Genomic DNA, 48,319 nt, shown 5'->3' on the forward strand with positions numbered 1-48,319 from the left:
GGTGTGGGTTGGTGTGGGTGGGGGTGTTGGTGGAGGTTTGCGTCTTGCGTTAAGTCGGCGCGAAGAAGTTGCGGTCCGGTCACGCAGGCTTCCCACTCCTTGACACGGTGCTGTGGCCCGCGACACAGTACCGCCGATTTTGAGCGGTCAAACGGGCAGTGGAGTGGTCAGGTGGGTGCGCTCCGTAACCGATGTGACACGAGCGCGAAACAGGGGGAGGGAGCAGGCCATGGCGCGTCCCGGCGGTCCGGTGACGATCCGCCAGGTGGCGCTGCACGCCGGTGTCTCCCGCCAGACCGTGTCCAACGTGCTCAACGCGCCGCACCGGGTGGACCCGGCGACGCGGCAGCGGGTCCGCGCGTCGGTCGAGGCGCTCGGTTACCGGCCCAACCGCAACGCGCGCAACCTGGCCGCACGCCGGGCCGGCCTCATCGGCTACTGCGTTCCGATCACCAGCACGCCCAGCGCGTTCCTGGACCGGTTCCTGCACCTGCTCACCGCGGAGGTGGAGGGGTCCGGGCGGCACGTGCTGCTGTTCACCGGAACGGGTGCGGTCGATGCCTACGCCGACCTCGTGGCACAACGAGCGGTGGATGGGTTTGTGCTTGCCAACACGGTGGACCAGGATCCGCGGCACCGGTGGTTGGCGGATCACGATGTGCCGTTCGTGTCCTTCGGACGCACGGGGAACGACGACCAGCCTGGACCGTGGGTGGACCTGGACGGCGCGGCCGTGTGCTACCGGCTCGTCGACCGGCTGCACGACTTGGGCCGCAGTCGCATCGCGTTCGTCGGTTGGCGTGGGGCGACGGCGCAGAACGTCGAACGGTTGCGTGGCTGGAAGGCCGGTTGCAGGGCCCTCGACCTGCCCGCGGATCGGATCGTGTTCGCGGAGGCGGACACCGTCGAGGCGGGCGGTGCGGCGATGCGAGACCTGCTGGACTCCGAAGTCCTGCCGGACGCGGTGATCGCGGTGAGCGACCCGCTTGCGGTAGGTGTGCACCGTGAAGTGCGCCGCCGGGGCCTCCGGCCGGGAACGGACGTCGCGGTGACGGGTTTCGACGACTCGCCGTTGGCGTCTGTTGTGGACGGTGGGCTCACCTCGGTGCGGCAACCCGTCGAGAGGTTCGCCCGCACCGCGGTGGACCTCCTGGACAGCACCGCCAGTGCGACCAGCGATCGGGGCGTGTTGCTGCCCGGCGAGATCATCAGCCGCGGCAGTGCCCCGATCCGCTTGACAGAGCAGGACCTGAACGAATGGGAGTCTCGGTAATGGGCGTTCGGACAACGGCGGCGCGGGCAACCGCGGCGCTGGGTGTGGCAGTCCTCCTCGCGTCGTGCGGCAGCGGAGGGGACCAAGGCGGCGAGCAGCCCAGCGGTGCGCTCGAAGGTCGGGGCGAGGTCACGTTCGCCACCGGCAAGGACACCTCCGGCAACATGCAGAAGCTCGTCGACGAGTGGAACGCCTCGCACGCGAACGAGCAGGTCCGGATCATCGAACTGCCCGAGTCCGCGGACGCCCAGCGCCAGCAGATGGTGCAGAACGCGCAGGTCAAGTCCGACGCGTACACGATCCTCAACCTCGACGTGGTGTGGACGGCCGAGTTCGCGGCCAACCGCTGGGTCGTCGAACTGCCCGCCGACCAGTTCGAGCTGGACAAGTTCCTCCAGCCCGCGGTGAAGACCGCGCAGTACCGCGACAAGCTCTACGCCGCGCCGGTGTACTCCGACGGCGGCCTGCTCTACTACCGCAAGGACCTGCTCGACGCGGCGGGCCAGAAGCCGCCGAAGACGTGGGCCGAGCTCACCACCGCGTGCCAGGCGGTCAAGGCGACCCAGCCCGCGATCGGCTGCTACGCCGGTCAGTTCGAGAAGTACGAGGGCCTGACGGTCAACTTCGACGAGGCCGTGCACTCCGCGGGCGGTGACGTGGTCGACGCCAACGGCAAGGCCGTGGTCGACTCGCCCGAGGCGAAGGCCGGTCTGGACGCCCTGGTCACCGGGTTCCAGCAGGGCATCATCCCGCAGAAGGCCATCACCTACAAGGAAGAGGAGGGCCGCCGCGCGTTCCAGGCGGGCGAGCTCCTGTTCCACCGCCAGTGGCCCTACCAGTGGAGCCTGGCCGGCAAGGCCGACGGCTCCTCGCAGGTCGCCGGCAAGTTCGACGTCGCGCCCCTGCCCGGCCTCAACGGCCCCGGCAGCTCCACCCTCGGCGGCCACAACTTCGCCATCTCCGCGTTCGGCAAGAACAAGGCCACCGCGCTGGACTTCATCAAGTTCTTCACCAGCGAGACCGCGCAGCGCTCCAACCTGCTGGCCACCTCGCAGGCGCCGACCCTGGCGAGCCTGTACGAGGACGCCGAGCTGATCAAGCAGTTCCCGTACCTGCCGACGCTGAAGGAGTCGATCCTGTCGGCGAAGCCGCGCCCGCAGGCCGTCCGCTACGGCGACGTGACGCAGGCGATCCAGGAGGCCGCCTACGCCGCGTTGACCGGTGAGAGGACCAGCGACGTGGCGCTGAAGGAGCTGCAGACCAAGTTGCAGGAGCTCCTTAAGTGACGGCGGTCGCCCGCCGCGCCCGGGGTGCGACCTCGGGCGCGGGGCGACTCGCCGCGGCGCTGCTGTCACCGACGTTCGTCGTGCTCGGCCTGGTGGTCGGGTACCCGCTGGTGGCGGCGCTGCGCGAGTCGGTGTTCCGGGAGGGGACCGACCTCGACGAGAGCGGGTTCGTCGTCGAGGGCGCGCGGTTCGTCGGTGTCGACAACTACACCGCGATCTTCGTCGGCGAGTCCGCCGCCCGGTTCTGGAACGCGTTCGGCAACACCACGGTGTTCACCGTCATCACGGTCACGCTGGAGGTGCTGCTCGGTGTCGGCATGGCGCTGGTGATGCACCACGCGATCCGCTGGCGCGGCATCGTGCGGGCCAGCATCCTGGTGCCGTGGGCCGTGCCCACCGCGGTCTCCGCGCTGCTGTGGCGCTGGATCTTCCAGGCCGACGGCGTGGCGAACGCGATGATCGGACAGCAGATCCTGTGGACCACCGAGGGCTGGCAGGCGAAGTTCGCGGTCATCCTCGCGGACGTGTGGAAGACCGCGCCGTTCGTCGGCCTGCTGGTGCTCGCCGGGCTGCAGATCATCCCGAACGACGTCTACGAGGCGGCCCGGGTCGACGGCGCGTCGCCGTGGCGGCAGTTCTGGCAAATCACGCTCCCGCTGGTGAAGCCCGCGCTCCTGGTGGCCGTGCTGTTCCGGGTGCTGGACGCGCTGCGCATGTTCGACCTGCCGTTCGTGCTCATCGGCAGCCGCAAGGAGTCGGTGGAGACGTTGTCGATGGTGGCCTTCGACGAGGCGTCGAGTCTGCGGTTCGGACCCGCCGCCGCGTACGCGACGATATTGTTCGTCTACGTGGCTGTCACCGCGTTGGTGTTCGTGCGGTTGCTCGGCGCGGACGTCATCGGCGCCGCTAGGGAAAGGGCGCGCAAATGACCGCCGCCGCGCAGGGCTCGGGCACGCTGTGGAAGCGGGTGCTGACGTTCGGCGGGCTCGGGCTGATCCTGGTCTACTGCCTGGCGCCGTTCTACTGGATGGCGGTGTCGGCGTTCCGCCGCCCGTCCGACCAGTTCGAGCTGACGGCGCTGCCCGCGCCGTTCTCGCTCGACAACCTGACCGCGGTGTTCTCGCCCGCCGTCGGGTTCGGCCGGTCGCTGCTCAACAGCCTGATCGTCGCGGGCGTCACCACGATCCTCACGCTGGTCATCGGCGTGTCGGCGGCGTACGCGCTGGCCCGGCTGCACTTCCGGTTCAAGAACGCGGTCGCGGCGCTGATCATCGCCACCTCGATGTTCCCCGGCATCTCCCTGCTGGTGCCGCTGCTGTCGCTGTTCACCGACATCGGCTGGATCAACACCTACCAGTCGATGATCGTGCCGAGCCTGTCGTTCGCGCTGCCGCTGGCGGTGTGGAACCTGACCGCGTTCTTCCGGCAGATGCCGGAGGAGCTGGAGCAGGCGGCGATGATCGACGGCTGCACGCGCGGCCAGGCGTTCCGCAAGGTGATCCTGCCGCTGGCCGCGCCCGGCATCTTCACCACCGCGATCATCACGTTCATCGCGGCGTGGAACGAGTTCATCATCGCTTTGTCGATGGTCAACGACAGCACGATGCAAACTGCTACCGTCGCGATCTCCCGGTTCACCGGGGCGTACGGTTTCGACCAGCCGTTCGGCACGCAGATGGCCGCCGGCGTGATCGTGACCGTGCCGCTGGTCGTGGTGGTGCTGATGTTCCAGCGGAGGATCATCGCAGGCTTGACCGCAGGCGGCGTCAAGTAGTCGCCTCGCGGTGTCAACGGCCGGTCGCCACGTGTTGGGAGAGCCGTGGCGACCGGCCAATTTAACGTCAGGGCAGGCGCCACTGCTGCGCGCCGGTCCCGTTGCAGTCGTGGATCTGCAGCTGCACGCCGTTCACGGCGTTGCTGTTCGGCACGTCCAGGCACTTGCCGGACGGCGAGTTCACCAACGTCGAGCCTTGGGGCCACCACTGCTGGGCGCCGGTGCCGTTGCACGTCCACAGCTGCACCTTGGTCCCGTCGACCCGGCCGCTGCCGCTGACGTCCAGGCACCGCCCGAGCGCCCGCAGCGTGCCGTCGGACGCCAGGGTCCACTGCTGCGCGGCCGAGGAGTTGCAGTCCCACAGCCGCACGGGCGCGCCGTCGGTCGGGCCCGCCGGTTCGCCGTCCACGCACTTGCTCGCCAACCCGACCACCGCGCCGGACCGCGCCGGGTCGGGTCCCACGTCGAACGACGGCGGCGCGTCGGCCGCGGCGCCGCCCCAGGTCGAGGCCGTGGCGCCCAGGGTGAAGTCCAGCGTGCCGCCCGACGCGACGAACGACGCGGGCACCCACGGCTTGCCGGACGCCACGCCGTTGACGCGCAACGACTGGACGTACTTCACGCTGTCAGAGGCGTTCGGGGCCGTGATGGTGATCGTGGCGCCGTTGCCGCGCTTGATCGTCGTGGTGGGGAACTGCGGGCTCGCCAGCACCAGCTCGGCCCGCCCGGGCGCCTGCGGGTACAGGCCCAGCGCCGCCCACACCGCCCAGGACGACATCTCGCCCAGGTCGTCGTTGCCGACGATGCCCTCGGGCGTGGGCGGGAAGAGCGACGTCAACGCCCGCCGCACCACGTCCTGCGTCTTGTGCGGCGCACCCGCGTACGCGTACGCCCAGGGCGTGTTGAGCGTCGGCTCGTTCCCCAGGTAGGCGTACGGCTTCTTCGGCCCGGCGTTCAGCTCGGTGAAGAACGTGTCGAGCCGGGACGTGACCGCGGCGTTGCCGCCCATCGCGTCGAACAGCCCGCGGTGGTTGTACGGCACCATCCACGTGTACTGCGCGGCGTTGCCCTCGACGTACTCGTTCTCCTGCGTCGGGCTGAACCCCGGCCACGTCAGGTCGGTGTTGCGCGGCTGCAGGTACTTGCTGCCCGAGTGGAACAGGCTGCGCCAGTTCTGGGCGCGGCGCAGGAAGTTCGACGCGGTGGCGGTGTCGTTGAGCCTGGCGGCGAACTGGGAGATGGCGAAGTCGGCGCTGGTGTACTCCAGCGTGGTCGCGGCCGAGCCCCACACGTCGCCCAGGCCGGTCGGCACGTACCCGTAGTCGTTGAACTGCAACCAGCCCGGGCGCTGGCGGATGTCGTTGACGCCCGCCACCATGCGGCGCAACGCGTCCGCCGTGTCGAAGTCCGTGCCGCCGAACGCGTGCGCGGTCGACACGATGATGGCCATCGGGTCGCCGTTCATCACGCCCGTGCCGCCGTTGGCGACCGTCCAGCGGTCGAAGTACCCGCCTTGGGCTGCCTGGTTCACCGCCGACTGCGCGATGTCCGCCGCTTCCCGCGGTCCCAGCAGCGCGACCAGCGCGATCTGGGACCGGTAGACGTCCCAGCCGGAGAAGTTCGCGTACTGGGTTCTCGTGGTCGTGCGCGTCTGCCGGTCGAAGCCCGCGTACTGCCCGTTGACGTCGCTGAACACGTTGGGGTGCAGCAGGGAGTGGTACAGCGAGGTGTAGAGCGTGCGCAGCTGGGTCGCCGTGCCGCCGGTGACGTCGATCCGGCCGAGCCACCCGTTCCACGCCGTCCGGGCGGCCGTCCGGACCTCGTCGAACGACCGGGTGCCCGTCTCGGCGGCCAGGTTCGCCCTGGCGTTGTCGACGCTCACGAACGAGATGCCGACCCGTGCGGTGACCGTCGTGGCGTTGAACGACACGAACGCCGACGCGGCGAACGGTCGCACGTCCTGGGCGGTGGTCGACGGCGCGGGCACGTGCTGCGTCCCGGCGGTCTTGGGCGAGGCCGGCACGTGGCCGGGGCTGCTGCCCTCGACCGCGCGGCCGTCCGGCGTCACCTGGCCGTTCGCGATCGTGGCGGTGGAGGCGAACGGCTGGTCGAACGTGATGTGGAAGTGCAGCCGGTACCGGTTGCCCGTGCCGCAGAACCCGCCGCTGTCGGTGTGGCCGGACAGGCTGTCGGTCCCGATGGTGATCGAACCGCTGGCCGCGTTGAACGCGCGGGCGGCGTCGACGGTGAGCGAGGCCCGCTGCCCGGCCGGGTAGGTGAAGCGGGCGACGCCCGACCGCGGGTTGGCGGTCAGCTCGGTGCGGATGCCGTTGTCGAAGCGGACGGAGTAGTAGCCGGGTGACGCTTGCTCGTTGGCGTGGGAGAACGTCGAGTAGGCCGCGGGGGTCGTGCCGAGGGACGGCATGATCGGCACGTTGCCGAAGTCGCTGCACCCCGGCCCCGACAGGTGGGTCAGGCTGAAGCCGCGGATGCGGTTGTCGTCGTAGTGGTAGCCGCCGTGCTGGTGGGTCACCGTGTCGGGGCTCCACTGGAGCATGCCGAACGGCGCGACGGCGCCGGGGAACGTGTTGCCCGCGCCGCCACCGTGCCCGAAGTCGGGGCCGCCGGGCTTGGTGCCGACGAACGGGTTGACGTGCTGCGCGGGATCGGTGATGGCATGCGCCGTGCCGGTGTGGACGGGGACGGCGAGCGCGGCGAGGGTGAGTGCGGCGACAGCCGCGGAGCGGAGACGCATCTGAACCTCCGGCAGGGGTAGGAGGCCTGACAACGTTGTCAGGCCTCGATTCTCCCATCAAAGGTCCAGACCAGGAACCCGCTGCGCGGGGGAACGCCGCTGGGCCGGTGGTGTCCACCGGACAGGCTCGGTGAATGCGAAAGCCTTTATAGTTTCAGTGTAGACAAAAACCAATCAGTCGGGCGGTGCCGGTGAGTTGGCTTCGGGAACGAGGACGGCAGGGGCGCCGGAGCCGTCCGCCGGCACCGCCCACACGTCGTTGACGCCGTCGTCGCGCTGGATGCCGTAGGCGATGGTGCGCTGGTCGAGCCAGGTCGGCTGGTCGTCCACGCTGCGCGTCTCCGCGAGCGGGGTGACCGCGAAGGTGCCCAGGTCCAGGGTGGACAGCCGCCAGCCCTGCTGGGGGTCGCCGTTCACCGCCGCCTTGTACGCGATGTGCCTGCCGTCGGGGGACAAGGACGGGCACTCCACGTTGTCCGCGATCGACCGGAGCGTGCGCGCGGCGAAGTCGCCTTCCACCAGGTAGCGGTGACCGCCGGTGGACATGGTCGCGTAGAAGCGGTTGTCGTCGGCGGTGAACGTGACGCCCCAGAAGTTGCGGTCGACGGCGGTGGCGGCCGTGCCGTCCACCGTGGAGGTGAACTCCTCCAGCGAGGTGACCAGCGCCCCGGTCTTCGTGTCCAGGATCCCGGTGGTCGTGGAGAAGCCGTTCGCCGCGTACGAGTGCCCGTCGACGAACAACGTCCACGCCACCATCCGGCCGCTCGGGGACACGCGCGTGCGGTTGGGGAACCCGGTCAGCGGCACGGTCCGCACCTCGTTCAACCCCGCGTCCAGCACCGCCAGCTCACCCGCCTTGAACGCGCCGACCGGCCGCAGGCACGACGTCGTCCCGCCCGCGCGGTAGACGCGGTCGCACCGCTGCTCGGTCACCTCACGCGGCCCGCTCGGATCGGACCGCGACACCGTGGCCAGCCTGCCGTTGCTCACCACCACCAGCCGAGGCCCGCTGACGGCGGTCGACGCCACCTCGTCGGGCGCGGAGCCGGACAGCGCGGCGTACCCGACCGCGACGGCGGCCAGCAGCACGGCGGCCAGCGCGGTGACGAGCAGGCGGACCCGAGTGGTCATGAGCGGCGCCCCAGGAGTGCGACGGTGGCGGCCAACGTGAGCGCGACGCCGGCGGCGGCCAACCGGGTGGCGGCTTCCGGCCCCCAGAACTGCCACGCCAGGCCGAACAGCACGGACGAACCCAGGTACGCCAAGGCCTGCCCGCTCTGGATCAGCGCGATGCCGGTCGTGCGCAGCCTCTCCGGCAGCAACGGCCCGGCGAACGCCATCAGCACGCCGTCCGTGGCCGCGTAGAACACCCCGTACAGCGCGACCACCACGACGACCAGGCCCCACCCGCCCAGCGGACCGAACAGCAGCAGGTACACCGCGCCCAACGCCACGTACCCGCCCAGCATCACCGGCAGCCGCCCGACCCGGTCGGCCAACGCGCCCAGCGGCGCGGCCAGCAGCAGGTACACCAGGCTCGTGCCGACCGCGAGCAGCGGGAACCACCCGATCGACAGGCCCTCGCGCTTCTGCAGCAGCAGGTACACGAACCCGTCGCCGATCGTGGCCAACCCCAGCAGCGACGCGGCGAGCACGACCCGCCGCACGCCGCCGTCGCGCCACAGCCCGCCGACCGCCTTGACCCGCACCGGCTCGGACGGCACGGGCGACCGGTGGTCGCGGACGAACAGCACGAGGATCACCACACCGAGGGCGGCGACGCAGAAGCTGGTCATGAACACCGAGTCGAACGACTCACCGGCCAGCGCCAGCACGGCCAGGGCCACCAGCGGCCCGGCGAACGCGCCCAGCCCGTCCATCGCCCGGTGCACGCCGAACGCCCGCCCGAGGTCCCCGGCGGGCGTGGACAGCGTGATCAGCGCGTCACGCGGCGCCGTGCGCAGCCCCTTGCCCGCCCGGTCGAGCGTGATCACCGCGCCGAGCGCGGCGGTGGAGCTGCCCGCCAGCAGCAACCCGACCTTGGCCGCGGCCGACAGCGCGTAGCCGATCCCGGCCACGCCCTTGCGCCGGTCGGTCCGGTCGGCGAGGAAACCGCCGACGAGCCGGAGCAGGGTGGTGGCCCCGGTGTAGACGCCGTCGATGACGCCGTAGGCGGCGGGGCTGAGCTGGAGCCCGACGACCAGGTAGAGCGGCAGGACGGCGGTGACCATCTCGGACGAGACGTCGGTGACGAGGCTGACCGCGCCGAGCGCGAAGACGTTGGCGCTGATGCCTTTCCAGCCTGCGGTCTTGGGTCTGGTGATGGTGGACAGGTACACGGCGCACCTCCGGGGACGGGCAGGTGCCGCGCCCGGTCGGGGGACGACCGGGCGCGGCGGTCAGCGGGTCAGTGACAGGCGGTGGTGCCGCTGTCGGTGAAGGTCTGGCCCGCCACGGGCACGAACTGCCAGTCGAAGCCGGTGCTGTGCAGGGTCAGCTTCAGCACCCCGTACGCGGTGCTGTTGCGGACCTCGCTGTTGGGTCGGATGGTGCCGAAGCCGTAGTGGCTCGCGCCGCCCATGCCCGCGACGAACGTGCGGATGCCGCGGGTGGTGTCGAGGCCGCCGCTGGGGTTCTGCGGCGCGAACCGCTCGTACTGGTGGTTGTGGCCGAACAGCACCACGTCGGCGTTGTGGTCGTACAGCGCCTGGAACAGCGGGCGCGTCGCCGTGGACGGCGCGTGGTTGGCGCCGGAGGTGAACAGCGGGTGGTGCCAGTACGCCGCCGTGCACGGCTTGGTGTTCGCGGCCAGGTCGGCGCGCAGCCACTGCTCCTGCGCCGAGCCCGCCGACATGCTGATGTTGGAGTTGAGCGACACGATGTGCCAGTTGCCGAGGTCGTAGGAGTAGTAGCCGCGACCGGACGGGCCGGCGAGCGTGCCGAAGTAGTCGTAGTAGCCGGTCGCGCCGCTGGTGCCGTAGTCGTGGTTGCCGGGCGACGGGCGGGTGCGGGCCTTGTGCCTGCCCCAGGTCGGGTTGTAGTAGTTGGCGAACTCGGTGGCGGTGCCGTTGCTGTAGACGTTGTCGCCGGTGGTGAAGACCGTGCCGGGGATGGTGTCGAGCAGCGCGGCGGTGGCGGTGTCGCCCGAGCCGGAGTTCGAGATGTCGCCCGCGCCGACCAGCACGGGGTCACCGGCGGCCGGGGGAGTGGTGGTGGTCGTCGTGGTGGTGCCGGTGGTGATCACGAGTTGCGGCGCGGTGGCGCCGGTCTCCCGCGAGTCGTAGTCGGCGCCGTCGGTGCTGGTGGAGGTGACGCCGAAGCTGAAGGTGCCGTTGGCCCGCACGTGCGCGGTGACGTCGACCTCGTACCAGGCGTTGCGGGCGACGGAGCCGAGCGCGTCGAGCGTGGCGCCGTCGATGGCGGGCTGGTTGTTCCAGGTCACGCCGGTCTCGGACCAGGTGGTGTCGGTCATGGCGCGGACCGAGCCGCCGGCCGGGCTGTTCGAGCCCGTGACGTCGTCGGTGTGCAGCCGCAGCTTCGCGCTGCCGATCGTGCCGGAGACGCCGGAGACGGTGAACTTCAGGAACATCCGCTTGATCGGCGAGCCGTCCACGCCGAGTTGGCCGGACGTGCCGTAGTTCGTGCCGGTGGTGGAGTTGTCGACGTGGGTGTCGGCGGTGGGGGTGAACGTCGTGGTGGCGGCCGAGGCGGCCGGCACGTGCCCGGAGGAGGCGATGGCGGTGAGGGCGGCGGCGGTGACGACGCCGGTGGCGAGCAGCGCCAGGGGAGCTCTGCGTCCTGACATGCGTAACCCTTCGTCCTTCGAACGACGGCAATGAGGGCTTCGCAGACAGTAGGGACGTGCGGACACTGCGTGGTGATGGTCGGGCGGCCGGCCGGTGAACGACCGGCGAACCGCTCACACGTACATCACCGATGGGTGTAGTTCAGTGCAGTTCCGCTGCCGCCGCGCGGAACACGGCGTCGGCGACGCGGGCCAGCGGCGGCGAGTCGAGCTTCCACTGCTGCCAGTGCAGCAGCACGTCCACGGGCCGGTCGGGGGCCAGGTGCACGAGCCTGCGGTGCGCGGCGATCTGGTGCTCGGTGAGCAGCGCCCAGCCCGCGCCCGCGACCACGGCGTCCTCGAACACGTGACCGTCGGGCAGGTGGTGCCGGCGCGCGGAGGCGTTGTGGCCGGAGAGCTCGCGGCAGAACCGGTCCTGCAGGTCGTCCTTCTCGTCGAACACGATCACCGGCGCGTCGTGCAGCGGCTGCCCGTCGGCGAGCCAGCGCCGGGTGAACGCCTTGGTGGCCACGGCGTGGTAGCGGATGCTCCCGAGTGGACGGACGACGCAGCCCTGCACCGGCCGGGGCGACGACGTGACCGCGCCGACGACGAGACCTTGGCGCAGCAGCTCGGCGGTGTGGTCCTGGTCGTCGCGCCGCACGGTGAGCACCAGGCCCTCGTCGGCGGCCAGTTCCTTGACCACGCGCCGGAACCAGGTGCCGAGCGAGTCGGCGTTGACCGCGACCGGGATCGGCGTCGGGTCCTCGATCAGGCCGAGCGCCTCGCGCGCGTCGCGGTCCAGCAACGCCTGCTGCCTCCCGTACCGGGCGATCACCGCGCCGGAGTCGGTGAGCCGCGCGGGCTTGGCGCGGACCAGCAGCACGCGGCCGGTGCGCTGTTCGAGCAGCTTGATCCGCTGGCTCACGGCCGACGGCGTGACGTGCAGGGCTTTGGCGGCGGCGTCGAAGGTGCCCTCGTCCACGACGGCCAGGAGGGTGCGCACGCACTCGGGATCGAGCATCACGAGCGCTAATGATACGTAAGAAAACGTAGCTGGCCTTATCACGGCCGTCTTCCTACCGTCGAGGTCGTGACCTACGCGCTGCTCGCCGGGCTCGGCACCGGACTGTCCCTCATCGTCGTGATCGGCGCCCAGAACGCCTTGGTGCTGCGCCAGGGCGTGCTGCGGCAGCAGGTGCCCGCGATCGTGGCCATCTGCGCGGGCTCGGACGCGCTGCTCATCGCGCTCGGCGTCGGCGGTGTCGGCGCGGTGTTCACCGCGTGGCCCGAGGGGCTGACGGCGGTGCGGTGGGTCGGCGCGGCGTTCCTGGTCGGCTACGGCGTGCTGGCGGCACGGCGGGTGCTGCGGCCGTCGGCGCTGGAGCCCGCGGGTGCGGCGAAGGCGGGTGCGGCGGTGATCGTCACGTGCCTGGCGCTGACCTGGCTCAACCCGCACGTGTACCTGGACACGGTGCTGCTGCTGGGCACGGCGTCCACCGGGTTCGGCGGCGACCGGTGGTGGTTCGCGGCCGGCGCGATCGCGGGCAGCGTGCTGTGGTTCAGCGCCCTCGGGTTCGGCGCCCGCTGGCTGTCCGGCGCGTTCACCCGGCCCTCGGCGTGGCGGGTGCTGGACGGCGCGGTCGCCCTGGTGGTCACGGCGACCGGCGTCTCCCTCGTCGTCTAGAACCGGGTCGTGACCCAGGCCCGCTCCCGGACCTCCTTCACCGCGACCTCGATCGGGCGGTACGAGGCCGGGTCGACCCGGCGGTAGCCGTGGCGCACCACGCCCTGGTGGATCACCTCCGACACCACGAGCACCGCGTGGTCCACCAGCCGTGCCCGCACCGGCGGGCTGTCGACCAGCCGGCAGGTCGTGTTGAGGTCGGTCCCGACCCAGCCGTGCGGGTCGCGGTGCACCTCGCCCGCGTGCAGGCCGACCCGGACCTGGATGCGCAGCTCCGGCGCGACGGTCCCGTTGTGCTGCCGCAGGGCCGCCACGAGCCGCGGGATGGCCGGGTCGAGCAGGTCCAACTTGGACACACCCGCCGGCACCAGCACCATCATCCCGTCACCGCGGTCCTGCACGGCCAGGTCGGACCACCTGACCCCGGCCGCGCGGAACCCGGTGCGCACCGCGTGGGTGAGCGCGTGCCGCGCCTCGATCTGCGCCGGGTCGTGCCACCGCCCGAAGCCCGCGATGTCCACCACGAGGATGGACCGGTGCTCGGGACCGGGCGCGTGCCGCACGGGCCGCAGCCGCCGCAGCGCCCACGTCACCACGTCCGGCGCGATGCTCATCGCCGCGCCGACTTCGTCGCCCGCGCGTCGAGCAGCGCGCGCCGCAACAGCAACGACCGGCTGACCAACCCGATCGCGTGCGGGATCCGCTTGTGGCGGGGCAGGTCGGCCAGCTCGGCGCGGAACTCCTCGCCGTACCGGGCCTGGTGGTGCGCCGGCAGCACCGCGACCGCCACCTCGACCACCCGGCTCGCCGAACCGGGCTCGACGGAGGTCCGCTCGATCTCCTCCAGCCCGACCCGGATCGACCGCGCGCCGGCCAGCAGCGGTGCGAAGCTGGTGGTGGCCCGGAAGTTCACCTCCACCGCAGACTCCAGCGCCCGCACCCGTTCGTACACCTCGAACAGCCGCACGTCGTCGAACACCCGGCCGCGCTCGATCGCCCGGCGCAGCTCCAACGCCAGCTCGTGCGCCGACTTCCGGTCGAGGATGCGGTCGAGCTTGCCGTCCAACGCGGTCTCCAGCTCACGCGCGAGAGCGCTGATGTGGGCGAGCCGCCGCCGCCTGGTCACGTCCCACCTGCCGCGTGCGGTCGCAGCAGTGCCAGCCGGGAGACCGGCGTCCTGGCCCGGGCCAGGGCTGCTCTGACGTGGGCGATGCTGTCGGGGTCGAGCAGGTAGTACCGGCGCCGGGGACGCCCCCGTTCGCTCGGGTCGACGTCCTCCCACCGGCTGGTGACCCACCCGCACTGCTCCAGGCGGGCCAGGATGGGGTGCACCGTCCCGCTCGGCAGCCCGGCGACCTGGCAGATCTCCAGCCCGTACCGCGCCACCGCGGGATCTTCCAGCAGGACGCCCAGCACGAGCTGCGCGGGAAGCGTCATCCTGGGGCCTCGCCGTGAACCGACCATGGTCTAACTCTACCTAGGGGGTCGGTGGAAGTAAGTCCCCCGATCGGGGGTCACGCACGGCCCGTGAAGAACTCCCTGATGTCCCCGACCAGCAACTCCGGCACCTCCATCGCCGCGAAGTGCCCGCCCCGGGAGAACTCGCTCCAGTGCTCGATCCGATAAGCCCGCTCCGCCAGCGGCCGCACCGACAGCACGATGTCGTGCGCGAACACCGCCACCCCCAACGGCGCGGGGCAGTCGTTGCTCACGATCCCCGTCTCCTTCACCAACCGGGCGGACGACCCCGCCGTCCCGGTGAGCCAGGACAACGTCACGTGGGTCAGCACCCGGTCGACGTCGATCCTCGTGCCCGGCTCGACCCACTCGACGAACTTCTCCGCGATCCACGCCAACTGCCCGACCGGCGAGTCCGTCAACGCGTAGGACACCGTCTGCGGCCGGGTCCCGTGCAGCACCTGGTACCCGGGCCGGTTGCGCATCATGCCCTTGATCCGCTCCAACCGCCGACTGTCCTCTTCGGACAACCCCACCCCCTCGACCGGCGGCGTCGGCAGGTAGTTCACGTGCACCGCCACCACGTTCTCCGGCGCCGCGACCGCCATCGCCCTGGCGATCCCGGACCCCCAGTCCCCACCGTGCGTCCCGTACCGCCGATACCCGAGCCTGCCCATCACCTCGGCGAACGCCCGCGCCACGCGATGGACGTCCCACCCGCGCGACGTCGTCGGCCCGGACAACCCGAAACCGGGGATCGACGGGATGACCAGGTGGAAGTCCCGCGACAGGGGCTCGATCACGTCCAGGAACTCCAACACCGACCCCGGCCAGCCGTGGATCAACACCAACGGCAACGCGTCTTCCTTCGCCGAGCGGACGTGGAGGAAGTGCACGCGCTGCCCGTCGACCTCCGTCGTGAACTGCGGCCACGCGTTCAACTCCGCCTCGTGCCGCCGCCAGTCGTACCCGTCCAGCCACCGTTCGGCGAACGCCCTGACCTCCGCCAAGGGAAACCCGTAGTCGAACCCCGCATCGGGCAGCTCCTCCGGCCACCGCGTCCGCGCCAGCCGATCGGCCAAGTCGTCCAGGTCGGTCTGCGGCACGTCGAGGACAAAGGGCTTGATCATCATCACTCCGTTGGTCTCACCAATGTTGGCCTCACCAACGTTACCTCAACCCGTTGGCCACGCCAACGACCAATTCCACCCGACGGGTCTATCGTCGCCCCATGGCCACCTGGGATGACGTGCAGCGCATCGCCATGGCGCTGCCTGAGGTAACCGAACGCCCCTCGTACGACCAACGCCCGGCGTGGCGCGTCAAGGACAAACCCTTCGCCTGGGACCGCCCACTGCGCAAGGCCGACCTGACCGCCCTCGGCCCCACCGCCCCGAACGGCCCGATCCTCGCTGCCAGCGTCCCCGACCTCGGCGCCAAGGAAGCCCTTCTCGCCGACAACCCGGCCGTCTACTTCACCACCCCGCACTTCGACGGCTACCCCGCGATCCTGGTCCGACTGGACGAGATCGCGCCGGACGAGCTAACAGAACTCCTGACCGAAGCCTGGCTGTCCCGCGCCCCCAAACGCCTGGCAAAGCAGTACGAAGCCGACCACTAACCCCGCCACACCCGCACCGTCCACTGGCACGCCTTTCTCCCTAAAGGAGGGCTTCGTGTCATCCCGCCGACCTGGCTTTGCCCTACCGCACGTGTCAAGGGGGGCGCGTGTTCACCGATACCCGCGGCCTGCACTGTTGGCCGCGCCCCCCTTGACGCGTGTGGTAGCCCGGAGGGAGGTCGGTGGGATGACACGAAACCCGGACCAACAACGGACCCGGACACAGAACCAGGGCAGTTGGGGTCATCCTGTTGATCTGCCCGTCCGGCGAGGACATGCTTTTGATCTTTTGGCTTTTGATCTTTGCAAGCCCCTCGGTGGTCGGCCCCGGCTCGATTTGACATGGGGCCCTTACGGGCACTCCAGGCAGGCCAAACCCGGGCAGGCCTGGCGGAAAGAGCGCCCGCCAAGCCTGCCCGGCTTCGACCAGCCTAAAGCACCCGAACCCATGTCAAATCGGGCCTCTGCGGTCGGTTCCGGGTCCGATGTGGACGGCTGGGATTTCGCTGATAGTCCGTTGTGGATGGTTGTGGTGTGTCACCAAGTGCTGTTGACGAGACCCGTGCCCAGGTAGATCTGGTCGAAGCCGTTGCCGTCGTTGTCGTCGGTGTAGACGACGGTGATCTGGCCCCACGCGTCGACGCCGAGCGCGGGTTCGTCCTGCCTGCCCGTGGCCGTCGAGACGGTCGCCTGGCGTGGCAGCCTGCCCGTGACCGTGCCGTCCGCGTTGAGCCCTTGCGTCACCACGTCCTGAGCCTCGACCGACGACACGACCACGTTGAGCTGGTCGTCGATGCCGATCTGCGGGTCGGTCCCCGCCACCACCGTGTCCACCGCCGTCCGAGCGGCCCCGCCGGCGGCGAACGAGCGCACGCCCACCTGCGCGACACCGGTGTGGTCGGTCTCCCAAGCCACAGTGTGGTCGCCGTTGAAGTTCGCCGCCACGACCGGGCGTCGTTGTTGGCCGTCGCCGCTTGCGTTGGCGGCGCCTTGGGCGACCTTCACGCCACCCGACGGGGTCAGGATCTTGCGGCCGATGTTGAAGAAGGCGTTGCCGTCCCCGTCCTCGTCCCACACGACGATGGCGTTGCCGGCCGCGCCCATGGCCACGTCCGGCCGCTGGTGGGTGCCGCCCGCCGCGTGCACTTGGGCCTCGTAGGTCTTCGACGTCACGGAGGCGAAGCCGGCGACGCGCACCGTCGCGTTGGTGGAGGTCTGCTTGTCCTCCCACACCACGGCGAAACCGGTGCCGTCGGGGTCGGCGGCGACGGCCGGGTTCAGCTGCTGGCCGTCGGTGTTGGCGTTGGCCCGCGCGGACCCGGTGACGGTGCCGCTCGTGTTCAGCTCCCGCACCTGGATGTTGTAGAAGCCGTTGCCCTCGCCGTCGTCGGCCCACACGACGACCGCGGTGCCGTTCTCGTGCACGGCCACGTCCGGCTGCACGTGCCGCCAGTTGCCCGTGCCGCTGGTGGACAGCTTCTTCTCGTACCGGGACACGCCGTCCTTGAACAGGCGGACCCACACGTCGCTGTGCACGGGGTCGGTGGGCGTGGCGTCGTCGCGGTCGTCCTCCCACACCACGGCGGTCCAGCCGTTGCGCACCGCGGCCACGGCGGCGTTGTCCTGGTCGCCGGTGGCGGTGCTGTTGGCGGCGATCCACGCGACCGCGGCGGACGCGGTTCCGGCGGCTCCCACCAGCATGAGCGCCGCGATCACCGGCGCCGCGACCATCCGTGCCACGTTCTTCTGTGCCACGTTCTTCTGGGTCGACTTGTTCATGGCGCCTGCAATCCCGGGTTGCCTGCTTGGACGACGTAGCTCTGCAAGGTCCGGACCGGGTAGTCGCGCATGGTGACCCGGTCGAGGAAGCGGAAGTCGACATTCATCTGCGTCGGCGAGGTGACGGTGCGGACGTAGCCGCGCAGGTTCTTGTAGAACTTCACGTGCGGGTTGAGGCTCGACAGGCCGGTGTCGGTCGCGTTGCCGTCGCCGCCGGAGGTGATCGACGTGGTCACCAGCTCGGTGCCGACGATCCGGTCCTGCGTGGCGTAGTTGTTCATCAGGTTGGCGGCCCACGAACGGTGCACGTCACCCGTCAGCACGACTGTGTTCCGCAGGCCCGCCGCGTCCCATCCGCGCTGCAACCGGCCGCGGTTGGCGCTGTAGCCGTCCCACGAGTCCATCGACTTCGCGCCGTCCGCCGAGGCCAGCTTCTGCGCGAAGAACACCTGCTGCCCCAGGAAGTCCCACGTGCCGAGCTTCTGCCGCATCCCGTCGAGCAGCCACGTCTCCTGCGTGGCGCCGAGCAGCGTGCGTGCCGGGTCGTCGGCCTCCGGGCACACCTTCGTGCCGTCCCCGCACGCCTGGTCGTCGCGGTACTGGCGGGTGTCGAGCATGTGGAACGTGGCCAGGCTGCCCCACCGGACCCGGCGGTACAGCTGCATGTTCTCCGCGACCGGCGCCTGCGCGGCGCGCAGCGGCATGTGTTCGTAGTACGCCTTGTACGCCGCCGCACGCCGGACCTTGAAGTCGCCGGCGGGGGACGTGTTGGCGCGCACCAGGTCCGCGTAGTTGTTCTCGACCTCGTGGTCGTCCCACACGACCAGCCACGGCGCGGCGGCGTGCGCGGCCTGGAGGTCGACGTCCGTCTTGTACTGCGCGTGCCGCACTCGGTAGTCGGCCAGGCCCGCGATCTCCACGCCGGGCGCGAACTTGCGCACCTTCGTGGTGGTCGCCGCGCCTTCGTAGATGTAGTCGCCCAGGTGCAGGATGAGGTCCGGGTTCTCCTCGGCCATCCGCCGGTACGCGGTGAAGTAGCCCTCCTCGAAGTGCGAGCAGGACGCGAACAGCATGGTCAGCGACGGGCTCGTGCCGACCGCGGGTGCGGTGACGCCGCGGCCGACGGGGGAGATGTGCCCGGCGGCGCGGAACCGGTAGAAGTACTCGCGGCCGGGCTGCAGGCCGGTCACCTCGACGTGCACGCTGTGCGCCCACGACTGCGTGGCGGTCGCCGTGCCGCTGCGCGCGATCTGGGTGAACCGCTGGTCCGTCGAGACCTGCCACTCCACCGCGACCGAGGCGCTGCCCATGCCGCCGAGGCCGTCGGCGTTGAGCGGGCTGGGCGCCAGACGCGTCCAGATGACGAAGCCGTCCGCGGCGGGCTCACCGGAGGCGACGCCCAACGTGAACGGGTAGGAGATGGCGTTCGCGGTGGTGGGAGCGAGGACCGTCACGCCGGCGCTCGCGATGCCGCCGGCGATGAGCGTTCGTCGGGTCAGTGGGGACATCGGCTCTCCTTCGGTGCAGGGCCGGGAAGAACGCGTTCCGGTACTGCGTACACGCCGAAGGTGATCAATGGCCATCCCCGACGTGTACGCCCGGTGGAGCCGCCGAAGCGTCGTCGTGGGTGGTGCTTCGGAGCCGGAGGACGACAGTGCAGGTGAATGGCTGTCCAACTAGCCGATGTATTGGTTACCGAAGAACCTGACAAATAACCTTGCAGCCGCCCTATCGGTGATTCCCATGACCGGCGGGCTCACCTCTCCACTCACCCCACCGCCCACCCACACCGCCAACCGACTCACACCGCCGACACGTGGTCCGCCCGACGCGCCCCCGCCGCCGCCACCGCCGTCCAGCACTCCGGCTTCGCGAACCCACTCCCGGCGAACGCCACCTCCACCGCCTCCGTGCACACCTCGACAGCCGTCTCCTCCACCAACGCGATCACGCAACCACCGAACCCGCCACCCGTCATCCGAGCCCCAAGCGCACCCGCCCCCAGCAACGCCTCCACCGCCACGTCCAACTCCGGCACCGTCACCTCGTAGTCGTCGCGCAACGACACGTGCGACTCCGTCAACAACGGCCCGATCTCCCGAACCCGGTCGGCGCGCAGCAGGTCCGCCACCCGAGCCACCCGCTCGTTCTCCGTCACCACGTGCCGCACCCGCCGACGCAACCGGTCCGGCAAGTCCTGCTCGGCCCCGTCCAGGTCCCGCAACGCGGGCACCCCCAGCAGCTCCGCCGCACGGTGGCAGTCACGCCGCCGCGCCGCGTACTCGCCGTCCACCAGCCGGTGCGGCGCCTTCGTGTCCACGACCAGCAGCGTGAGCCCGACCGGCGCCAGGTCGAACGGGATGTGCTCGGTCTCCATCGAGCGCGTGTCGAGCAGCAACGCGTGCCGCTCCCGCGCCAGCAGGGACGCCGACTGGTCCATGATCCCGCACGGCATCCCGACGAACTCGTTCTCCGCCCGCTGCGCGATCCGCGCCAACGCCCGCCGCTCCAGCGACACACCGGACAGCTCGGTCACCGCCAACGCGGTCGCGCTCTCCAACGCCGCCGACGACGACAACCCGGCCCCCAACGGCACCTGGCCGTCCACGAGCAGGCCGAACCCGCCGATCGGGTGGCCCTCCTCGCGCAACGCCCACACCACGCCCGCCACGTAGGCCGCCCACCCGGTGACCGCGCCCGGCACGAGGTCGACCACGCGGATCTCGGTCACGCCCGAAGCCTGCCGTGACGACAGCCGCAGCACCCCGTCGTCCCGCCGGGCCGCGGTGACCCGCACGACGTGCGGCAACGCGATCGGCAATACGAAACCGTCGTTGTAGTCGGTGTGCTCGCCGATCAGGTTGATCCGACCCGGCGCCTCGAAGACCCCGTCCCGCGTCATGCGCCACCCCTCGTGCTTTCCCGGATTTCCAGCGAGAACGGCGTCCGCACGTGCTCCGGAGGCCGTTCCGGGTCGTCGACGCGTCGCCGCAGCAGGTCCACCGCGGCCCGTGCGATCGCGGCCTTGTCCGGCGCGACCGTGGTCAGCGACGGCAGGCTGTACGTGCCTTCCTCGGTGTTGTCGAACCCGACCACCGCCACGTCGGCGGGCACCCGCACGCCACGTTCGGCCGCGGCCCGCACCGCGCCCACGGCCAGCAGGTCGTTGAAGCAGAACACCGCGTCCGGCGGCTCGTCGCCGGCGAGCAGGCGTGCCATCGCGTCCGCGCCGTCGCGGCGGTGGTAGTTCAACGCGGTCGCGACCAGGTCGTCGCGCACCGGCAGGCCGGCTTCGGTCAATGCCTTCCGGTAGCCCTCCAGGCGTTGCGCCGCCGTGCCGCGGTGGGGGTGCGCGCCGATCGCCGCGATCCGCGTGCGGCCGAGGCCGATCAGGTGCGCGACGGCCACCCGCGCCGCCTCCACGTTGTCGATGCCGACGTGGTCGAGCGGCAGGTCCACCGAGTGCTCACCGAGCATCACCACCGGTATGCCGGGCGCCAGCTCGCCGAAGTCGCGCGCCTCCAACGCCTCCGGGCTCACGATCGCGCCGTCGATCATGTGCGGGCCGAGCGACGCGAGCGTGTCCCGTTCACCCTCACGGGTGCCCAGGGTCTGCTCGATCAGCACGTTCCACTCTTGCTCCTGCGCCGCGCCGAGCACCAGCCCGGCCAGTTCGGCGAAGTACGGCACGACCAGTTCCGGCAGCACGAGGGCCACGAAACCGGTCCGGCCGCGGCGCAGGTTGCGCGCGCCGATGTTGGGCCGGTAGCCGGTGGCGGTCAGCGCCTCCTCGACCCGGCGGCGGTTCTCGGGCTTCACGAACGCGTAGCCGTTGACCACGTTCGACACCGTCTTCACCGACACGCCGGCGAGGGCGGCGACGTCCTTGAGCGTGGCCAAGCGTGCCTCCTCCAAGCGGATCACCGACCGGGTTCTCGGTAACGACCGGGATCGTAGCCGGCCGGTCGACTGCTTTACAACGTTGTACCAACGATGTAAGAACGGCAGTGACCCAGGTCACGAGAACCTCGAGCACCCACGTCACCAGCACCCTGCCGATCGTGGAGCCACCCATGCGCAAGCTGTTGTCCGGCCTGACCGGACTGCTGGTCCTCAGCACCCTCCTCGTCGCACCGCCCGGCGCCGCCGCCGAAGCGGTCTGGCAGCCCAAACCGGCGCCGCTGACCACCCCGTGGACGGGGCAGGTGTCGCCGACCAACGCGTTACCCGAGTACCCGCGCCCCCAGCTGGTCCGGTCGGACTGGCTCAACCTCAACGGCGTGTGGGAGTTCGCCGGCGCGCCGAACCTGTCCTCGCCGCCGTTCGGCCGCACGCTCGCCGAGGGCGTCCTGGTGCCTTACCCGATCGAGTCCGCGCTGTCGGGCATCAAGCGGCACGAGGACCACATGTTCTACCGCCGCGCGTTCACCACCCCGGCCGGCTGGGCAGGCCGCCGGGTGAAGCTGAACTTCGGCGCCGTCACCTGGGAGACGCGCGTCTGGGTCAACGGCGTCAGCGTCGGCACCCACACCGGCGGGTTCGACGCGTTCTCGTTCGACATCACCGCCGCCCTGCGCGCGGGCGCGAACGAGGTGATCGTCGGCGTCCGCTCCACGGTCGACGGCAGCCAGTACCCGATCGGCAAGCAGCGCCGCGACCCCAGCGGCATCTTCTACACGGCCGCGTCCGGCATCTGGCAGACGGTGTGGCTGGAGCCGGTCGCGGCCAACCACATCACGCGCCTGGACACCACACCGGACGTGCCGGCGGGCGTGCTCGACCTGGTCGTGCAGGGCACGGCCGGCCAGTCGGTGCGCGCCGAGGTGCTGACCGGCGGCCAGGTCGTCGGCACGGCGAGCGGCATGGTGGGCGGCCACCTGCGCGTCCCCGTGCCCAACGCGAGGTTGTGGTCGCCGGACGACCCGTTCCTCTACGACCTGCGCGTCACCCTGGGCGGCGACGTCGTCACCGGCTACTTCGGCATGAGGTCGCTGGGCAAGGCGCTCGTCGGCGGCGTGATGCGGCCCCTGCTCAACGGCAGGTTCGTGTTCCAGCTCGGCACCCTCGACCAGGGCTACTGGCCCGACGGCATCTACACCGCGCCCACCGACGCCGCGCTGCGGTTCGACCTGGAGCGGCAGAAGGCGCTCGGCTTCAACATGGTGCGCAAGCACATCAAGGTCGAGCCGGCCCGGTGGTTCTACCACGCCGACCGGCTCGGGCTGATGGTGTGGCAGGACATGCCGTCGCTCGACGCCGTGGACGAGGTGCCCAACGGGCGCGCCCACTTCGAGTCCGAGCTGCGGCGGATCGTCGACCAGCTCAAGGGCATCACGTCGATCGTGCAGTGGGTGCCGTTCAACGAGGGCTGGGGCGAGTACGACGCCGGCCGGATCGTCGACCTGGTCCGGTCCCTCGACAACACCCGGCTGATCAACCACAACTCCGGCTCGAACTGCTGCGTCTCCGACCCCGACCCGGGCAACGGCGACATCATCGACGACCACGCCTACCAGATGTCGAGCGCGACCCGGCCGCCCGACGCCAACCGGGTCGCGGTGCTCGGCGAGTACGGCGGGCTGGGACGGCGGGTCGTCGGCCACGAGTGGCAGCCTGGCGCCGGGTTCGCGTACGGCGAGCTGTACCCGGACGAGACGTCGCTGACCGGGCGGTACGTGGAGATCACCAAGGAGGTCGGCCGGTTCGTGCACGCGCGCGGGCTGTCGGCTTCCGTCTACACCGAGCCGTACGACGTCGAGAACGAGGTCAACGGCTTCTACACCTACGACCGCCAGGTGCTCAAGATGTCCGAGGCGCGGGTGCGGGAGGTCAACCGGCGGGTGCTCGCGCTGGCCGACGGCACCGAGGTCGGGCGTGGCGAGGTGATCTCGCTGCGCGTGACGACCGCCGGGTACACGGATCGACACCTGCGGCACCGGGACGCGCTGGCGCGCACCGACGTGATCACCGACGACCTGGGTCGCCTGGACGCCACGTTCTGGGCCCGGCCCGGGTTGGCGGACGCGGCGTGCCTGTCGTTCGAGTCGCGCAACTACCCGGGGCGGTTCCTGCGGCACTCGGGGCTCCGGGTGCGGTTGGACGTCAACGACGGGTCGGCCGCGTTCGCCGGCGAAGCGACGTTCTGCGCGCGTGCCGGAGCGGGCGGGACCCGGCTGGAGTCGCGCAACCTGCCTGGTCACTTCATCCGGCACTACGCGGAAGGTGTCTACCTGGCGCGGTCCGGTGGGACGAACCCCTGGGACAGTGCGACGAGCTTCGCGGCGGACACGACGTGGGCGGCGGTCGTGCCGCTCTGGCGCAGCGGCGCCGACCTGCCGCTGGACCAGGCGCGGTCGTTCCGGGTGACCACGGCCGGATTCACGGACCGGTACCTGCGGCACCAGGACGGGGTGGCGCGGACCGATGTGGTGAACGCCGCGAGTTCGGCGTTGCTGAAGGGTGACGCGACGTTCATCGTGCGGCGTGGGCTGTCGGAGCCTTCGTGCTACTCGTTCGAGTCGCGGAACCACCCGGGTCAGTACCTGCGGCACGCGGCGTTCCGGGTGCGGTTGGGCGCGTCGGACGGGAGTGAGCTGTTCAGGCGGGACGCGACGTTCTGCGCCCAGCCCGGCGTCGGCGGCGTGCGGTTGGCGTCGGTGAACGAGTTGGGTGCGAGCGTTCGGCACTACGCGGAGGAGGTGTGGGTGGCGGTGAACGGCGGCGCCCACGCGTACGACAACCCGGCGTCGTACGACGCGGACGTGAGCTGGGCGGTGAGCGCGGCCTGGACGCCGTGAGCTGTCGCTTTTGAGTCCTTTGTGGACCCGCACGGCGGTGCTGCTACCGTGCGGGTCCATGAAGGGTTTCGCCGTGCTCGGCACGGTGCTGCTGTGCGTTCTCGCGCCGATCGCGATCGTGTACGGGTTGATGGCGTTCACCCCGACGGGCAGTTGCGACTACTCGGTGTCCGGTGTGTGCTCGTACGGGCGGGTGCCGATGATCGTGGCCGCCGGTGGCACCGCGCTGGTGTGGGCGGCGTCGGCGGTGCTGACGTGGGCGGGCACCCGGGGCCGGCCTCGCGTGTACGTGCCCTACGCGGCGCTCGCGGTGATCGTGTCGCTGCTGGTCGTGGCCGGGCGCTTGGCCGGGTAGACCGATCGGGCGAGCCAGACCAGCGCGCCGCCGACGATGACGTGCAGGACGCTGATCAGCGGGGTGTCCGGCAGGCGTGCGGCGAAGGTGAAGACCGGCACGGCGATGGCGTAGGTCCACACGGGGATCGGTGGGTGGACGCGGGCCTTGAGCATGCCGATCGCGAACGTGACCGTGCCGAGGGCGAAGATCAGGGCGCTGGCCGTGAGGACCGCGGTGGTGGGTGCGGCGAGTTTCGGTTGGTCGAGGTGGAACAGGACGATGTTCAACGCGTAGGCCGCCGCGCCGAACAGCCCGAGACCGACGAAGTTCACCGCGTAGCCGATGGTGCCCAGGGTGGTGCGGGGTTGTTTGAGGTAGAGGGCGGTGAGCAGCGGCGCGGCCAGGGCGGGGGACGCGCCGATCACCAGGCTGGTGGCGGTGGTTTCGCCGGTGAACGCCTCGATCGCTCCGGGGAGGGCGATGAAGAGGCCCGAGAGCGTGCCGCAGAGGGCGCCGAATCGCAGCAGGAACGTCATGGTGTGGGACGGTATTAGCGCAGGTCGGGGCCTCGGGAGTGCCGAGCGGCTACACTCGGGGGTGCCAATCGGCACGTGCCGCCGGACTGCCACGATCGGGTGAACTGCAAATCCCGATCAACCAAAACGGCGTTTCCAATGCACTCAAACGTCGGTTGAAACGAAGAGGCCGCCCTCAACCACCGGCCCGTGCCCCGACCGACCGTCACCCACCCCGCCGACCACCCGGACCCGGCTTCGGCCCCCGACCAGCCGCCCGAACCGAACCCGAGCCACCGCGGACCTGACCTGCAGCCGCTACGGGCTTGACCCAGGCGCTACGGGCTTGACCCGCAGGCGTTGCGTGCCTGACCTCAGCCGCCGCCGAGCCACCCGGGACCTGTCGCGCAGCCGCAGCCGCAGTCGCCGCGGCCGGACCCGCAGTCGCCGCCGAGCCGCCAGTGCCCGACCCGCAGCCGCTGCCGAGCCCGACCCGCAGCCGCTGCGGACCCGTCGCGGGCTGACCGCAGCCGCCCTGGCTCGACGCGCAGCCGCGGTGGACCGACCCGGAGCCGCCGTGGACCTGACCCGCGGCTGCCGTGAGCCGCACTCGCAGCCGCCCCGGACTTGACGCCGCGTCGCCGCTCGATGCCGAGTCGCCGTGGAGTTGACGCCCAGCCACCGGGGCCAGCCGCCGTGGGCCAGCCGTGGAGCCAGCCGTCCTGGTCCGAGAGGTCCGCCGTGGGCCCAGCCGTCCGGGCCCGAGAGCCGGTCGACCCCGGAACCTGCGGCGCGTGACGTCGCCCGCCGGGGTGTGCGACGTAGCCTGCCGGTGTGCGTCCTCTGTCGTGGTTGTCGCCACTGCTGTGCGGGGTGGTGTTGGTGGCCGGTGGGTATGCGGGGCTGGCTGGGCTCGGGGAGACGCGGTGGGTGGCGTTCGTCGCCGGGCTCGTTGCGCTCGTGCTGGTGGACGCGGTCGGGGTGCGGTTTCCGGCGGGGCTCGTGCTGGCGGTTCAGGCTGGGCTCGTGGTGGTCGTCGCGTTCGCCGACGGGTCGGGGATGGCGCGGGTGTTGTTCCTGCTGCTGCCGTTCGGGGCGTACTTCGCGTTCGGGCGGGTGGTGGCGGTTGGGGTTGGGGTGGCGGTGGGTGCGTTCATGGTCGTCGCGTTCCAGCTCACGGTGCCGGGGTGGACGCGGTCGGTCGAGCACGTGTCCGACCTGCTGATGTTCGGGATCGGGGTGGTGTTGGCGTTGGCGATGGCGGAGTTGTCGGCCGCGGCGGAGCGGAGTCGGTTGGCGCGGGATGTGCACGACGGGCTCGGCCATCACCTGACGGCGGTGTCGGTGTTGTTGGAGAAGGCGTCGGCCTTCCGGGAACGTGACGCGGCGGTGGCGGATCGGGCGGTCGAGGATGCGCGGGAGTCGGCGAGGCGGGCGTTGGAGGACGTGCGCACGTCCGTCCGGGCCCTGCGTGAGCCCTTTCGGCTGGCCGAGTCGCTGGCGCAGTTGGCGCGACCGGCCGGTGGGCTCGGGGTGTCTGTCACCTGTACGGGTGACGAATCCCGTTACGCTCCCGGCACCCTGCTGGCGCTCTACCGGGCCGCGCAGGAAGGGATCACCAACGCGATGCGCCACGCCGGCGGTGCGGACGTCACCGTGACCGTGCACTGCGGGCCCCGGGAGGCGCGGTTGGTCGTCGCCGACGACGGGCCTGGGTTCGCGGCGGAACGGGAAGGGTTCGGCCTGCGCGGGGTGCGCGAGCGGATCGGGCTGGTGGGCGGGTCGGTCGAGGTGGACTGCGGTTCGGGCACCCGGCTGACGGTGGTCGTGCCGAGGGGGACGGCGTGAGCGACGGTAAGAACGACGTGCGCGTGGTGGTCGTGGACGACCAGCAGCTCATCCGCGAGAGCATCGCCGCCCTGCTCGACATCCAGCCGGGCATCACCGTCGTCGGCACGGCCGGTGACGGGCAGGCCGCGGTCGAGGTGGTGCTCGACGTCCAGCCGGACGTCGTGCTGATGGACGTCCGGATGCCGGTGTCGGACGGCATCGCCGCGCTCGTGGAACTGCGCCGCCGCGACGAACCGGCCAGGGTCGTCATGTTGACCACGTTCGACGACGAGGAGTACGTGGTCCGCGCGCTGAAAGCCGGTGCGAGCGGGTACCTGCTGAAGGACCGGCCCGCCGTCGAGCTGGCGGCGGCGGTGCGGCTCGCGCATTCGGGAGTGGTGCAGTTCGACCCGGCGGCGGCGGCCCGGCTGGCGTCCGTGCTGGGAACCACGCCGGACACCCACCGACCCGACGGGCTCACCGAACGCGAGGTGGACGTGTTGCGGCTCGTCGCCGGCGGCCGGACGAATCGCGAGATCGCCGGACGCCTGCACCTCAGCGAGGGCACGGTGAAGAACCACGTCTCCCGCATCCTCGGACGGCTCGGCCTGCGCGACCGCACGCAGGCCGCCGTCTACGCCCGCGACCAGGGCCTCCTCTGAAACGCCCCGGCCCTCAAACGCACAGAAACGCCCTACACCGGGACCATGCCCATGAACAGCAACAGGTTCGGCGACCCCGCACCCGGGTTGGTGATCACGCCGGGCGTGGCGTTCGCCCGCAGCGCCTCGGCCACCGCCACCGCCGAGTCACCCGGGAACCGGTGCCGCCACAACGCCGCCACGCCCGCCGCGTGCGCGGACGCCGTGGAACCGCTGATGGTCGAGTACGCGGTGTCCGACGTGCCCCACGCCGACGTGATGTTCACGCCCGGCGCCCACACGTCGATGCACGAGCCGTAGTTGGAGAAGCTCGCCTTCACGTCGTTGGCGTCCGTCGCGCCCACGGTGGTGGCCAACGGCGTGCTGCCGGGCGAGTAGCCGCACGCGTTGGCGTTGGAACTGCCGGACACCACCGAGTAGTGCACGTTCGCGTTGATCGACCTGGTGATGGCGTCGTTGAACGCCTGGTTCGCCCCGCCGCCGAGCGTCATCAGCGCGACCGCCGGCCGGCCGCTCGCCGCCGCGTCCTGCGTCGCCCAGTCGATGCCCGCGATGATCTGCGAGTACGTGCCGGAGCCCTGGCAGTTCAGCACCCGCACGGACACCAGGGTCACGTCCTTCGCCACGCCGGTCGTCCGGCCACCGACCGTGCCCGCCATGTGCGTGCCGTGCCCGTTGCAGTCGTTGCCGGGTGGCGTGACGCCGCCGACGGTGTCCAGCCCGGGCACGGCCGCGCCGTCGAACTCCTGGTGCGTGTACCGGATGCCGGTGCCGAAGATGTACGCCCGCACGGTGGCCGCGGTGTTCGGGTGGAAGTACTTCTTGTCCAGCGGCAGGGAGCGCTGGTCGATCCGGTCCAGGCCCCACGACGGCGGGTCCGGCTGGACCACGAGGTCCTGCGCGGTGACGCCGTCCGGGGTGGCGTGGTCGGTGAGCCGGACGCGGGCGTCCTGGGCGATGTAGGCGACGCGGGGGTCGGCGGCGAGCCGGGCGACCTCCGCCTTGCCCGCCCGCACCGCGAACCCGGGCAGGGCCGTCCGGTAGGTGAACGTGACGTTCGGCGTGGCGGACCGGGCGGCGGCCACGTCCTCGTGCCGCTTCAACACCACGATGTAGCTGTCGGTCACGGCCTGCGTGCGATCGGCGTACAGCACGGGGGCGGCGGCGCCGGGAACAGGGGCGGCGTGCGCCGTAGGGGAGACGAGACCGGCTAACAGCGCGCCGGCCACCGCCACGTGTCTGATCTTCACGGCTCCTCCAACAGGCAGGGTTTCGTCGGGGAACGTGCTCGTCCTTGAACCACAGCACGCGCACCGCGGCGGCGACAGGTCCGATCAGAGTTCAACGATCAGTCGCCCGGTGGTCAACTTTCAGCCTTCTCGGGGGTGGAGACTGCATTCGGTGGTCAGACGTTGGGCTGAACGGGTGAACGCAGCGGGGATGGGCTAACGCCGGATCGGGTGACGTCGACAGCAAGGCCACCGGCGCGCACACACAGGGGGTTTGCGCTCATGGTCAAGAAGAAGAACGGTCTGCCGTCCTCGCTGAGGCGGTTCGTGCGCACCAAGGGCGCCGACTACCTGCGCGACCCGAACGTGTCCTCGATCGGGATCGGCTACAAGGTGGCCGACGGCAAGCCGACCGACGAGATCGCCATCCAGTTCACCGTCCGGCAGAAGGCCGAGCCCGAGGCGCTGGGCGCGCTCGGCACCGCGCTGCTGCCCGAGACGATCGAGGTGGACGGCGTCCCGGTGCCCACCGACGTGCTGCAACGCGACTACAAGGTCGACTTCCACGTGGTCGAGGAGACGGTCAGCGACGTGCGCAAGACGCGCGTCGACCCCGTGGTCCCGGGCGTGAGCCTGGGGCACGTGCGGGTCTCCGCGGGCACGCTCGGCTGCGTCGTCTACGACCGGGTCGACGGCACGCCGTACGTGCTCAGCAACTGGCACGTCCTGCACGGCCCGAACGGCGCCATCGGCGAGGACGTGGTGCAGCCCGGCGTGCACGACGACAACCGCACCGACCGCAACCGGCTCGGCAGGCTCGTCCGGTCGCACCTCGGCGCGGCGGGCGACTGCGCCATCGCCACCATCGAGGACCGGGGGTTCGAGGCCGAGATCCTCGACCTCGGCGTGCACGTGGACCAGCTCGGCGAGCCCGAGCTGGGCGACAAGGTCGTCAAGAGCGGCCGGACGACCGGCGTGACGCACGGCGTGGTCCGGCGCGTCGACACCCTCGTCAAGATCGACTACGGGCCGGGCGTCGGCCAGCGGCAGATCGGCTGCTTCGAGATCGGACCCGACCCGGCGCACCCCGCCGCCGACGGCGAGATCAGCATGGGCGGCGACTCCGGCTCAGCGTGGATGTTCAAGGCGTCCAACGGCAAGACCGGCAAGACCATGGCGGGCCTGCACTTCGCGGGCGAGGCGGGCGACAGCCCGGACGAGCACGCGCTGGCGTGCCTGCCCGGCTCGGTGTTCGAGAAGCTGGGCATCACGCTCACGCCGCCGAGGAAGGTCGAGGCGGCGGCCGCGCTGGTCGGGTTCGACGAGAACTTCCTCGGCACGCCGGTCGGCGTGCCGGAGCTCGGCGAGGCGGCGCGGGCCGACGCGGTCGAGCTGAACGGCTCGGTGGTCGTCGACTACACGCACTTCTCGTTGGCGCAGAGCAAGTCGCGGCGGTTCGCGTTCTGGGTGGCGTGGAACATCGACGGCGCGGACCTGAAGTCGATCAACCGCACCGGCATCCCGTTCGTGCTCGACCCGCGGCTGCCCGCCGAGTTCCAGGTCGGCGACGAGCTGTACCGGGGCAACCGGCTCGACCGCGGCCACCTGGCCCGGCGCGCCGACCTGCTGTGGGGTCCGAAGGCGGTGGCGCAGAAGGCGAACACCGACTCGTTCTTCTTCACCAACATCACGCCCCAGATGGACGACTTCAACCAGAGCATGCGGCAGGGCCTCTGGGGTCGGCTCGAGGACGCGGTGCTGTCCGATGTGGACGTCGACGACCTGCGGGTGAGCGTCTACGGCGGCCCGGTGTTCCAGCCCGACGACCGCGTGTTCCGCGGCGTGGCGCTGCCGCGCGAGTACTGGAAGGTGATCGCGTTCACCTCGGCGGGCACGCTGAAGGCGCGGGCGTTCGTGCTGACCCAGAACCTGAACCAGCTCGAATCCCTGGACCTGGACGAGTTCCGGGTGTTCCAGGTGCGGCTGGACGAGGTCGAGGAGCGCTGCGGCTTCACGTTCCCGGCGGTGCTGACGGCGGCGGACACCCTCGTCGTGCCGGAGTCGCTGGACGAGCGCGCACCGCTGGAGGCGTTGAGCGACATCCAGTGGTGAACGACAGCCGGCGGTGAGCCCGGGCGTCAGCGCGGACGGCGGTTGTACCAGAAGATCGAGCCCACGCCGACGACGATCAACCCGAGCCCGACACCGGGCCACAGGTACAGGTTCTGCCCGTCTTCGGGGAAGTGGACGGCGCTCGGGTTGGTCCGCCGGTAGCTGACGGCCACCCGGTCGCCCTTCCCCGGCTTCCGGTCGGACGGCGGGAGGGTCTCGGTGACCTCCTCGCCGTCGGCGGTGGTGAACCGCACGGTCGACTTCCACTCGCCGCCGTCCGCGCCGCTCACCCGGAGCACCTCGGCCTGCGCGTCGACCAGGCGCCGGTCGTCCAGCACGAGCCAGCCGCCGAACGCGATCGCGGCCACGCCGCAGACGATGAAGATCACAGCCCTGAGCACCGCGGTTCCCCCCACTGTCGAGCCCACCCCGCGTTGATCTTATCGGGTGTCACCTCACCGGGTGGCGCACGCCGGCGGCGCCGGGATTTCCGGCGCTAGACTGGAGAGTGCGCTTGATGTTCGCTGCGCTCGCAGCCCACGGACACACCTATCCCTCGATCCCGCTGGCCGTCGCCGCCCGTGCCGCCGGGCACGACGTGGTGTTCGCCGCCGGTGAGCGGTTCCTGCCCGCGTTGCGCGAAGCCGGCCTGCGCGCCGTGCCCGCCGGGATGGGGATGGCCGAGGCGTTCGCCGGGGTCGCGCCCACCGAGCGGGGCATCGGCCAGGTCATCGGCGACGTGCTGCCGCGCCGGTGGTTCGCCGACCTGACGCCGTTGCTGCGCGACCACCGGCCGGACTTGCTGGTGCACGACCTGGCGACGCTCGGCGCGGCCCTGGCCGGCGCGGCGGCGGGCGTGCCCACGGTCGCGCACACGTTCGGCCGGGTGTCGCCGGGGCCGATGTCGGAGGCGATGACGGAGGCGTTCGACGCGCTGGCCGCCGAGCTGCGCGTCACGCTCCCGCCGGCCCGGCACGTCGACATCTGCCCGGATTCCGTGCAGTCGCCGGAGTTCCGCGCCACCGACCGCGTGCCGCTGCGCCCGGTCGGCTGGTCACGGCCGGGTGACGTGCCAGAACGCGGCGCGCGGCCGTTCGTGTACCTGACGCTGGGCACCGCCTACGCCTCGGCCGACGTGCTGCGGCAGTCGGTCGACGGGCTGGCCGCGCTGCCGGTGGACGTCGTCGTGGCGACCGGGCCGGTGGTGGACGTGGCGGCGTTGGGCGCGGTGCCGGACAACGTGCGGCTGACGGCGTGGGTGCCGCAGCACCGGCTGCTGCGCGAGGTCGACCTGGTCGTGCACCACGGTGGCAGCGGCACGATGCTCGGCGCGTTCGCCGCGGGTGTGCCGCAGCTGGTCGTGCCGCAGGGCGCGGACCAGTTCGGCAACGCCCAGGCCGTCCTCGACGCGGGCGCCGGCACGCGCCTGCTGCCCGGCGAGTTCGGCCGCGAGGCGGTGACGGCGGCGGCGGGCGCGCTGCTCGCGGACGACGCGGCCCGTGCGGCGGCCCGCCGGCTCGCGATCGAGATCGCCACCATGCCCTCGCCCGCAGAGGTGGTCGACCGGCTCACCTGACTGGCGCGCGGTCCTCGAGCGCCACGACATCGCGCAGCCGCACGCCGTTGCCGTTCAACCGACCCAGTGTGCCCACAGCAGCTGGACGCCGTTGCTGTTCAGCCGGCCGGCAGCCGACCGACGACCGCGTTCGCCACGACGACAACAGCACCGCCGAGCACCCGGCAGCGCCAGCAGGGCGCCGACGACGAACGCATCGCGCACTACCAGCGGCGGGCTCCCACCCCGCGTTGAGGGCCGACCCGGGCAACCCCCAGTGGATCACCCGGGCCGGTGGGCCCTACTCCCAGTTCCACCTACGGCCGGTCTGGTTCGTGAAGATGCGGCGCAACGCAGCGGTCATGGTCGTTCACCTCCTTCGCCCTCCGGTGCAGGGTGAAAGGTCGGGGGACGAGGCCGTCGGCCATCACCGGGCGGGTGTCGCCGCCGGTGACGGTCAGGCGGGCGTCGTCGGCGAGCGCGGCCACCGTCCCGGTGATCAGGACCTGGGCCGGTGACGCGCCGGCGCAGGTGAACCGACCCGCGCCGAACGGCAGGTAGGGGCCGTGCCCGCTCGGTTCGGCCCAGCGGTCGGGCCGGAACGCATCGGGGTCGGCCCAGAGCCGCTCGTCGTGGTGCGCCAGGTAGGGGCTGACCGACAGCACCTCGCCGGACCGCACGGGGACGTCGCCGAACCCGGCGGGCGCCGGGCGGACGACCATCCAGGCCATCGGCCGGTGCCGCAACGCCTCGCGCACCACCCAGTCGACCGGCCACGGCCACGGCGAGGCCGACGTGTGGAGGCAGGCCAGCAGCACCGACCACGCCACCGTGCACCCCACGGGCGCCACGATCGCCCGGAACAGCAACGCGAACAGCTCCGCGACCGTCCGGTCGGCCATCCCGTCGGGGCACGCACCGAGCACGGCGTCCAGCACGTCCCGCGGCTCGCTGGCGGCACGCGCCCGGCGTTCGGCCACCTGCTCGGCCACCCCGGCCAGCAGCCTGCCGCGCAGCACCTCCGCCCGCGCCCGCTGCCACACGCGCGGCGGGCGGATCAGCACGCCGCCGCGGGCGGCCCGCGCCAGCGACCACCGCGTCGCGTCCGGCGTGCCGGGGTGGAGCAGGAGGTCGGCCATGGCCCGGTGCACCAGGTCGATCCCGGCCTCGGGCCACGCGCTGTCCGCGGGCAGTCCGGCGACCGCGGCGGCCAGCCCGTGGCGGAAGTCGGGCACGCGGGCCCGCACCAGGTCCCGCACCGCGCGGCCGACCGCCACCTGGGCGGGCCGCGACGGCAGCAGCGCCCCGAAGAACGCGGACATCCCGTCGTTGACCACCGGGTCGCGCAACACCGCCCGCGCAAGGTCGGCGTCGCCCACGCACCAGTCGCCCCACGGCAGTCGGAACACGTCCCCCCGGGCGCGGTGGCGCAGGTGCTCGATGGCGGTCAACGGATCCCGCCGGAACCGGCGCATTTCGGTGCTCATCACAATCCCCCCGGGACCACGGTGCCACCTCTGGCGCGGAAAAGGCCCGGCGCCGGCCGGAATCCCACCAACGTGGGATACGCGCGCTGCTCGGGCACTCTCCGTCACGTCCTCTCGGGACTGGACGGGAGCCGCACCGTCCACTCAGGATTCACGCTGCGGCGCTTCTCCTGGCAACGACGGTGTTCGTCAGGAGGCCTTCAGCGTCCGGCGGGCGTAGGCGCGGGCGGCGCGGGCGCGGTCGCCGCAGCGGGTGGAGCACCAGTGGCGGCGGCCGTGCCGCAGCAGGTAGCGGTTGCACGGGGTCGAACCGCACCGGGTGAGGCGGTCGGCGTCGGGGCCGGTGAGGAAGTCGGCGGCGTTCGCGGCGAGCGTGGCGAGCGCGCGGTCGAGGATCTCGTTGGTGGGGCACGGGGTCGCGCGGTAGGGGCCGGTCCGCTCGTCCCAGTGCAGCAGGGCGGCCGTCGGCGCCTTGCTCAGCGCGTCGTTGACGGCGGACAGCGCCGTCGGCAGCGCGGGCGCCCCGTCGACCCGGGAGGCGAACAACGACCTGAGGTTCTCGCGCAGCGACCGCAGCTGTGACGCGCACACCTCCCGCACGCCGGCGTCGGCCGGCGCGAGGCCGCGGTCGAACAGCCACCGGTTCGCGCCCGCGGGCGTGCCGAGGAGGTCGGTGAACTGCCCGCCGGGCAGCGCGACGGCGCTGTTCACGAAGTCGATCGCCAGGTAGTCCTCCGCGCCGGGGGCGGGGGGCAGCGCAGCGTCGTCGGCCGGGGCGTCCCTCATGGCTCTCATGGTACGAGTTGTGTTCTTCCGTGAGAAACGGCTACCGTCTCTCACGGATAGCCCCTTGATCATCCGTGAGGTTCTGATGACCGGCACCACCAGCGAACGGCTCGCCGTCCGCGTCTTCGGCGGCCCGACCGCCCTGTTCGAGTACGGCGGGCTGCGCTTCCTGACCGACCCCACGTTCGACGCGCCCGGCGATTACCCCTTGCCGCGCGGCAACCTGACCAAGACCGCGCCCTCCGCCGCCGCGCCCGCGGACCTCGGCCGGGTGGACGTCGTCCTGCTCTCCCACGACGAGCACCCGGACAACCTCGACCACGCCGGCCGGGCGCTCCTCGCCGACGTCCCGCTCACCCTCACCACCCCCGGCGGCGGGCAGCGGCTGGGTGGGCAGGCCAAGGGGCTCGCCGACTGGGAGTCGGTCCGGCTCGACCGCCCCGACGGCGGCACGGTCACGGTGACCGGCGTGCCCGCCATCCACGGCCCGCTGGCCCGTGACGCGGTCGAGCCGATCACCGGCCAGGTCGTCGGCTTCGTGCTGACCGGTGACGGCCTGCCCACGGTCTACGTCAGCGGCGACAACGCCTCGCTCGACGCGGTCAGGCAGGTCGCCGAGCGCTTCGGCCCGGTGGACACCGCCGTCCTCTTCGCCGGCGCGCCCCGCTTCCCGGTGCTCTTCGACGGCGCGGCGCTCGTCCTGGACAGCGCGCAGGCCGCCGAGGCCGCCGCGATCCTCGGCGCGCGCCAGGTGGTGCCCGTCCACTACGACAGCTGGGCCCACTTCACCGAGGGCCGTGACGACCTGGTGGCCGCGTTCACCGCCGCCGGGCTGCTCGACCGCCTGGACCTGGGCGACCGGGGCTGACCCGGATCCAGCCGGCGACCGTCCGCGTCGGACGGTCGCCGGAGGTGGTCAGTCCCGCGGCGCGGCGGCCTCCTCCTCGTCGGCACGCCGTCGGCTGCGCAGGCTCGTCACCGTCACGACCGCGAGGACGCCGATGATCACCACCAGCGAGACCGGGGTGGGGATCTCGGGCACACCCGGCCAGATGCCGTGCGCCCAGTGCAGCACCAGCTTCGCGCCGATGAAGGCGAGGATGATCGCCAGGCCGTGGTTGAGGTGGACGAGCTTGGCCAGCGCGGTGTGCAGCACGAAGTACAGGGCGCGCAGGCCGAGCAGGGCGAAGGCGTTGGTGGCGAAGACGAGGTAGGGGTCGTCGGTGATGCCGTAGACCGCGGGCACCGAGTCGACGGCGAACACCACGTCGGTGGCGAACACCGCGACCACCACGACCGCCAACGGCGTGAGCGCACGGCGCCCGTGCTCGCGCACGGTCAGGCGGGCACCGCGGTAGTCGTCGGTGACCGGCATCAGCCGGCGCAGCAGCCGCACCGACCGCATCCGGGAGACGTCGCGCTCGGCCGCCGGTCCGCTGACCGCGTCGTGGAGCAGCTTCACCGCCGAAGCGAACAGGACCAGCCCGAACACCAGGAACGCCCACGTGCCGGCGGCCAGCATCGCCGCGCCGGCCGCGATGAACACGCCGCGCAGCACCAGGGCTCCGACGATGCCGTAGAGCAGCACGCGTTGCTGCACGTCGGACGGGACGGCGAAGGCGGCGAGCAGCAGCATGAAGACGAACAGGTTGTCCACCGACAGCGACTTCTCGACCACGAACCCGGTCATGAACTCCAGCGCCCGGTCGGTCCCGAACGCGTGCCACAACCAGAACCCGAACACCACCGGCAGCGTCAGGTAGAACACCGACCACCCCGCGGCCTCCCGCACCGACACCTCGTGCGGACGGCGGGTGACCACGAAATCGGCGACCAGCAGCGCCACCAGGACGGCGATGCTCACCAACCACAGACCCGGTGAACCGACGGACTCGACCGGGCTCGCCGGAACGGCGACGTGCACAGGCATCAAGGCTCCTCGAACGTGGCAGTCCGAGGTCTCCTTCACCCTGGCGGGCGGCCTGCCGGGGACATCTCACGGGATGTCCGTACTGACCGGCCAGACACTTGGGAAGTACTCCCCTCAAGGTCCAGTATCGGGCACCGCGTCCACCGAGTAAAGCCGCTGGACCTCGGCGCCCCCGGTTCGCGGCCGCGGCCGACAGGTCCGAAGTGGACGCCGATCGCCGTCGGAGCGGCGCGGACGGGCCGTCACGTCCGGGCGGCGCCGAGCTTCCAGTAGCCGCTGAACATCACGGACCGGCGGTCCACGCCGCGTTCCTTCACCAGGTGGCGGCGGACGGCGGTGGCCAGGGTCGACTCGCCGCACACCCAGGCGTAGTCCGGCGCCGGGGACGGCAGGTCGGCCACCGCGCGGAGCAGGTGCGAGCCCGGGGTGTCCGCGCCGCGGTACAGCCAGGTGACGGGCGCGTCGACGTCCACCCGGTAGCCCTCGTCGGGCACTTCGGCGAAGATCCGGGCGTCCGCGGGCACGCCGGCCTCCAGGATCGCGCCCAACGCGGGCAGCGCGGTCTCGTCGGCGGCCAGCAGGACCGTGCCGGTCGGCGGTGGGCGGTAGCCGGAGTTGCCCGCGCGGAAGCCGACGGACCGGCCCACCTCGGCGCGCGTCGCCCACCGGGTGCCCGGCCCGGCGTCGCCGTGCAGGACGAAGTCCACGTCGATCTCGGCCGGCTCGGGGCGGTGGGCCCGGACGGTGTACCACCGCAGGTCCGGCTGGTCCTCGGCGGGCAGGGCGCGGATCGCGGTGCGGACGTTGACGCGGTCCGCGCTCGGCATCGTCAACGGGCGGTCGGGCGGCGGCATCAGCAGGCCGAAGCACTCGTCCGGGCCGGTGACGCGGTAGTCGGCGAACTCCGGCGCCCGGAACGTCACCCGGCGCAGGTGCGGCGCGAGGTCGGCGACCGCGGTGACCGTCATGGGGAACTGGTCGAACACGTCGCGCTGGTTGGGCGTCGCCGTGACCAGGCTTGCGGCCTTGGTGAGCACCTTGAGCTGCAACTGGTCCAACGCCGAGTACCGGGGCATGCAGGTTAGGCTAACCTAAACGAGCCGTCAGGCGAAGACCACGACGCTGCGCAGCACGTCACCCGAGCGCATCGCGGTGAACGCACGCTCCACGTCGGCGACCGCGATGCGCTCGGTGACGAAGTGGTCCAGGGGCAGGCGGCCCTGGAGGTGCAGGTCGACCAGCGGGGCGAAGTCGCGCGACGGGAGGCAGTCGCCGTACCAGCTCGTGCGGTAGGTGCCGTTGCGCAGGAACGTGTCCAGCAACGGCAGCTCCAGGCGCATCTCGGAGTCGGGGCGGGCCACCAGCACGAACGTGCCGCCGAGCGCCCTGGCGTAGAACGCCTGCCGCCACGTCTCGGGCGTGCCGGCGGCGTCGATCACCACGTCCGCGCCGAGGTCGTCGGTCAGGGCGCGGATGGCGGCCACCACGTCCGGGGTCTGCCGGGCGTCGACCACGTCCGTGGCGCCCAGCGCCCTGGCGTGCCACAGCTTCCGCTCGTCGAGGTCCACCGCGATGATCGTGGTGGCGCCGGCGAGCTTGGCGCCCGCGACGGCCGCGCAGCCGACACCGCCCACGCCGATCACGGCGACCGTGTCGCCGGTGGTGACGCCGCCGGTGTTCATCGCCGCGCCCAGGCCCGACATGACGCCGCACCCCAGGAGGGCAGCGACCGCCGGATCCGCCTTGGGCGAGACCGGGGTGCACTGCCCCGCGTGCACCAGGGTCAGCTCGGTGAACGCGCCGATGCCCAGCGCGGGTTGCAGCGGCGTGCCGTCGGTCAGGGTCATCCTGGTGGTCGCGGTGTGGTCGTCCACGCAGGCCTCGGCTCTGCCGCGGCGGCACGCGCGGCAGCGTCCGCAGACCGCGCGCCAGTTCAGCACCACGAAGTCGCCGGGCGCCACGGTGTCCACGCCGGGGCCGACCTGCTCGACGACGCCGGACGCCTCGTGGCCCAGCAGGTACGGGTAGGCGTCGCCGATCACGCCGTCGCGGTAGTGCAGGTCGGTGTGGCAGACGCCGGATGCCAGGACGCGGACGGTCGCCTCGCCGGGGCCGGGATCGGGGACGACGATGTCGTGGCTGCCGACCGGTTCGCCCTTGCCCGTGGCGACCACTGCCTTGACGATCCTCGACATCGCGAGCCTCCACGTCGACCGGGGCCTCGTACGGCGACCAGGATAGGTGAGGCAACCTCGGGCGACCGGCGCAGCGGGAGTGCCGCCGGTCGGCGTCATTCGGAATCCCTATGAGCGGGTGTCGCATACCGCGTCGAACGTCCAGCCGCGTTGACCTCTTCGGCGCAACGTGCGATAGCTGAAGCGGTGTTTTCGCTGCACACGGCGCGTGGCAGCATGAACGGGCCCGGAGGACGGCTGCCGCGAGGCGGATCTGGAGAACCATGAGCACCGTGCCGAGAGTCGCGGCCGGCATCACCGCCTTCGCGGTGTTCGCGACCACCGTCAGCTTCGTCATCTCCATGGCGGGCTCGTCGATGAAGTCCACCGTCCAGGTGCTGTTCCTGCCGATCGCGGACGACTTCGACGTCAGCCGCGGCGCGCTCGCGGTCGGCACCACGCTGTTCGCCGTCGTGACGGCGCTCGCGTCGTCGGCGGTGGGCCACCTGGCCGACCGGATCGGCGCGGTGCCGGTGCTGGCGATCGGCGCGGGCATCACCGGCGTGGTGCTCGTGGTCTGCGCGGTGGCGACGGACATCCGGGTGTTCGTGCCGACCTACGGCGTCCTCGGCGCGATCGGCTGCACGATGCTGTCGTTCGTGCCGCTGGGCGTGCTCGCCGACCAGCTGTTCCAGGGCCGCAACGCCGGGTTCCTGTACGCGGTGCTGACCAACGGCGCGGCCGTCGGGTTCATGGTGCTCGTGCCGCTGTGGACGTTCCTGGGCACGGTCACGTCGTGGCGGCAGATCCTGCTCGGCGTCGGAGTGGTGTTCCTGGTCGTGCTGCTGCCGCTGTCGTTGCTGCTGGTGCGCTACTCCAACCGCAACGCCACGCCGCCCGCGCCCGCCGAGCACGGCTTCTGGGCGGGCATCCGCATGGCGTTGGCGGACAAGCGGGTGCGCGGCCTCATCCTGCCGTTCTTCGCGTGCGGCACGACCATGGCGTTCATCGACGTCCACCTGTTCCCGCACATGCACGACCACGGCGTCGCGCCGGTGACCAGCTCGGTGGCGTTCGTGCTGCTGGGCGGGCTGGAGATCGTCGGCTCGCTGGTGGCGGGCCGGCTGTGCGACAAGGGTCTGATCCGGGCCACGCTGATCGGCGGCTACGCGCTGCGCGCCGGGGCGATGATGATCGCGCCGTTCTTCGCCGCCGAGTTCACCGTGCTGGTGTTCGGCGCGCTGTTCGGCGCGAGCTACCTGATCACGGTCGTCGCCACCACGATGTGGATCGCGAAGATCCTGCCGCGCGGCCGCAAGGGCACCACGATCGGCGTGCTCTGGGCGCTGCACATGGTCGCCGTCGCGGTCGGCAGCCAGCTCGGCGCGGTCCTGGCCGACGCCGCGGGCAGCTACCTGCCGGTCATCCTGGTCAGCGTCGCGCTCACGCTCGGCGCGATCGTCCTGGTGGCGCTCCAGCCGGACCCGGACGCCGTCGACGCTGAAGCGCCCGTGGCGGCCTGAGCGCACGGGAAAGCCCCCGTCCTCGATCCGGGACGGGGGCTTCCGCGCGGGTCACGCCTGGCGCGTGATGTCCATGTACCAGTTGGTTTCCCAGGTCTGCCCGCCGTCGGCCGACATGGCCTGCTCCCACCGCGCCGAGTCACCGGTGATGCGGTGCCACCGGAAGCGGATGCGGACCGGGACGCCGTCCTGCACCTCGTCGCCGTGGAACGTGCCGACGCCGTCGGTGAAGGAGCCGAACAGCGGCGGGAAGAACACGCCCGAGTCGCTGCTCGCCCAGTTCAGCGACCAGCGGCCGGTGGCGGCGTCGTACAGCCGCACGGTCAGGCCGGACGTCCCGTCGGGGAACGTGATCTCGTCCACGTTCCCCGCGCCGCCGAAGATCGGGCGCACCTCCGAGGTGGAGGTGAACTCCTCCCAGTCGTCGCTGCCCACCAGCCGCCGCCGGAGCCTGCGGTTGTGGATCGACCACCGGCCGGTCAGGAAGTCGAAGTCACCCACCGTCCTCGACCTCCGCGCGGTCCCGGGTGGCCGCGTAGCCCGCGACGGCCGCCGCCAGCCCGAACAGCGCCAGCACCGGCCACGCGCCGTGACCCAGCTGGAGGAACAGGAAACCGCCGAGGATGGGGCCCGCGGCAGCACCGAGGCCGTACACGAACTGGAAGCTGCCGATGTAGCGGCCCTTGAGGTGCGCGGGACCGGCCATGCCGGGGTAGGCGAACACCACGGGCCCGCCGATGATCTCGCCCAGCGTCCAGACCAGCGTGCCCGCGACGATCACCGCCGGCCCCAGCGGCAGCGCGTACACCGCGATGCCGATGCCGACCAGCGCGTAGGCGACGCCCACGACCAGCTTGGGCCGCATGTGCTGCGTCTTCTTCGTCACCACCAGCTCGAACAGGATGACCGCGCCACCGTTCAACGCGACCGCGAGCGTGTACCAGAAGATCGGCACCCCGGACGCCTGGACGTCCAGCGGCAGCGTCGACAGGTACTGCACGTAGACCACGGCGTTGAAGAACGTCGCCGCCAGGTACAGCAGGTAGCGGCGGTCCCGCAGCACGTCGGCGTAGCTGCCCGCGGGGGCCTCGTCGGCCGTGTCCTTCACGCCCGTCTTCGCGGGCAGCACCCGGAACGCGACCACCGCGTACACCGCCGCGACCACCGCCTCGGCCCAGAACAGCAGGGTGTAGTCGTCACCGCCGAGCTGGTAGAGGCCGAAGCCGATCAGCGGCGCGGCGGTCGTGCCCAGGTTCAGGCCGAACCGGTACATGGCGAACACCATGACCTGCCGGTCGTCGGGCGTGAGCTCGGACAGCAGGGTCGCCGACGCGGGCCGGTAGATCTGGGACACCGCGCCGAGCAGCGCCACCGCGGCGACCAGCAGCGCGTACTCCGGCAGGTAGAGCAGCGCGGCGGTGAGCAGGGCCGCGCCGCCCATGCTGAGCACGGTGGAGTTGCGCGCGCCCAGCCGGTCGGCCAGCGCGCCGCCGACGAGGACGCCGATGACGTTGCCGACGCCGTAGACGCCCAGCGCCGTCGCCGCCTGGCCGGTGGAGAAGCCCTGCGCCGTCAGGAACAGCACGAGGAAGATGTTGAGGAACCCACCGACCTTGTTCACGAACACGCCGGCCAGCACGGCTTTCACGGCCGGCGGCGACTCGACGAACGTCTGCCAGATGCCTTGGTCGGTGCTCTTCGCGGTGCTCATCAGGCGCTCTTCACGTCCAGTGCGGCCTCGGCCGCGTCGAGTCGGGCGGAGACCTCGTCGCGCGAGGCGCCGGTGGCGATGGCGAAGGCGATGCGGCCCCACACCGTGCCCTTGGGCGGCGGGGAGACGACCGCGCCGGGCTGCGCGACCGTGACGACGCGGTCGATGCCCTCGGGGAGCTTGGCGGAGTCGAACGCCAGCGAGCCGAGCGTGGTGTCCTCCTCCTCGACGTAGAAGAACCGGATGCCCGCCACGCGGTCGTGCGCGTGCGCGACGTCCACCTCGCCGCCGGTGGCCGCGCCCGCCGCGACCAGGCCGGGGTCCACGCCCGTGGCGAGCAGGCCGAGGTAGGGGATCATGTCGCCGCCGAGGCGGCCGTTGACCTCGATGACCTTGGGACCCTCGGCGGTCAGCATGTACTCGGCGTGCGTGATGCCGTCGGTGAAGCCCAGCGCCTTGTGCGTCCGCTGCGCCACGTCGAGCAGCACGTCGTCGGTGAGCAGCGGGTCGGAGGCGTCCACGAAGTGGCCGACCTCCTCGGCGTACGGGTGGTAGCCGACGACCTTGCGGCCGACGAACAGCGGCGTCACGACACCGTCGCGCACCACCGAGTCGACGCTGATCTCCTCGCCCGACACGAACTCCTCGACCAGGATCGGCTGGTCGGTGTCGAACACCACCGGCTCGGGCCCGCGCGCCGCCTCGGTGAACGCGAAGTTCGCGCGCACCTCCCGCTCGTCGTGCACCTTGATCACGCCGAGGCTCGCGCCGAGGCCGCGCGGCTTGAGGATCGCCGGGTACCCGACCTCGGCCGCCGCCGCGACCGCGTCGTCCACGGTCTTGACGGGGATCGACCGGGGCTGCGGCACGCCCGACGCCTTGAGCGCGGCCCGCGTGCCGCCCTTGTCGCGCAGGCGCCAGATCACGTCCGGGTCGCCGTTGCGCAGCCCCAGGGCCCGCGCGACGAACGCCGTGGCGTGGATGCGCACCTCGTCCCAGCACAGCACACCGGAGAACGGCGTCGCGGCGTGGATCTCCGCCGCCGCCGCGGCCATGGCCGGCCCGTCCGTGGTCGACGGCAGCACGGTCCAGCCGGACACGTACTCCTTCTCCCAGTCGGGCTCGGCGGTCAGGAACAGGTGCACCCGGTACTCCGCGCTGATCGAGCGCAGCAGGTACTCGCGGTACAACCGCATTCCGGTCGCGACCACGAGCAGCAGGGGCCGCTGGTCGGTCTTGCTCATCGGTGCTCCACTCTCGATAGGACTTGCACACCGCCGAACGCCTTCTCGCGCTCGCGTTCCTCGTCGGTCACGGCGATCCGCCGTGCCGCGTACCGCAACGTCGGCGGCGCCATCAGCGACGTCACGACCGACACCAGCACCACGACCGTGTAAGCCTCGGTCGACAGCACCTCCAGCCGCAAGCCCACCAGCGCCACGATCACGCCGATGACCCCGCGCGCGTTGAGCCCCGCGCCGAGCGCGAGACCTTCCCAGTGGCTCAGCCGGGCCAGCCGGGCGCCCGCGTAGGCGCCCGCGAACTTGCCGACCACGGCCAGCAGCAGCACGGCCAGCGCCGCGCCGAGCACGGCCGGGTGCCGCAGGGCCGTGAGGTCCATCCGCAGCCCCGCCGTGGCGAAGAACAACGGCGCCAGGACGCCCATCACGAACGTCCGCAGCACGGCGAGCGGCTCATGGGCGACACCGCCGACCGACGAGATGACCAGACCGCACACGAACGCCCCCAGCACCGGCTCGAGGTCCAAGGCGTGCGTGCCGGCGGCGGACGCTATCACCAGCAACACGACCACCGCCACGGTCACCCCGGGATCACCGGAACGCTCCGCGAGGCGCAACGCGCCACGCGCCAGGGGCCGCATCGCGACCACGGCGAGGACGAGCACCACGGCCAGCGCGCCCAGCGCCCACGCCACGTGCCCGGCGGTCAGCCCGGAGGCGGCCATCCCGGACACCACGGCCAGCAGCGACCAGCCCACCACGTCGTCCACGGCGGCGGCCGTGACGGTGAGCTGCCCGATGTCGCGGTGCATGAGGTTCATCTCCAGCAGCACCTTGGCGATCACCGGGATGGCGCTCACGCACACCGCCACACCCAGGAACAGGGCGAAGACCGGCCGGTCCGCCGCCGGGCCGAGCAGGGCGGCGGGTAAGAGGAACCCGGCGCCGACGCCGAGCCCCAGCGGCAGGAGCAGCCCTCCCGCGCCGACCCAGGTGGCGGCCCGGCGCTGCCGGCGGACCAGGCCGAGGTCGAGGTGCATGCCGGTGAACCCCACCAGCAGCAGCACCCCGAACTGGCCGACCGCGTCGAGCAGGTGCAGCTGGGCCGCGTTGTCGAACACTGGGGCGAACGTGCCCAGCAGCGACGGCCCGAGGGCGACGCCGGACGCCAGCTCGCCGACGACGGCGGGCATCCCGAGTCGGACGGCGAGCCGCCCGAGCAGGAGCGCCATGCCCAGCAGCACGGCGACTTGGAGGAGGAACATGAGCAGCGGGTGCGCGCCGAGCGTGCTCGGCGGCGCGGCGGACAGGACCACGGTGGGACCCCCTGTTGAACGGTGGAGAAACGGCCCGGGGCCCGGTGCGGACCCCGTGCCGCGGGGATCAGTCGCGGTAGTACCAGTTCTCGGGGTTGATCATCCCGTACGGGTTGACCGGCCCGAACCCGCCGAGCGTGTTGGCTACCTCGAACAGCCGGATCGGGAAGTTCGGCGTGAAGATGACCGGCACCTCGTTGGCGATGTAGTCCTGGTACTCGTAGAGCACGTCCAGGTCGTCGCTGGTGACGGTGCGCTCGATCAGCGCGTCGGCCTTCGGGTCGCTGTAGAAGCCGAAGTTGCCGCCCGCCTTGGTGGAGAACAGGATCTCGCCGGTCGGGTGGTGGTAGGCCCAGCCGCCGTTCCAGCAGCACATCTCCCACGTGCACGGCGTGATGGCGGTCGGCTCGCACGGCGCGTCCTCGGCGACGAGGATCGAGCCGTACACCTCTTCGAGGCGCAGCTCGATGCCCGCCCGCGCGGCGGCGTCGCGGAAGTTCTCCATCACCCGGGTCAGGGCCGGGCGGCCCTCGACGTAGCGCAGCAGGATCGACAGCTTCGTGCCCGCGGGGATGCCCGCGCCCGCCTCGCCCGGACCCGTGCCCGGTCGCACGCACACCGCGGGCGTGACGCTGGTGTCCCAGCCGTTCGCCTCCAGCAGCGCCTTGGCGTTCTCCGGGGAGAACGGCAGCGGCCACGCGCCCTCGCGCTGGCGCGGCGAGACGTACTCCGTCCTCGGGTACATCGGCACCGGGCCGTTCTGGCGGTACGCGTAGCCCTGGTAGATGTCGCGCACCGCGGTGTCCTGGTCCAAAGAGGACTGGAGCGCCTGGCGGATGTACGTCTGCGCGAACATCTTGCCGACCACGGTCGGGTTGTTGAAGTTCAGCGAGATGTACCGGATGCAGAACGCGGACTGCGGGAACATCGTGTACTCGGTCAGCGGGTTCGGCCCGCCGACCACCGGGTCGACCGCGGGCTCCGTGGCGAAGCTCAGCGGCAGGTAGCCGACCTGGATGCCGTGCTCGGCGTCCGGGCCTGCCTTCAGCATCTCGTACTGCTCCTCGTCGGAGAACGTCGGCACCTGGCGGAACTCGTCCAGGTACGGCTTGTTCGGCCCCGAGTAGTGCTCGTTGGGCACGAACGTGACCACGCCCTCCAGCGTGTAGCTCTTGAGCCGCCACGGGCCGCTCACGATGCTCCAGATGGGGCTGTCGGCCCACTTGGTGCGGTGGGCGTTGCCCTCGTCGACGATGTTGCCCTGCTGCGCCATCAGGTACTCGTAGACCGCCTCGACGTCGGCGAGGTCGCCGGAGGCGTTCGCCGGGCCCGCCTCGGTGCGGTCCCACGCCTTGGGCAGCGGCGTGATCGTGCTGAGCTGGTTGTAGAGCACCCAGTGCTTGGAGTAGACCTTGTCGAACGTGAAGAACACCTCGTCGTCGGCGACCTTGCCGTAGTCGGTGAGGTTGTCCGGGAAGTAGCCGGGGACGTACTCGCCGTACCGGGAGCCCTTGACCTTCATCAGGTTCACCCAGAACAGCACGTTCTCGGCGGACAGCGTCTCGCCGTTGGACCACTTCCACGGCTTGACCTTGACCCGCACGGTCAGGCCGTCCTCGCTCCACACCGGCTCCTCGCCGATGCTCTGCGCGTAGTCGACGTTCGGGGTGCCGTCGCTGCCGAAGTAGTACAGCGTCCGGTACATCAGCGCCTGGAACTCCAGGATGTTGCGGGTGCCCATGCGCTCGGCCGGCGTGAACGGGAAGATCACGGCGGGCGGGAAGCCCGGCGCGCACGCCCACGTGACGACGCCGCCCTTGCGCGGTGTGCCGTCCGTGCCGGCGGTGATGGTGCTCGCGGAAGTCATGGCTGCTCGTCGGCCTCTCGGGTCAGTTCGTGGTCTGGGCGGGGATTTCCTCGATGGTCGAGACGCCGGACGCGGCGTGCTCGCCGAAGCGCTCCCACACCTCGTCGAGGCGGATGCGGCCGTCGTCCAGCACCTTCGGCGTGCTGCGGCAGTGCCCGGAGATGACCTGGCCGTCGTCGAGGACCATGCAGTAGGCGAAGTCCAGCGCGCCGTCGGGCTTCGCGGTGCCGGTCAGCGCGCCGCGCCGGGCCTTGCCGCCGAGGAACTCGCCCCAGAGCAGGTCGCCGTCCTGGTGGTACACGGCGACCCGGCTCTCCTCCGGGCCGCCACCGGTGACCGGGTGGAACCTCTTGCCGTCGTAGTTGATCATCGAGCTGGCTCCCCACGCAGTTCGAGCGTGCAGCACTTCGCGCTGCCGCCGGATTTGAGAAGTTCGGACAGGTCGACACCAATGGGCGTGAAGCCCCGGTCGGCGAGCTGGTCCGCCAGGTGCGTGGCCTCCTGCGCCAGCAGGACGTGCTTGCCGTCGCTGACCGCGTTGAGGCCGAACACCTCGGCGTCGTGGTCGCCGGCGATCACGGCGTCGGGGTACAGGGAGCGCAGCACGCCCCTGCTCCACGTCGAGAACGCCTCGGGGTAGTACATGATCAGGTCGTCGTCCAGCACGGCCAGCGCCGTGTCGAGGTGGTAGAACCGCGGGTCGACCAGGTCGAGCGTGACGACCTCGCGCCGGAAGAACCGGGCCGCCTCCACGTGCGAGCGCTGGTCGGTGCGGAAGCCCGTGCCCGCCAGGATCCGGTCGCCCACCAGCAGGTAGTCGCCCTCGCCCTCGTTCACCCAGAACGCCTCCTGCGTGCGGAAGCCGTGCTCGCGGAACCACTCCAGGTACGCCGGTCCCTCCGCCTCGCGCTGCCGGAAGCGGAACCGCGCCGACAGGACCCGCCCGTCCACGACGGTCGCCCCGTTCGCGGCGAACACCATGTCCGGCAGCCCCGGCTCGGGTTCGATCAGCTCGACGTCGTGGCCGAGGTCCAGGTACAGCGACCGCAGCCGGCTCCACTGGAGCAGGGCGATGGACGCGTCGGTCGGCTTCTCGGGGTTCATCCACGGGTTGATGGAGTAGGAGACGTCGAAGTGCTCCGGCGGGCACATCAGGTACCTGCGGCGGCGCGCGGTGCGTTGCTCGGGCTCGGACACGGCGGTGGAGTCCTCTCTGGCCGGGGCGCCACCGGTCCGCCGCATGTGACGCGGGAGGGCCGGCGACGCCTGCGGTGTAGCTACTGGAAATCGACCTCGATCTTGGCTGCGTAGTCGTTCATCAGGGCGAAGGCGTCGGCCTCCGAGGTGCCGGTGGCGCCGAGGAAGCCGATGATCGTGTTGCCGTCCGGCGGGCGTTTCACGACGTCGCCCGGTCGTGCGGTGATCTTGAGCAGGAACACGCGGTCGGAGCTGGACACCTCGTCGGGCACGCGCACCTCGCGCACCACGCCGGCGTCGGAGATCAGGCACATCGCGGCGATGTGCGTGCCGGTGGGCCGGAAGTGGCGGACGTCGGGCCGTCGGCCGGCGGCGATGTCGACCACGGCCGCGATCGGGTCGTGCTCGGCGGTGATGCGGGCGATCATGTCCAGCCCGCCGCCGCCGACCCGGGCCGCGATCTCCAGCAGGTAGGGCCTGCCGTCGTGGAAGCGGATCTCGGCGTGCATGACGCTGTTGGTGAGGCCCTGTGCCAGCGCGCCCGCCGTGACGACCTCGTGCACGGCTTTCAGGTCGTGCGGGCTCATCGACGTCGGCGCGTGGTGCACGTCGTCGTCGAACGTCCCGCCCTCG

At 71.5% G+C, this 48,319-nt stretch carries 42 protein-coding genes and 1 pseudogene; 14 read left to right on the forward strand and 29 right to left on the reverse strand.

All coding sequences use genetic code 11. From position 1 onward, the window contains the following. The first annotated feature begins 229 nt into the window (after positions 1 to 229). Genes ADK67_RS34555 through ADK67_RS34570 form a run of 4 tightly spaced genes read left to right on the forward strand, consistent with a single transcriptional unit; the run spans position 230 to position 4,333 of the window. Positions 230 to 1,273, forward strand: a complete 1,044-nt coding sequence (locus tag ADK67_RS34555) for a LacI family DNA-binding transcriptional regulator (RefSeq protein WP_053720768.1) — start codon at positions 230 to 232, stop codon at positions 1,271 to 1,273. Next, the gene (locus ADK67_RS34560) at positions 1,273 to 2,559 is read left to right on the forward strand and encodes an ABC transporter substrate-binding protein (protein WP_053720769.1); all 1,287 of its coding nucleotides are present in this window, start codon (positions 1,273 to 1,275) and stop codon (positions 2,557 to 2,559) included. The genes ADK67_RS34555 and ADK67_RS34560 overlap by 1 nt, the downstream gene beginning before the upstream one ends. Beyond that, a complete protein-coding gene (locus ADK67_RS34565; RefSeq protein WP_053720770.1) occupies positions 2,556 to 3,488 on the forward strand; it encodes a carbohydrate ABC transporter permease in 933 nt (310 codons plus the stop codon). The genes ADK67_RS34560 and ADK67_RS34565 overlap by 4 nt, the downstream gene beginning before the upstream one ends. Further along, positions 3,485 to 4,333, forward strand: coding sequence for a carbohydrate ABC transporter permease (locus tag ADK67_RS34570; protein ID WP_053720771.1), 849 nt, complete (start codon positions 3,485 to 3,487; stop codon positions 4,331 to 4,333). The genes ADK67_RS34565 and ADK67_RS34570 overlap by 4 nt, the downstream gene beginning before the upstream one ends. Positions 4,334 to 4,400: 67 nt before the next feature. Here ADK67_RS34570 and ADK67_RS34575 read toward each other — a convergent pair whose 3' ends face one another. From ADK67_RS34575 to ADK67_RS34595, 5 genes are all read right to left on the reverse strand, one after another. Then, positions 4,401 to 7,088, reverse strand: a complete 2,688-nt coding sequence (locus ADK67_RS34575; protein WP_063797829.1) for a lectin — start codon at positions 7,086 to 7,088, stop codon at positions 4,401 to 4,403. Between the two features lie 174 nt (positions 7,089 to 7,262). Next, positions 7,263 to 8,219: a PD40 domain-containing protein gene (locus tag ADK67_RS34580; protein ID WP_053720772.1), complete on the reverse strand. Its 957-nt coding sequence runs from the start codon at positions 8,217 to 8,219 to the stop codon at positions 7,263 to 7,265. After that, on the reverse strand, positions 8,216 to 9,427 hold the full coding sequence (locus tag ADK67_RS34585) for an MFS transporter (protein WP_157621119.1): 1,212 nt from the start codon (positions 9,425 to 9,427) through the stop codon (positions 8,216 to 8,218). The genes ADK67_RS34580 and ADK67_RS34585 overlap by 4 nt, the downstream gene beginning before the upstream one ends. A 68-nt stretch (positions 9,428 to 9,495) precedes the next feature. Further along, positions 9,496 to 10,893, reverse strand: a complete 1,398-nt coding sequence (locus ADK67_RS34590; RefSeq protein ID WP_053720773.1) for a CBM96 family carbohydrate-binding protein — start codon at positions 10,891 to 10,893, stop codon at positions 9,496 to 9,498. 142 nt (positions 10,894 to 11,035) lie between these two features. Then, positions 11,036 to 11,896, reverse strand: coding sequence for a LysR family transcriptional regulator ArgP (locus ADK67_RS34595; RefSeq protein ID WP_053720774.1), 861 nt, complete (start codon positions 11,894 to 11,896; stop codon positions 11,036 to 11,038). A 69-nt stretch (positions 11,897 to 11,965) separates the two neighbouring features. Between ADK67_RS34595 and ADK67_RS34600 the strand changes: the two genes are divergently transcribed. After that, positions 11,966 to 12,559, forward strand: a complete 594-nt coding sequence (locus tag ADK67_RS34600) for a LysE/ArgO family amino acid transporter (protein WP_053720775.1) — start codon at positions 11,966 to 11,968, stop codon at positions 12,557 to 12,559. Here the strand turns inward: ADK67_RS34600 and ADK67_RS34605 are convergent. From ADK67_RS34605 to ADK67_RS34620, 4 genes are all read right to left on the reverse strand, one after another. Further along, on the reverse strand, positions 12,556 to 13,173 hold the full coding sequence (locus ADK67_RS34605; protein ID WP_082404260.1) for a hypothetical protein: 618 nt from the start codon (positions 13,171 to 13,173) through the stop codon (positions 12,556 to 12,558). The two genes, ADK67_RS34600 and ADK67_RS34605, sit on opposite strands and share 4 nt — an antisense overlap. Beyond that, positions 13,170 to 13,685, reverse strand: coding sequence for a hypothetical protein (locus ADK67_RS34610; protein ID WP_053720776.1), 516 nt, complete (start codon positions 13,683 to 13,685; stop codon positions 13,170 to 13,172). The genes ADK67_RS34605 and ADK67_RS34610 overlap by 4 nt, the downstream gene beginning before the upstream one ends. Continuing rightward, positions 13,682 to 13,996 (reverse strand): PadR family transcriptional regulator, encoded by a 315-nt coding sequence (locus ADK67_RS34615; RefSeq protein WP_053720777.1) that lies wholly within the window; start codon positions 13,994 to 13,996, stop codon positions 13,682 to 13,684. Before ADK67_RS34615 ends, ADK67_RS34610 begins: the two co-directional genes overlap by 4 nt. A 77-nt stretch (positions 13,997 to 14,073) precedes the next feature. Next, positions 14,074 to 15,147 carry an epoxide hydrolase family protein gene (locus ADK67_RS34620; protein ID WP_053720803.1) on the reverse strand — a complete coding sequence of 358 codons (1,074 nt, stop codon included), beginning with the start codon at positions 15,145 to 15,147 and terminating at the stop codon, positions 14,074 to 14,076. A 101-nt stretch (positions 15,148 to 15,248) separates the two neighbouring features. On the opposite strand from ADK67_RS34620, the gene ADK67_RS34625 reads away from it, so the two are divergent. Next, positions 15,249 to 15,638 (forward strand): MmcQ/YjbR family DNA-binding protein, encoded by a 390-nt coding sequence (locus ADK67_RS34625; protein WP_053720778.1) that lies wholly within the window; start codon positions 15,249 to 15,251, stop codon positions 15,636 to 15,638. Positions 15,639 to 16,175: 537 nt separating this feature from the next. On the opposite strand, the gene ADK67_RS34630 is transcribed toward ADK67_RS34625, so the two are convergent. The 4 genes from ADK67_RS34630 to ADK67_RS34645 form a co-directional block, all read right to left on the reverse strand. Then, complete coding sequence (locus ADK67_RS34630; protein WP_231648489.1) at positions 16,176 to 17,417, reverse strand: hypothetical protein; 1,242 nt, start codon at positions 17,415 to 17,417, stop codon at positions 16,176 to 16,178. Next, positions 17,414 to 18,925, reverse strand: a complete 1,512-nt coding sequence (locus tag ADK67_RS34635; protein ID WP_053720779.1) for an alkaline phosphatase D family protein — start codon at positions 18,923 to 18,925, stop codon at positions 17,414 to 17,416. Before ADK67_RS34635 ends, ADK67_RS34630 begins: the two co-directional genes overlap by 4 nt. A gap of 293 nt (positions 18,926 to 19,218) precedes the next feature. After that, positions 19,219 to 20,319 carry a galactokinase gene (gene galK / locus ADK67_RS34640; protein WP_053720780.1) on the reverse strand — a complete coding sequence of 367 codons (1,101 nt, stop codon included), beginning with the start codon at positions 20,317 to 20,319 and terminating at the stop codon, positions 19,219 to 19,221. Then, on the reverse strand, positions 20,316 to 21,317 hold the full coding sequence (locus tag ADK67_RS34645; protein WP_053720805.1) for a LacI family DNA-binding transcriptional regulator: 1,002 nt from the start codon (positions 21,315 to 21,317) through the stop codon (positions 20,316 to 20,318). The genes galK and ADK67_RS34645 overlap by 4 nt, the downstream gene beginning before the upstream one ends. Before the next feature lie 173 nt (positions 21,318 to 21,490). Between ADK67_RS34645 and ADK67_RS34650 the strand changes: the two genes are divergently transcribed. Together ADK67_RS34650 and ADK67_RS34655 are read left to right on the forward strand one after the other, a co-directional pair. Next, positions 21,491 to 24,214 carry an AbfB domain-containing protein gene (locus tag ADK67_RS34650; RefSeq protein ID WP_053720806.1) on the forward strand — a complete coding sequence of 908 codons (2,724 nt, stop codon included), beginning with the start codon at positions 21,491 to 21,493 and terminating at the stop codon, positions 24,212 to 24,214. Between the two features lie 58 nt (positions 24,215 to 24,272). Further along, positions 24,273 to 24,569 carry a hypothetical protein gene (locus tag ADK67_RS34655; RefSeq protein ID WP_053720781.1) on the forward strand — a complete coding sequence of 99 codons (297 nt, stop codon included), beginning with the start codon at positions 24,273 to 24,275 and terminating at the stop codon, positions 24,567 to 24,569. Here ADK67_RS34655 and ADK67_RS34660 read toward each other — a convergent pair. Next, a complete protein-coding gene (locus tag ADK67_RS34660) occupies positions 24,509 to 25,087 on the reverse strand; it encodes a hypothetical protein (protein WP_053720782.1) in 579 nt (192 codons plus the stop codon). The two genes, ADK67_RS34655 and ADK67_RS34660, sit on opposite strands and share 61 nt — an antisense overlap. An 813-nt stretch (positions 25,088 to 25,900) precedes the next feature. Between ADK67_RS34660 and ADK67_RS34665 the strand changes: the two genes are divergently transcribed. Both ADK67_RS34665 and ADK67_RS34670 read left to right on the forward strand, forming a co-directional pair. Beyond that, positions 25,901 to 26,914 carry a sensor histidine kinase gene (locus tag ADK67_RS34665; protein WP_053720783.1) on the forward strand — a complete coding sequence of 338 codons (1,014 nt, stop codon included), beginning with the start codon at positions 25,901 to 25,903 and terminating at the stop codon, positions 26,912 to 26,914. After that, the gene (locus tag ADK67_RS34670; RefSeq protein WP_053720784.1) at positions 26,911 to 27,558 is read left to right on the forward strand and encodes a response regulator; all 648 of its coding nucleotides are present in this window, start codon (positions 26,911 to 26,913) and stop codon (positions 27,556 to 27,558) included. Before ADK67_RS34665 ends, ADK67_RS34670 begins: the two co-directional genes overlap by 4 nt. A 32-nt stretch (positions 27,559 to 27,590) precedes the next feature. Here ADK67_RS34670 and ADK67_RS34675 read toward each other — a convergent pair whose 3' ends face one another. Further along, positions 27,591 to 28,808 carry a S8 family peptidase gene (locus ADK67_RS34675; RefSeq protein ID WP_197289759.1) on the reverse strand — a complete coding sequence of 406 codons (1,218 nt, stop codon included), beginning with the start codon at positions 28,806 to 28,808 and terminating at the stop codon, positions 27,591 to 27,593. A 261-nt stretch (positions 28,809 to 29,069) separates the two neighbouring features. On the opposite strand from ADK67_RS34675, the gene ADK67_RS34680 reads away from it, so the two are divergent. After that, complete coding sequence (locus ADK67_RS34680; protein WP_053720785.1) at positions 29,070 to 30,899, forward strand: DNA/RNA non-specific endonuclease; 1,830 nt, start codon at positions 29,070 to 29,072, stop codon at positions 30,897 to 30,899. 26 nt (positions 30,900 to 30,925) lie between these two features. Here the strand turns inward: ADK67_RS34680 and ADK67_RS34685 are convergent, their stop codons facing one another. Further along, positions 30,926 to 31,300 carry a DUF3592 domain-containing protein gene (locus ADK67_RS34685; protein WP_197289760.1) on the reverse strand — a complete coding sequence of 125 codons (375 nt, stop codon included), beginning with the start codon at positions 31,298 to 31,300 and terminating at the stop codon, positions 30,926 to 30,928. Between the two features lie 116 nt (positions 31,301 to 31,416). Here ADK67_RS34685 and ADK67_RS34690 point away from each other — a divergent pair, with 116 nt between their 5' ends. Then, a complete protein-coding gene (locus ADK67_RS34690) occupies positions 31,417 to 32,475 on the forward strand; it encodes a glycosyltransferase (RefSeq protein WP_331459355.1) in 1,059 nt (352 codons plus the stop codon). A gap of 296 nt (positions 32,476 to 32,771) precedes the next feature. Here the strand turns inward: ADK67_RS34690 and ADK67_RS34695 are convergent, their stop codons facing one another. Further along, complete coding sequence (locus ADK67_RS34695; RefSeq protein ID WP_231648490.1) at positions 32,772 to 33,941, reverse strand: cytochrome P450; 1,170 nt, start codon at positions 33,939 to 33,941, stop codon at positions 32,772 to 32,774. A 189-nt stretch (positions 33,942 to 34,130) separates the two neighbouring features. Beyond that, positions 34,131 to 34,727: a CGNR zinc finger domain-containing protein gene (locus ADK67_RS34700; RefSeq protein ID WP_053720788.1), complete on the reverse strand. Its 597-nt coding sequence runs from the start codon at positions 34,725 to 34,727 to the stop codon at positions 34,131 to 34,133. 85 nt (positions 34,728 to 34,812) lie between these two features. Here ADK67_RS34700 and ADK67_RS34705 point away from each other — a divergent pair, with 85 nt between their 5' ends. Beyond that, positions 34,813 to 35,595: an MBL fold metallo-hydrolase gene (locus ADK67_RS34705; RefSeq protein ID WP_053720789.1), complete on the forward strand. Its 783-nt coding sequence runs from the start codon at positions 34,813 to 34,815 to the stop codon at positions 35,593 to 35,595. A 48-nt stretch (positions 35,596 to 35,643) separates the two neighbouring features. Here ADK67_RS34705 and ADK67_RS34710 read toward each other — a convergent pair whose 3' ends face one another. The 3 genes from ADK67_RS34710 to ADK67_RS34720 all read right to left on the reverse strand — a co-directional run bounded on the left by ADK67_RS34710 (position 35,644) and on the right by ADK67_RS34720 (position 38,852). After that, positions 35,644 to 36,657, reverse strand: a complete 1,014-nt coding sequence (locus tag ADK67_RS34710; protein ID WP_053720790.1) for a TerC/Alx family metal homeostasis membrane protein — start codon at positions 36,655 to 36,657, stop codon at positions 35,644 to 35,646. Between the two features lie 242 nt (positions 36,658 to 36,899). Further along, a complete protein-coding gene (locus ADK67_RS34715) occupies positions 36,900 to 37,733 on the reverse strand; it encodes a siderophore-interacting protein (protein ID WP_053720791.1) in 834 nt (277 codons plus the stop codon). Between the two features lie 27 nt (positions 37,734 to 37,760). Beyond that, entirely contained in the window at positions 37,761 to 38,852 is a 1,092-nt protein-coding gene (locus ADK67_RS34720) for an S-(hydroxymethyl)mycothiol dehydrogenase (RefSeq protein WP_053720792.1), read from the reverse strand. Positions 38,853 to 39,124: 272 nt separating this feature from the next. On the opposite strand from ADK67_RS34720, the gene ADK67_RS34725 reads away from it, so the two are divergent. Then, positions 39,125 to 40,354 (forward strand): MFS transporter, encoded by a 1,230-nt coding sequence (locus ADK67_RS34725; protein WP_197289761.1) that lies wholly within the window; start codon positions 39,125 to 39,127, stop codon positions 40,352 to 40,354. A 51-nt stretch (positions 40,355 to 40,405) separates the two neighbouring features. Here the strand turns inward: ADK67_RS34725 and ADK67_RS34730 are convergent, their stop codons facing one another. The 8 genes and pseudogenes from ADK67_RS34730 to ADK67_RS52890 all read right to left on the reverse strand — a co-directional run. Further along, a complete protein-coding gene (locus ADK67_RS34730; protein WP_053720794.1) occupies positions 40,406 to 40,855 on the reverse strand; it encodes a hypothetical protein in 450 nt (149 codons plus the stop codon). Continuing rightward, positions 40,848 to 42,065 (reverse strand): MFS transporter, encoded by a 1,218-nt coding sequence (locus ADK67_RS34735; RefSeq protein ID WP_053720795.1) that lies wholly within the window; start codon positions 42,063 to 42,065, stop codon positions 40,848 to 40,850. Before ADK67_RS34735 ends, ADK67_RS34730 begins: the two co-directional genes overlap by 8 nt. Beyond that, positions 42,065 to 43,309 carry an ATP-grasp domain-containing protein gene (locus ADK67_RS34740; RefSeq protein WP_053720796.1) on the reverse strand — a complete coding sequence of 415 codons (1,245 nt, stop codon included), beginning with the start codon at positions 43,307 to 43,309 and terminating at the stop codon, positions 42,065 to 42,067. The genes ADK67_RS34735 and ADK67_RS34740 overlap by 1 nt, the downstream gene beginning before the upstream one ends. Continuing rightward, entirely contained in the window at positions 43,306 to 44,622 is a 1,317-nt protein-coding gene (locus ADK67_RS34745; RefSeq protein ID WP_053720797.1) for a cation:proton antiporter, read from the reverse strand. The genes ADK67_RS34740 and ADK67_RS34745 overlap by 4 nt, the downstream gene beginning before the upstream one ends. A 67-nt stretch (positions 44,623 to 44,689) precedes the next feature. After that, complete coding sequence (locus tag ADK67_RS34750; RefSeq protein WP_053720798.1) at positions 44,690 to 46,489, reverse strand: ABC transporter substrate-binding protein; 1,800 nt, start codon at positions 46,487 to 46,489, stop codon at positions 44,690 to 44,692. A gap of 22 nt (positions 46,490 to 46,511) precedes the next feature. After that, positions 46,512 to 46,859, reverse strand: coding sequence for a hypothetical protein (locus tag ADK67_RS34755; protein WP_053720799.1), 348 nt, complete (start codon positions 46,857 to 46,859; stop codon positions 46,512 to 46,514). Then, entirely contained in the window at positions 46,856 to 47,686 is an 831-nt protein-coding gene (gene ddaH, locus ADK67_RS34760) for a dimethylargininase (protein WP_442974220.1), read from the reverse strand. The genes ADK67_RS34755 and ddaH overlap by 4 nt, the downstream gene beginning before the upstream one ends. A gap of 80 nt (positions 47,687 to 47,766) precedes the next feature. Next, a pseudogene (locus tag ADK67_RS52890) lies at positions 47,767 to 48,319 on the reverse strand (ATP-grasp domain-containing protein); the annotation flags it as partial.

The organism is Saccharothrix sp. NRRL B-16348 (assembly GCF_001280085.1).
GTDB lineage: Bacteria > Actinomycetota > Actinomycetes > Mycobacteriales > Pseudonocardiaceae > Actinosynnema.

What these genes read in the sequence shown, in the direction of transcription:
- ADK67_RS34560 (WP_053720769.1), top strand. Translation starts at nt 1,273, where the DNA reads ATGGGCGTTCGGACAACGGCGGCGCGGGCAACCGCGGCGCTGGGTGTG.
- ADK67_RS34680 (WP_053720785.1), top strand. Translation starts at nt 29,070, where the DNA reads ATGGTCAAGAAGAAGAACGGTCTGCCGTCCTCGCTGAGGCGGTTCGTG.
- ADK67_RS34710 (WP_053720790.1), bottom strand. Translation starts at nt 36,657, where the DNA reads ATGCCTGTGCACGTCGCCGTTCCGGCGAGCCCGGTCGAGTCCGTCGGT.
- ADK67_RS34750 (WP_053720798.1), bottom strand. Translation starts at nt 46,489, where the DNA reads ATGACTTCCGCGAGCACCATCACCGCCGGCACGGACGGCACACCGCGC.
- ADK67_RS34755 (WP_053720799.1), bottom strand. Translation starts at nt 46,859, where the DNA reads ATGATCAACTACGACGGCAAGAGGTTCCACCCGGTCACCGGTGGCGGC.
- ADK67_RS34590 (WP_053720773.1), bottom strand. Translation starts at nt 10,893, where the DNA reads ATGTCAGGACGCAGAGCTCCCCTGGCGCTGCTCGCCACCGGCGTCGTC.
- ADK67_RS34695 (WP_231648490.1), bottom strand. Translation starts at nt 33,941, where the DNA reads ATGAGCACCGAAATGCGCCGGTTCCGGCGGGATCCGTTGACCGCCATC.
- ADK67_RS34655 (WP_053720781.1), top strand. Translation starts at nt 24,273, where the DNA reads ATGAAGGGTTTCGCCGTGCTCGGCACGGTGCTGCTGTGCGTTCTCGCG.
- ADK67_RS34635 (WP_053720779.1), bottom strand. Translation starts at nt 18,925, where the DNA reads ATGTCCCCACTGACCCGACGAACGCTCATCGCCGGCGGCATCGCGAGC.
- ADK67_RS34595 (WP_053720774.1), bottom strand. Translation starts at nt 11,896, where the DNA reads ATGCTCGATCCCGAGTGCGTGCGCACCCTCCTGGCCGTCGTGGACGAG.
- galK (WP_053720780.1), bottom strand. Translation starts at nt 20,319, where the DNA reads ATGACGCGGGACGGGGTCTTCGAGGCGCCGGGTCGGATCAACCTGATC.
- ADK67_RS34630 (WP_231648489.1), bottom strand. Translation starts at nt 17,417, where the DNA reads ATGAACAAGTCGACCCAGAAGAACGTGGCACAGAAGAACGTGGCACGG.
- ADK67_RS34660 (WP_053720782.1), bottom strand. Translation starts at nt 25,087, where the DNA reads ATGACGTTCCTGCTGCGATTCGGCGCCCTCTGCGGCACGCTCTCGGGC.
- ADK67_RS34720 (WP_053720792.1), bottom strand. Translation starts at nt 38,852, where the DNA reads ATGTCGAGGATCGTCAAGGCAGTGGTCGCCACGGGCAAGGGCGAACCG.
- ADK67_RS34620 (WP_053720803.1), bottom strand. Translation starts at nt 15,147, where the DNA reads ATGATCAAGCCCTTTGTCCTCGACGTGCCGCAGACCGACCTGGACGAC.
- ADK67_RS34715 (WP_053720791.1), bottom strand. Translation starts at nt 37,733, where the DNA reads ATGCCCCGGTACTCGGCGTTGGACCAGTTGCAGCTCAAGGTGCTCACC.
- ADK67_RS34735 (WP_053720795.1), bottom strand. Translation starts at nt 42,065, where the DNA reads ATGAGCACCGCGAAGAGCACCGACCAAGGCATCTGGCAGACGTTCGTC.
- ADK67_RS34705 (WP_053720789.1), top strand. Translation starts at nt 34,813, where the DNA reads ATGACCGGCACCACCAGCGAACGGCTCGCCGTCCGCGTCTTCGGCGGC.
- ADK67_RS34690 (WP_331459355.1), top strand. Translation starts at nt 31,417, where the DNA reads ATGTTCGCTGCGCTCGCAGCCCACGGACACACCTATCCCTCGATCCCG.
- ADK67_RS34615 (WP_053720777.1), bottom strand. Translation starts at nt 13,996, where the DNA reads ATGACGCTTCCCGCGCAGCTCGTGCTGGGCGTCCTGCTGGAAGATCCC.
- ADK67_RS34555 (WP_053720768.1), top strand. Translation starts at nt 230, where the DNA reads ATGGCGCGTCCCGGCGGTCCGGTGACGATCCGCCAGGTGGCGCTGCAC.
- ADK67_RS34625 (WP_053720778.1), top strand. Translation starts at nt 15,249, where the DNA reads ATGGCCACCTGGGATGACGTGCAGCGCATCGCCATGGCGCTGCCTGAG.
- ADK67_RS34575 (WP_063797829.1), bottom strand. Translation starts at nt 7,088, where the DNA reads ATGCGTCTCCGCTCCGCGGCTGTCGCCGCACTCACCCTCGCCGCGCTC.
- ADK67_RS34570 (WP_053720771.1), top strand. Translation starts at nt 3,485, where the DNA reads ATGACCGCCGCCGCGCAGGGCTCGGGCACGCTGTGGAAGCGGGTGCTG.
- ADK67_RS34605 (WP_082404260.1), bottom strand. Translation starts at nt 13,173, where the DNA reads ATGAGCATCGCGCCGGACGTGGTGACGTGGGCGCTGCGGCGGCTGCGG.
- ADK67_RS34740 (WP_053720796.1), bottom strand. Translation starts at nt 43,309, where the DNA reads ATGAGCAAGACCGACCAGCGGCCCCTGCTGCTCGTGGTCGCGACCGGA.
- ADK67_RS34700 (WP_053720788.1), bottom strand. Translation starts at nt 34,727, where the DNA reads ATGAGGGACGCCCCGGCCGACGACGCTGCGCTGCCCCCCGCCCCCGGC.
- ADK67_RS34580 (WP_053720772.1), bottom strand. Translation starts at nt 8,219, where the DNA reads ATGACCACTCGGGTCCGCCTGCTCGTCACCGCGCTGGCCGCCGTGCTG.
- ADK67_RS34650 (WP_053720806.1), top strand. Translation starts at nt 21,491, where the DNA reads ATGCGCAAGCTGTTGTCCGGCCTGACCGGACTGCTGGTCCTCAGCACC.